Raw genomic sequence first — 56,636 nt, 5'->3', positions numbered from 1 at the left:
GCCGTGTTCACGCCGAGCAGGGTGAGCGTCGGCAGCGCCGCACTGCGCATGACGTGCCGCCAGACGATCCGTCGCTCCGGCACCTGCGCCGCCCGCAGCGTCGTCACGAAGTCGGCCTCCAGCGCATCGACGAGCTGGGCGCGCAGCGACCGGATCAGCGGAGGCGCCATGCCGAGCGCGACGGCGAGCGCGGGCAGGAAGAGGCTGCGGAGCGGCTCGCCCGGCCCCGATCCCACGCCCCCGACCGGGAACCAGCCGAGCTGCACCGCGAACACGATGATGAGCAGCAGGCCGAGCCAGAACAACGGCATGCCCATGCCGACGGCGGGCACGATCCGCACCAGGTGATCCGCCCACCCGTCGCGGCGCAGTGCCGCGACGAGCGCCAGCGGCACCGCGATGAGCACCGCCAGCAGCAGCGCGAGTGCCACGATGCCGGCGCTCACCGGAGCCGTCGCGAGCACGAGCTCGCGCGTCGAGACGCCGCTGACGAGCGAATCACCCGTGTCGAAGTGGAGCACGACCTGCCCGAGGAAGCCGGCGAACTGCACCCAGAGCGGCGCATCGAGCCCGAGCTCCGCGCGCAGCGCGGCCACGGATTCGGGCGTCGCCCGCTCTCCGAGGATCATGGCGGCGGGATCGCCCGGCACGAGTCGCAGCAGGAAGAACACCGCGATCACCACGCCGAGCATCACCGGCGCCGTGCGCACCAGCGCACGCCCGACCGCCCCTGCAGCTCGTCTCATCGCGATTCCCCCGTGCACCCCGCTAGCGGGCGCCGCCCGAGACCCAGACGTCGGCGAACTGCACGCTGCCGTTCGGGAGCACGGTGAAGCCGTGCACGTCGTCGCGGGTCGCCTTCAGGTTCGCCGGGAAGAACAGCGGGATGTAGGGCACCTCGTCGGCGAGCGTCTGCTGAATCTCGCGGTAGATCTCCGTGCGGTCGTCGCCCTCGGGCGTGCTGCGCCCCTGCCGCATCAACTCGGTGACGCGATCGTTCGCGTAATGCGTCCAGTACGACTTGCTGAAACCCTCGGGGTCGGCCTGGAACGTGATGAACCCGTTCGGATCCGGCGCATCGGACTGCCCGCTGTTGAGCATGAAGTCGTAGTCGTAGGCGAAGAAGCGCTCGCGGAATACGGCGATGTCGAGCTGCTCGATCTCGACGTCGATGCCGATCTGCGCCAGCGACTCCTGCACGATCTGCGCGATCTGCGCCCGCTGCGAGTCGCTGCTCGCGAGCAGCAGCGTCACGGAGAACCCATCGGGGTAGCGCGACTTCGCGAGCTCCGCCCGCGCCGCCTCGACATCGAAGTCGAGCGGCTCCACCGTGTCGTTCGCCGAATCGGTGATGGTCGGCGGCAGCAGGGCGTTCGCCACCTCGGCGGTGCCGAACGTGGTCGCCTGCGTGATGCCCTCACGATCGAGCGCGAGAGCCACGGCCCGGCGCACGTGCACATCGGCGAACTGCTCCCGCTGCGTGTTGAAGAAGACCTGCTCGGTCGACCAGCCGCTCGTCTGCGAGAGCACCGTGCCGCCCCCCGCGTCGACCTGACCCGCGTTCGCCGCCGGCACGTCGTCGATCGCATCGAGCTGCCCCGCCGAGAGCTGCTGCTGCAGCTGCGTGTCGTCGGCGACCAGCTTGTACACCAGCGAGTCGAGGTAGGGCTTGCCCTCCTGCCAGTAGTGCTCGTTCCGCACGAACGCGAGATCCCCGTTCGGATCCCACGAGTCGACGACGAACGGACCCGTGCCGACGGGGTTCTGGAAGAACTCCTCCTCGCTCACTCCCCCGAAATCCTCCGGGAAGACGCCGTTCGAGAAGCTCGCGAGCTCGGAGAGGAACGGGGTGTATCGCTCGCGCAGCGTGATCGTGACCTCCCGATCCCCCGACGCGACGATCGACGCGATGGGCGCCTCGAGCGGCAGCGGCCCGCCCACCTCGATGTGCCGTTCGAGCGAGAACACCACATCGGCCGGAGCGACCTCCGCGCCGCTCGAGAACGTCAGCCCGTCGCGCAGGGTGAACACGTACGTCAGCCCGTCGGCGGAGGACTCGTACTCCGCGAGCCACGGCACGATGCGGCCCTCGGCGTCGAAACTCACCAGCGGCTCGAAGATCTTGTCGATCGCGAACGCATTGTTCGCCGTGATCTGCTGGTTCAGGTCGAGATCGGTGACGGCCGCCACCCGGCCGAACTCGAGCGTGCCGCCGCTCACCGGCGTCTCGGAGGCGGCCGAACCGCCCGCCGCAGAATCGGAGCCGCCCGCGCAGGCGCTGAGGAGGAGCGCGGCGGAGAGCACGGCTGCGGCCGCCGACGCGATGCGGGCGGCGGGGCGGCGGTTCGGGCGCTGGTTCGGGCGGCGGTTCGGGCGTTCGTGGGAACTGCGGGCGGGGGTCACGGGAGATCCTCTCGGGGAACAGTGGATGACGAAGGAAGATGCGGATCGATCAGGCGCCCGTCGAGCAGCACGCCGACGATCGAAGCCGGGTTCGACAGGGCGCCGGGCTCGCGCGGATCGCGAGACAGCAGCACGGCGTCGGCGACCGCACCGGGCGCGATCGCACCCGTCGGGGCGGCGCCGCTCGGGGCCGCGGGATCCGGCGCCTGAAGGGCCCGTGGCGCCCGGGCGAGCAGCGCGGCACCCGTGCGCGTCGCCGCGACCAGCGCCTCCTGCGCGCTGAGGCCCGCAGCGACGAGCGCGTCGAACTCGAGCCGGTTCGCGCCGTGCTGCGCCGCCGTGCCGTAATCGGTGCCGAGCGCGATGCCGACGCCGTGATCGCGGGCGGTGCGCACCGCGTTCGGATGCCGGGCGACCGCCCGATCGACGCGCGGACCGAACTCCCGCGGAAGCCGCCCGTCCGCGATCATGCCCCGCACCAGACGGTAGATGCGCAGCGTCGGCACGAACACGGTACCCGCATCCGCGGCCCGTGCGGCCTGCTCGGGGGTCAGGAAGATGCCGTGCTCGATGCTCGCCGCACCACCCGCGACCGCGAAATCGATCGCCTCGCCGCCCCACGCGTGCACCATCACCGCGGCGCCCGCAGACTCGGCGCGACGCACCGCCGACGCGCACTCCGCCGCCGAGAAGTGCGGCTCGAGCGCCGCCCCGGCCGGGGCCGCAACGCCCGCCGTCGCGACCAGCTTCACCCACGTCGCCCCCGCCTCGAGCACCGCCTCGACCGCGCGGTCGAGGCCGCCCGCGGCGTCGGCGCGCGCCCGATCGATCAGCGCGACCGAGCATGCGACCCGGGGCCGCTCGCCGGCCGGGATGCGGTCGCGGTCGCCGACGCTCAACCCGCCCGCGTCGCGCGCACTGGTCACCCCGGCGCGCAGCGTGCGCGCGAGCGCCTCCGCCGTCGCCCGCCGCGTCTGCTCCACGTCGAGCCGAGCGCGGTCGGCCGCGTCGAACGCGTGCCAGGCGGCGTGGATGTGGGCGTCGACGAGGCCCGGGATGATCCAGCCCGCCGTTCGCAGCAGGGCGTCGGCGGGGATGACGGGGGTGGTGGTGGCGATGGTGGGGGCGGTGTTGGGGGCGGTGGTGGTGGCGGTATTGGCGGCGGCGGAGTTGGCAGCGGTGGAGTGCACTGCGCTGGCGCCGGTGCTCGCGGCGCCGTCCGCGCCGACCGCGGTGAACCGGCCTCCGCTCCACGCGACGCGCTGCGGCGCGGAGAACCCGCCGTGCGCGTCCAGGACGCGCAGCGTCGCCGTGGTCATCATGGCTCCTCGGTTCGGTGTCGTGCGGTCGCTCGTCGCGCAGCGCGGGCACGGTGGTCTATGCCATCACAATATTCAGCGTTGCTCGAATGAACCACTCGCGCGTCTCCGCGCTGAACCACCGCCGCCCAGCGCCCGCCCCCACCGCAGCGGGGTCACTTTCGGAGCGTGTCGCCTTCGCTGTCGAGAGCAACACCCTCCCGAAATGACCCCTCTCGCAAAGGGCGGGCCGTGACGGCGGTGGGCGGGCGAGCCGGGACGGCGGTGGGCGGGGGGAGCGGCGGTGGGCGGGAGGGGCGGCGGTGGGCGGGCGGGGCGGCGGGCGGCGGTGCGGAAGGCGGACGGTAGACTGGGCCGGTGACCAGTAGTTCCCCAGCACCCGCCCCGCACACCGCCCGCCCGGCGCTCCAGCTCGCGCGCGGACTGTTCCAGCTCGCCGCCATCGTGATCGTCACGGTGTGGGGGTTCCTCGCCTGGCCGCGGCCGTTCCCGGGCATCCTCACCGGCCTCGGCCTGTTCGTGCTCGCCGTGCTGCTGTGGGCGCTCTTCCTCTCGCCGAAGCCGGTGCTGCGCGTCGACCGCTTCGCGCAGGCGCTGTTCGAGCTCTGCCTCATCGCCGCCGCCGTCGCCGCGCTCCTCGCGCTCGGCGTGCACTGGGTCGGGGCCGCGGCCTTCGGCGTCGCCGCCGCCGCCATCGGCTTCATCGCGTCGAGCCGCCGCGGGTAGTCGCGGCGCACCGCCCGCCAGCGCCACCGCACCGCCCGCCGGCGCCACCGCGCCGCCCGCCCCGCGGAATAGCGGGCGTCCGCGCAGCGTTGCCACCGGCATGACCGCACTCCGCGCCGTCGCCGGCGCCACCCCCGACCAGCTCGTTCTCGGCCTCGACACGTTCGGCGACGTCACCGTCGACGACGCGGGCGAGCGCGCCACGCACGCGCAGGTGCTGCGCGACGTCGTGGAGCAGGCGGTGCTCGCCGACCGGCTGGGCGTCGACGCGATCACGCTCGGCGAGCACCACCGCGACGACTTCGCGCTCACATCGCCCGAGATCGTGCTCGCCGCGATCGCGGGGTGCACGGAGCGCATCCTGCTCGGCACCGGGGTGACCGTGCTCTCGAGCGACGACCCCGTGCGGGTGTACGAGCGCTTCGCCACGCTCGACGCGGTGAGCTCGGGGCGCGCTGAGGCGGTGCTCGGCCGCGGGTCGTTCATCGAGTCGTTCCCGCTCTTCGGCTACGACCTCGACGACTACGAGGCGCTGTTCACCGAGAAGCTCGACCTGTTCGCCCGCCTGCGCGAGGAGGATCCGGTGACGTGGTCGGGCCGGCACCGCGCCCCGCTCGTCGACCAGCACGTCTACCCGAAGACGGAGCAGCCCGACGGCGTGCGCGCCTGGATCGGGGTCGGCGGCAGCCCCGAATCGGTGGTGCGCTCGGTGCGCACCGGCATTCCGATGATGCTCGCCATCATCGGCGGCGACCCGTCTCGCTTCACCCCGTTCGCCGATCTGTACCGGCGAGCGCAGGCGGAACTCGGCCGCGCCCCGATGCCGCTCGGCGTGCACTCCCCCGGGCACGTCGCGGCGACCGATGCGGAGGCGCGCGAGCAGCTGTGGCCGCACTTCGAGGCGAACCGCAACCGCATCGGGGCCGAACGCGGCTGGCCTCGCACCACGCGAGCCGAGTTCGAGCGCGAGGCAGACACCGGATCGCTCTACGTCGGCTCGCCCGAGACGGTCGCCCAGCGCATCGCCGCGACGGTGCGCACGCTGGGGGCCGATCGGTTCGACCTCAAGTACGCCAACGGCACGATGCCCCACCGGCAGCTCATGGAGAGCGTCGAGCTCTACGCCGCAGCGGTGATGCCGCGGGTGCGGGAGCTGCTCGCCGCGGCCTGAATCACGCGGGGCGGATCACCCGGGCGTCGTGCACCTCGTGCGTGCCCGGGGCGACCGCCCCGTCGAGCACCCTGAGGAGCAGCCTGACGGCCGAGCGGCCGTATTCGCGGGCCCGGAGATCCACCCCGGTGACCCCCGGAGCCCCGGGCTCGGCGGCCATCGTCGCCATGGTGAGCCGGGGTGCGGGGGCCGCAGCGCGATCCTCGGTCGATTGGGCGGCGAGCGCGCGGAGCACGAGGCCCTGGGCCACCCAGACGATGCCGTCGCAGCGGGCGTCGACGGCCCGCTGCATCGTGGCGCGCAGCTCGGCTTCGGAGGGGTCGAGCACCGACCGCAGCAGCAGCGGCGACGCCCCGTGGGCGGCGCACCAGGCGCGGTAGCCCTCGGCGACGTCGTGCGCCCAGGCGGGCTCGCGGTCGGCTGGCAGTGCGACGAGCGCGGGCGCGACGACCCCCTCGTCGGTCAGCGCGTCGAGCGCCTCGGCGATGAGCGATCGATGGTCGGCCGCGATCCAGGCCGAGACCCGATCCTGATCGGGGCCGACGTATTCGCCGACGGAGACCAGGGGAACCGGGCCGACGCGCTCCACGAGGCGCGGGAACGCGGCGGGCGTGGGATCGACGACGATCACGCCGTCGGTGCTGGGTCTGCGGGCGGCCCCGCGGCCCGTGTCGGCGAGGAGCAGCAGGTCGCTTCCGGCCTCCGAGGCGGCGGCCGCTGCGCCGAAGGCGAGCTCCATGTAGAACGAGAGCTCGCGCACGTCGTGCGGCACGCTGAGACCGATGGCGCCGTGCCGCCCGCCGCGCAGGCGTTGCGCGGCGCGGTTCGAGACGTACCCCATCGCCTCGGCTTGGGCGAGCACTCGGGACCGCGTGGCCTCGGAGACGCGCCCGCTCCCGTGGAGGGCGGCCGAGACCGCGGTCTTCGAGATGCCGAGCGCCTGCGCGATGTCGACGATCGTCACACCCGGAACGCTGCTCGCCATAGCCTCAGTGTAGGTGCGCCGGGCGGTTGTGGGGGCGTCGGGGACTTGCGCGGCGCCCCCGCGGGACGTATATTTGCTGTCGTTGCGGGAACGTTCCCGCACGCACACCGCACGCGACGAAGGAGTCCCATGTCGAACATCTCGCCCCCGAACGCCGCCGCGAGCGGCCTCGCCGCTCTCACCGGCAGAGTCGTCTTCGGCTTCGTCGGCACCTGGGTGTTCGCGCTCATGGCGGCGAACCTCGTGCCCGTGCTCATCGCCGCGATGGTGCAGGATCTCGGCGTCGACATCGCCGCCGCCGGTGCGCTCGCCACCGGAATGACGGCGGGCTCCGCGCTCGCCATGTTCGTCACCAACCGGTTCATCGCCCGCGCCGACCGCCCCAAGCTCGGCCGCATCGGCCTCGTGCTCATGGTGCTCGGCTACGGCTTCCCGGCGGCCGTCCTCACCACCCCGTCGGTGATGATCGGCCTCATCGTCGGCGGCATCGGCGCCGGCATCATGATCGCGACCGGCACCGCCGCGGCCTCATCGACCCGCAACCCCGACCGCACCGTCACCAGCATCATGGTGATCAACCGGCTCGGCGCCGCCGCCCTCCTCGCGATCGCGCCGGTCTTCCACAACGACCTGCGCACCGTGCTCATCGTGATCGCCGCGCTGGGCGTCTTCGGCCTCCTCCTCGCCGGCGGCCTGCCCAATCTCCCCGCCAGCGCACTCGACGCCACCGGGGCCGTCGACACCGGCGACGGTCGGGTGCGACGCACCGTCGGCGCCGCGGCGCTGGTGTTCGCCGTGTCGATCCTGCTCTGGTCGCTCACCGAGGACATGGTGTACTCGATGACCAGCGTGCTCGCGCAGCAGTCGGACATCGGGCCCGAGACGAACAGCTCGCTGCTCGCGGGCAAGGTGCTCGGAGGGCTCGTCGGCGCACTGCTCGCCCCCCTCGCGCTGCGCTGGCTCGGACGCAGCTGGTCGTTCGCGCTCATCATCGCGATCAGCACGATCACCAAGTTCATCATGGTCACGAGCACGACGCCGCTCGCGTACACCGTCTCGATCCTCGTCTGGGGCGTCATGTACGGCGCGATCCTCGTGCTGTACACCGGGCTCGCCGCGATCATGGACGTCACCGGGCGCACCGGAGTGCTCGTCTCGGGCTTCTACCTCGCCGGCGTCGCGTTCGGCCCCCTCGTCGGCGGCCAGCTCGTCGGCCTGCTCACCCCGCTGCAGTACGCCATCACCGTGTCCATTCCCAGCGCGATCTTCGCCGCGGCGCTCTTCGTCATCGCACGCCGTAGCCGCAAGTTCGAGCAGGGCAACACCACCGCGGTGCCCGTCGCCAAGGCCGCGGCCGCGCAGCCCGACACCGCGCCCGTCCAGCAGCACTGATCCGGAGACCCGCATGACCCACGCATCCCCCTCCCAGCTCCCCGCAGCAGTCGCCGGCATCGCCGACCGGCTGATCGTCGCAGACCGCGTCCACACGTTCACCGAGGCCCCCGACGATGCCGCCGCGAACACCGCCGCGAACGCCGCCCCGAACGCCGTCGCCATCCGCGACGGCCGCGTCATCGGCGTCGGCCGGCGCGAGGAACTGAGCGCGCACGTCGGCGACGGCACCGTGATCTCCGAGCACCCCGGCGCCACGCTCGTGCCGGGCCTGGTCGACGGGCACACGCACATCGTCTTCGGGCTCGAGCTGACCCGAGGCGTGCAGCTCACCGACCTGACGCTCGCCGAGGCGCAGGATCGCATCGCCGCCGCGGCGGCCGACGCCGCCCCCGGCGCGTGGATCTTCGGCTGGGGCACCGACCCGAACCTCTTCACCGAGACCGGGTTCACCGGCAGGCTCTTCGACGAGGCGGCCGACGGCCACCCCGCATTCCTCCGCCTGCGCGACGCGCACTCCGCGGTGATCAACAGCGCCGGCATCGAGGCGATCGGCCTCACCGGTCGCGAGACCTTCCGCGACGAGTCGGCCGTCGGCGTCGACGAGCACGGCGCGCCCACCGGGTATCTGCTGGAGCTCGCCGCCATGGACCTCGTGCTGGATCGCATTCCCGCGGAGAGCCACGAGGAGCTCGCCGATCGCCTCGCGGTCGTGCTCGACGGGATGGCGGCGAGCGGCATCACCGGCACGCACGTCATGGACTTCCACCCCGGCAGCCGCGAAGTGCTCGAGATTCTGGAGTCGCGCGGCGACCTGCCGATCCGGCTCCGCTTCTCGCCGATGGTGCCGCCGGGGTCGACGCAGGAGGCGCTGGAGCAGATCGCGGCGGTGCAGGGCCTGCACGGCCGCAGGTGGCGCGTCGAGGGCGTGAAGTTCATGATCGATGGCACCGTCGACAACGGGTCGGCCTGGCTGCACGAACCCGACTGCTACGGGCAGGGCCGCCGCTCCATCTGGACCGACCCCGAGGCCTACCGCGCAGCGCTCCGCTTCTTCGCCGAGCGCGGAATCGCAACGGCGACGCACGCGATCGGCGATCAGGGCGTCGCATTCGTGCTCGACGCCATCGAGTCGCTCGGCGACGCCGCCCGGCGATCCGCGCACCGCATCGAGCACATCGAGACGATCCCCGACGGCACGGTGCCGCGCTTCGCCCGGCTCGGCGTCGCCGCCAGCATGCAGCCCATCCACGGAACCCGGCACACGCGCGCCGACCGCACCGACAACTGGTCGGTGCGCCTCGGGGAGGAGCGGGCGGCGCACGGCTGGCGCTGCCGCGACATCCGCGACTCGGGCGCCGTGCTCGCGCTCGGCAGCGATTGGCCGGTCACGCCGTACGACCCGCGGGTGATGATGGCCGAGTCGATCCTGCGCTTCCCGGTGGCGCGCCCCGAGCTCGCCCCCATTCAGCCCGAGCAGGCGCTCACCGTGCGCCAGGCGCTCGAGGGCTACACCTCGCACGCGGCGCGCGCCATCGGCTCGGACGATGAGGGCGTGATCCGTCCCGGAGCGCGGGCGGCCTTCACCGTGTTCGGCGCCGATCCGCTCGCCCTCTCGGCCCAGGAGCTCGCAGCGATCGACGTCGTGGCGACGTACGTGGACGGCGCGCCCGCGCATCGGTGAGAGATTCGGCTTCGGTGAGACGGACGGCGCGTCGAACGTCCCACCGAAGCCGGATCCCGCACGGAGGCGGGGCCCGGCCGCCCCTCCCCTCAGCCGAACCGGCGCGCGCCGTGCTCGGCCAGGGCGACGGGCGACCCCGGGTAGTACTCCAGCTCGCCCGCGACCAGGTCGAAGCCGACCGTGAGCAGCGTCGACCACTGCTCGTGCAGCGGCTCCGAGGGATCGGGGCGGAAGCAGATCGGGGCGAGCGCGCCGGCCTCGCCCGCCATCTCGCGCGCCCGCTGCTCGATCGAGAGGCCCGCCATGCGGGGGCGCTGCGCGCTCACGTGCTCGAGCCGGGTGTACGTCGTCGACGCGTCGCGCGTCGCCTCGCCGGGCAGCTGCTCGGGCGCCAGGAAGTTGTTCGTGTGCACGAGCCACCCCTCCGCGTCGGGGCGCACCGCCGCGACGCGCTCCGAGGAGATCTCGAAGCAGGCGGCGCGATGCTCGGCCTCGCCGCGCGCGAGCACCGTGATGACGGTCGAGGCGCTCGCCCGAGCCGAACGGATGATCGCCTCCGCCTCGTCGACCGTCGTCGCCTCGTCGAGCACGCGGCGCGCGATCGCGTGCACCGGCACGCCCCCGACGCCGCGGTCGGACGCGTGATGCAGGATGTTGAAGTGCACGGCCAGGCCGGCGTCGTTCACCCCGATCTTGCCGAGCACGCCGAGCTCGGTGAACATCGCGACCCGGCCCACCCCGGCCGAGGCGCGCGGCCGGCCGGTCGGCGGCTGGGCTGCGGGCGCAGCGCCCCCGGCTGCGGCGGTGTCACCGGCTGCAACGGCGCCACCGGCTGCTACAACTCCCCCGGCTGCCGCCTCGCGCCGCGGCGCATCCGGCGCGTACGAGACGACGAGACCGGCCCGGCACAGGTGCTCGTGCCAGTCCCACGTCTGGATGCTCTCGGGCGGCGCCCACCCGGCCGGCGCGAAGACTGCGGTCGAGCACTCCCCCTCCGCATCGGGCTCGACGACGGCCAGCACCTCCGTGCGCGCGTTCAGGGCTGCGAGCCGCCAGAGCGGCACCTCGGCGGCGAGCGCCGTCGCCTCGAGCTCGTCGGCGAGGTTCGGCGCCCAGGCCCGGAGCGCGGCGAAGCAGCTCTCCGCGATCTCGCGCACCCGGGGCTCGGCGAGCCCGCGCACGGCGAAGAACCCGAGGTACCCGTCGACGGCCTCGCGGATCTCGGCGCCGAAGCGCGTGCCGAGCTCCTCGCCGCGCTCGCGCGGGCACGCCCCGGTGAGGGTGGCGGTGATGATCTCCATCGCCATCCCCTACTTCGCCGCCTCGAGCAGCGCATCCCACATGACCTCGGAGGCGATCGCGCCGAGCGCGGTCGCGTTCACCGACAGCCGGCCCCGCGACGAGCCGGGGCTCGCGGGCAGGTCGATCTCGTCGGTGGTGACCGCGAAGAGCGTGTCGCCGTCCATGTCGGTGTGGAACGGCTGGATGCCCCGGTGCATGGAGCTGTGCACCTGCTTGGCGAACTGGTTCAGCTCGACCGCGCTCATCTTCACGTTCGTGACGACCGCGCTGATCGTCGTGTTGCCCGCCTGGGTCTCGGCCGCCCGATGCTCGGCGAACGCCTCCGCGTAGTCGTGCACGGGGTGGCGGCGCTCCCCCGTGGCGGCGTCGTAGTTGCCGCGCACCACGCGCCCGGCGCGGTCGAGGATGACGCCGACCGGGTTCGGCACCACGATCGCCAGGATGCGCACGTCGCCGATCTGCCGGAACGCCGCACCCTGCCCGGTGATCTCGGTGCGCTCCCAGTCGACCTTGCCCGACGACGCGCTCACGCCCGCGCCGGCTCGCCCCTGCGCGAACTCGCCCTCGACCGCGAACTCGAGCGCGGCCCGGCCGAGCTCACGATCGGGGTGCACGGACGTGGAGCGCGCCGAGAAGTCGTAGATGATCGCCGAGGAGACGAGCTGCAGGTCGGCGAAACCGGTGCGGTTCTCGAACCGCTCGAGCAGCGCGTCGCTCACTCCGGCTCCCGCCTCGAGCCCGTACACCGAGCCGCCCGCGAGGCAGATGGCGTGGTTGAAGTCGTAGCCTCCCGAGAGCCCCACCGCGCCGCCGCGGGCGTCGACCGCGGTGCGCGCACCGGCGGGCAGGTGGATCACGGTCGCACCGGTCGGCCCCTCGGCGTAGTGCGCCGAGCCGACGCGCACCCCGGGGAAGTCGAAGGCGAGTCGCTCGCGACCCTCGCTGCGCACGGGTACGAGCGCGAAGTCGCCGTTGCCGGGACCGCCGAACACGGGCGCGCCGGCGAGGCGCGGGGCCGAGTCGACGGCGATGCCGGGGTCGAATGCGGCGAGCGCGTGCGCGGGCGCGGGCCCGGTGGACTGGTCGGGCGCGTGCTGGTCTTGGGATGCGGTGTTCACAGAGTCTCCAGGAGTTGTTGCGAGTAGGGATGCGACGGGGCCGCGAAGAACTGCTCGGTGCCGGCGGTCTCGACGAGGTCGCCGCGGAACAGCACCGCGACCCGATCCGCCACCCGCTGCACGGCTCCCAGGTCGTGGGAGATGAAGAGGGCGCCGAAGCGGTGCTGCTGCTGCAGCTCGCGGATCAGCGCGAGGATCTGCATCTGCACGGCGACGTCGAGCGCGCTCACCGCCTCGTCGAAGACGATGAAGCGGGGCTCGGTGACGAGCGCGCGTGCGACCGAGACCCGCTGCCGCTGCCCGCCCGAGAGCTCGTGCGGGTAGCGGTCGGCGAAGCCCGGGTTCAGGCCGACGTGCTCGAGCATCTCGCCGACGCGCGCCCGCTGCTGCTCCCGGCCGAGGTCACGGCGCGCCACGGTGAGCGGCTCGCGCACCGACTCGCCCACCCGACGGCGCGGGTTCAGCGACCAGTGCGGGTGCTGCAGCACGGCCTGGATCTTGCCCGCGGTCGCCCTTCGGGAACGGCTCATCGGACGCCCGAGCAGGCGCACGTCGCCGCTGTCGGGCGCGCGCAGGCCCAGCGCGACGGCGGCGGTCGTCGTCTTGCCCGATCCGGACTCGCCGACGAGGCCGAGGGTCTCGCCGGGCGCGACGCTCAGGCTCACCTCGTTCATGGCCCGCACCGTGCGCCGCTTCGCGCCCGCCCCCGACGTGAACGACACGCTCACGTCATGCATCTCCAGTACCGCGTTCTCAGCTGCGACGCTCATGCGCGCTCCTCCCCTTCGCGGCTCGCGCGCGAGCGCGCCGGGATGGCGGCCACGAGCGTGCGCGTGTACTCGGCCTCGGGGGCGTCGAGCACCCGCGCCGTCGGCCCCGACTCGACGATCGCGCCGCGGTGCATGACGACCACGCGGTCGCACCACCGGCGCACGGCGCCGAGGTCGTGGCTGATCCAGATGAGGCTCGCACCCGAGCGCCGCACGAAGGCGACGATCAGTTCGAGGATCTCGTCGCGCACCTGGGCGTCGAGCGACGCCGTGGGCTCGTCGGCGATGAGGATGCTCGGCTCGCGCGCGATGGTCAGCGCGATCGCGATGCGCTGCGCCATGCCGCCCGAGACCTCGTGCGGGAAGAGCCGGAGCACGCGCTCGGGCTCCAGGATGCGCACGCTGCGCAGCAGCTCCACCAGGGAGCCGGCATCGGTCGGCCGGCCGAGCGGAGCCAGGGCGAGCTCGAGCTGCCGCCGGATGCGCATCGTCGGGTTGAGCGACGCGATCGGATCCTGCGGGATGAAGCCGAGCGACTCGCGCCGCACGCGGCGCACCTCGTCGGGGGCGAGCGAGGCGAGGTCGCGCCCCAGCACGCGCACCTCGCCCGCCGTGATGCGGCACGAGCGGGGCAGCATGCGCCCGATCGCCTGGGAGATCGTCGTCTTGCCCGATCCGGACTCGCCGACGACGGCGACGAGCTCGCCGGGGGCGATGTCGAGCGACACGTCGTCGAGCGCCCGCGTCACGCCGAGGCGCGTGCGGTACTCGGCGCTGAGGCCCGACACCGATACCGATGGGGCGGATTCGTGAGCGGTCATACGAGGCTCCTCGTCTCGCGGGGGTCGAGGCGGTCGCGCAGCGTGTCTCCCACGAGGTTGATCGCGAGAATCGCGAGCACCAGCACGACCGCGGGGGCGAACAGCAGCCACGGCGCCTGCACCATGTAGCTCGACCCCTCCTGGATCAGCAGCCCGAGCGACGACTGCGGCAGCTGCACGCCGTACCCGAGAAAGCTCAGGCCGCCCTCGACGAGGATGCCGACCGACAGCGCGTACGTGCCCTGCACGGCGATCGTGCCGCTGATGCTCGGCAGCACGTGGCGGAACAGGATCACCGGCGCCGAGACGCCGCTGATCTGGGCGGTCGTCACGAAGTCGCGCTTCGCGACCGCCATCGACGCGGCGCTCACCATGCGCGTCATCAGCGGTACCGTCACGAGCACGATGCTCGCCAGCGCCGCGACCTGACCCGGACCGACGACCGCGGCGATCAGAATGGCCAGCACGATCGACGGGAAGGAGTAGAGCACGTCGACGAACCGCATCACGCCCTCGCGCGTCCAGCCGCCGAGGTAGCCCGCGATCATGCCGAGCATCACGCTGATGACGGCCGTGCAGAGCACGGCGACGGCCGAGAGCACCAGGGTCGTGCCGATGCCCTCCAGCAGTCGCGCGAGCACCGAGCGGCCGAGGGCGTCGGTGCCGAGCAGCGCCGCGCCGGAGGGCGCGCTCAGCCGCGGACCGACGATCTTCGCGGGGTCGCCGGCGAACGGCACGACCGCCGCGACCACTGCGATGCCGACGATCGTCGCGAGCGTCGCGATCGACGCGATGAACAGCCCGTCTCTCGGCGGGCGCACCGATGCGGCCCGCTTGCGACGGACGAGGGGGAGGGAGTACGTCGTCATGATCCTGCCTTCCCGGTGACGGCGACCCGCGGGTCGAGCGCGCTCGTGATCAGATCGAGGACGAGGCTCACCACGATGAACACGGTCGCCGCGAAGAGCACCGACGCCTGCACCACCGCGAAGTCGCGGCGGTCGAGACCCGTCACCATGAAGGAGCCGAGGCCGGGGATGTTGAAGATGGTCTCGACGATCACCGCGCCGCCGAGCAGGTAGGCCGTGATCGTCGCGAGGAGCGTGAGGATCGGAATGCCCGCGTTGCGCATCACGTGGTGGCGCACGATGTGCCACGGCGTCTCGCCGCGCGCCACCGCCGCCGCGATGTGCGGCTCGACGAGCACGTTCATCACGGCGTCCCGCGTGGTGCGCGCCGCTGCCGCGACGCAGAACACCGAGAGCACGACGGCGGGGAGCAGCAGCGCCTGGAACGTCGGGCCGAAGCCGGTGCCGACGCGCGAGAAGCCGCCGACCTGGATGCCGAGGGCGAGCCGCGAGAACACGAACACGACCACGCTGCCGAGCACGAACTCCGGAACGCTGATGCCGAGCCCCGAGACGATGCGTCCGACCGCGCCGCCGCGGTGCGCGCCCGAGCGCACCCCCGTCCACACGCCGAGCGGGATCCCGATCGCCACGGTGATGGCCAGCGCCATCGCGGTGAGCAGCGCCGTGACGGGGATGCGCGCGCCGAGTTCGACGCTCACCGGGCTCTGCGTCACGAACGACGTGCCCAGGTCGCCGGTGGCGATCTGCCCGATCCAGGAGAAGTACTGGAGCACGAGCGGCTGGTCGAGCCCGTAGGCCGCGGCGAGCGCCGCGCGCTCCTCGGGAGATGCGAGGGGCCCGAGGATGATGTCCTCGTAGCTGCCCGGCATCAGCCTCACGGCGGCGAAGATGAGGATGGAGACGCCGAGCAGGGTGACGAGCGCGCTCGCCACCCGCCCGGCGGACCATCGGAGCTGCTGCAGCATGCCGGTCGCTCGCTACTCGCCGGAGGCCGGAGCCGCCGGGAGGCGGTACGAGGCGATGTCGCGGAAGATGTCGCCGTACCCCTCGTTGCTCTGGATCGTCGGGCTGAGCGCGGCCGAGTCGTAGCCGATGATCGAGGGCCGGTGCACGAGCGGAACGATCTCGGAGTACTCGTCGGCGCTCGCGCAGAGCTCGGCGAGCACCGTCTCGCGCTCGTCGGCGTCCGTCTCCTCGGCGCCCGCGGCGATCAGCGCGTTGAGGTCCTCGTGCACCCCGGTGAAGCCGACGTTGAAGCCCGCCTGCTCCGGGTTCCACCACTTCGTCACCATCGACGGATCGACGTAGCCGGCGAACCAGCCCAGCGACAGGTCGAAGTCGCCCGGCTGCGCCGTGAAGACGCGCGCGTTGTAGGTGGCGGTGTCGAACTGCTCGATGTTGACGGTGACGCCGATCTCGGCGAGCTGCTGCTGCACGAGCTGCGCGATCTGCCCCATCACGGGTTCGGAGGTGTACACGATCAGGTCGAGCGTGGTGCCGGCGGCGTCCGACGCCGCGATGACGTCGCGCGCCTCGTCGAGGTCGGCCTGCTCCGACGGCAGGGCGTCGACGGCGCACGCGCCGGGCAGGTTCGACGGCGTGACGCCCGTGGGCGCGGATTCGCCCGCGAACACGATGTCGGCGATGGCCTGACGGTCGATCGCCGCGTTGATGGCGAAGCGCACGTCCTGATCCTGCAGCGGCGATCCCTCGATCTGGGAGTTCACGTTGAGGTAGTAGAAGTCGCTCTGGGTCTGGTTGACCACCTGCACGTCGCCGGCGTCGGCGAGCTGCGTGAGCGCGTCGATGCTGCCGAAGTTCGCGAGCCCGGCGCTGCCCTCGCGGAGGGCCGCCTGCCGGGTGGTCTCCTGGTCGACGATCTGCAGTTCGAGGGTCTGCACGGCGAGGTCGTCGCCCCCGCGCCAATCCGGGTTGGCCGAGAACGTCCACGATTCGTCCTGGCGGTGCGCGTCGACGACGTAGGGGCCGGTGCCGAGCATGGTGGTCGCGAGGTCGACGCTGCCGTCGGCGACCTCCTGCATGGGCAGGATCGCAGCGGGAGTGTTCGCGAGCGCCGCGAGGAACGGCGCGTAGGGGCTGCTCAGCCGCACGGTGACCTGGTCGTCGCCGGTCGCCTCGATCGACTCGACGGGGCCCATCTGGCCCGACCAGACGCTCGCGCTGTCGATCTGGCGCTGCAGGCTGCCGACGACGTCGTCAGCCGTGAGCGCCCGCCCGTTCGAGAAGGTGGCGGTCGTGTCGATGGTGAAGACGTAGGTGGTGTCGTCGGGCTGCTCCCACGACGTCGCGAGCTCGGGCTGGATCTCGAAGTTCTCGTCGGTGGTGACGAGCGTCTCGTAGACGAGGCCCATGATGCTCCACGAGCGCGCCGTCTGGGCCGTCGCCGGGTCGAGGCCGTCGGCTTCGCTCGTGTCGTAGTCGAGCTGCACGGTGAGGGCGCCCTGCCCGTCGAGTGCGTCGTCTGCCACGGCGAGGAAGCCGGGGGCCGCCTCCTGCTGCTCCCCCGCGCCGGTGCCGGCCGGTGCGGCGCAGGAGCTGAGCGCACAGGCGAGGCCGAGTGCGAGTGCGGCGCCCGAGACGACCCGGGCGCGTGTGCGTGATTGTGTCAACACCGTACTGACTCCTTCGACAACTGTGGTGAGCGGGATCGCAGCGTCACGACCCCCCGGGCTCCGCGTCGGCGCGGATTGCCCTGGTGACTCAAGCTAGCTTCATAAATCGTTTTATGCAATGCTGTGATCGAATTGTCATCAAACGATGCATGCAACGGTTTATGCGCCGCACGGGCGGTACGCTCGTGTCAGGAAGCAAGGAGGGCCCGTGGCCGCGCACCGCAATGTCACCATCAAAGACGTCGCCGCCCGAGCCGGCGTCTCGATCACGGCGGTGTCGCACGCGCTGAACGACAAGGGCACCCTCGCCGAGGAGACCCGCAAGCGCATCCGCGAGATCGCGACCTCGATGGGCTACCAGGCCGACGCCCTGGCCCGCGGGCTGCGCCGATCGCGCATCGGCGTCATCGGCATCGTGCTCCGGCCCCTCGACGCGCTCGAGGACTACAGCCCGCCCGGCGTCGACTACTTCCTCCGGTTCGCCGGCGCCGCGGCGGTGAGCGCGCTCGGGCATGGACTGAGCCTCATGCAGGTCGCCGACCTCGTGAAGGGGCCGGTCACCCCGCTGGCGTTCTCCCTCGACGGCTACGTCGTCACCGACCCGGTGCGCGACGACCCGGTCGTCGACCTCCTCGAGAGCCGATCGATCCCCTACGTGACGCTCGGCCGCGACCCGGGCAAGCCGCAGGCCGCGAACTGGGTCGCCTCCGACGACGCCGCCGCCACGCGCACCGCGCTCGACCACCTCGCGGAGCACGGGGCCCGCGACGTGGCGTTCGTCGGCGGCACCGACGACAACTCCTGGAACGCGGACGCCGAGGAGGCGTACCGGCACTGGTGCGCCTCGCACGGAAGCACGCCCCGGCTCTTCCGCAGCCCCGAGCGGCTCGGGGAGGCCGGCGGGCGCGAACTGGTGCCGCGACTGCTCGACGACGGCGTGCCCGACGCGATCTACTCGCTGACCGGCCGCCACGCCGCGGGCATCCAGGAGGCGATGCGCGAGCGCGGGTACACCGCGCCGGAGCACTACCTGCTCGCGTGCGGCACGGACGCTCAGCAGACGCGCACCGCGGAGCCCCCGATCACGGCGATCGACCTGCGCCCCGAAGTGCTCGCCCGGGAGACCGTCGCGCTGCTCGCGCAGATCACGCGCGGCGAATCCCCCGACGGGCGGCGCCTCGTGGCCTCGGAGCTCATCGTGCGCCGGTCGTCGCAGCGGGAGCGCTGACGGGCGCGGGCCCTCGCAGCGGGGGCGCCGCTGCGCGCCTGCCGCGCAGCGGGATCGCCGACTCGCGTCAGCCGCGCCCCTGATGCGGGCAGGCCGGCCCGATCCGATCCATCAGCGCGGCGACGTCGGGGTGGCGGTGGTCGCCCTCGACGAGGTCGCGCCGCACGCGCCCGTGCACGTCGGCCGGCATGTCCTGGCTGAGCTTGAACATCGCCGACTCGCTCTCGATGTCGATCGTGAACGAGACGACGCCGTCGAGAATCTTCTCGAAGACGTGCCGCGATGCCGCCGGATCCCAGGGCTGCGCGCGCAGCTCCTCCAGATGGGCGACCGTCTGCTCGACCACCGCCAGATTCTCGTGCGGCTCCTCCAGCACGGTCACGCGGCCCGTGAGGTGCACCGCGGCGTAGTCGAGCGTCGGCACCGCGGGCGTGAACTCGTAGGTGCTCGGCGACACGTACGCGTGCGACGACGAGAACACGAGGAGCGCCTCGGGGTGATCCGCGAAGTGCGTCCAGTGCGCGTTGGCCCGGCCGATGTGCCCCCAGAGTCGGGTGCCGACCAGGGTGTCGCCGGGCTCGAGCCCGGGCGGGAACACGACGGGCGTGTGGGTGGCGACGGGCGCCCCGTCGGTGGAGGTCGCCACCACGGCGAAGGGGTGATCCTTCACGAACTCGGCGATGGCGCGGCCGGGCGGGGCGACGTAGCTCGGGTACGTGTGCATGGGGCTCCTCGGGTCGGGTGTATCGTCAGCCTAGGAGCGTAAAACGTTTTATGCTAGAGCCGCCCGATGCTGCGGCGCGCTTCGGTGGGGGATTCGGCTTCGGTGAGCCGGTTCGAGCGGAGTTCATCTCACCGAAGCCGAATCTCTCACGGGAGTGGGCGCCGCGGGCGCCGCGGGCGGGCGCCGCGGGCCGCGCGCCCGGCGCCGAGCGCCGGGCGCCGCGGGCGCCGGGCGCCGCGGGCGGGCGCCCGCCAGCGCCGCCTCAGACGGCGAGCACCCGCCACTCCCCCGACTCCGACGCCTCGGGCATACCGTCGAAGATGCGGATGGTGCGCGCATCGGGGTCTGAGACGATCGTCGCGAGGGTCGCCCAGCGATCGCCGTACTCCTTCGTCATGTCGGGCACGCAGGTGAGCGGCGGCTGCCCCGGCCCCGAACGCAGCAGGCGCACCAGTTCGGCAGGCGACTCGGGCAGGCCCGGCGACAACCGCTCGCGCACGAGCTCGAGCCGATCGCTCGAATCGGGCTCGTAGAGCTCCGTCTTCTGCTGCGCGTGCGGCTCCGCGTGCTGGAAGTGGTTGGTGCGCTGCACCGACCCGTCGACCTCGGCGATCTCGTAGACGCCCACGGGGCTGATCTCGAGGGAGACGGCACGGTTCGCGTCGAGCATCGTGAAGGCGGAGGACGAGGCGATCGGGGCGGCCCGCACCAGTGCGACCGCCTCGTCGACCGACGCGCACTCCGACAGCACCGCGCTCGAGAGCAGGTGCATCGGCACGCCGTCGGGCCCGTCGCTCGCGTGCCCCAGGATGTTGAAGTGCAGCGCCAGGCCGGCCTCGTTCACGCCGATCTTCGAGAGGATGCCCTGCTCGGTGAGGCCCGCGTAGCGGAGGCCGTGCCCGGTCACCGTGTGCGTGTGCCAGTACGCGTCGAGTTCGACGTGCCAGTCCCAGGTCTGCACCCCGAACCGGTGCGCGCCGACACGTGCGGTCACCGTCGAGCACTCGCTCGCACTCCGCGTGCCGAGCGCGATCAGCTCCGTGCGCGCGTTCAGCGCCACGACCTGCTCGAACGGCACGCCCGCGCCCTCGGCCACGCCCCTGAGCTGCTCGATCAGCTCGGGCCGCCACGGGTCGACCGCCGCGACGACGCGGGCGACCCCGTCGAGCTCCATCGCCTCGGTCACTCCGAGGATGCGGAACAGCTCGGCGTACTTCGCGTACGCCGTGGGCAGCGTGCCGCGGAGCGCAGCGCCGCGGCTCACCCCGAGCGCGCGGGCGTTCGCGCCGGTGACGTCGAGGTGGAGGCGTTCGGTCTGTGCAGTCATGCAGGGGTGCTTTCTGTGAGTGGCGGGCGGGCGCCCGCCGGGTGGGGAGCGGAGCGGGTCACGCGGACGGGCCCGCGGCGAGCGCGTCGCGCAGGCCGCGCCGGGGCTTCCACCCGGGCCGCGGGGCAGAGGCGAGGAGGAGCCGCGTGTACGGATCCCTCGGCCGATCGAGGATGTCGGAGACGCTGCCGCGCTCGATGATGCGGCCCGAGCGCATCACCACGACGTCGTCGGCGATGTCGCGCACCACCGAGAGATCGTGGGTGATGAACAGGTACGACAGGCCGTGCTCGGCGCGCAGCCGCTTCAGCAGGGCGAGCACCTGCGCCTGCACCGACACGTCGAGCGCCGAGACCGCCTCGTCGAGCACGATCACCCGCGGCTCCGCGGCGAGCGCGCGTGCGATGGCGACGCGCTGCTTCTGCCCGCCCGAGAGCGCCTCGGGCTTGGCGTCGGCGTGGCGCTCGGTGAGCCCCACCTCCGCGAACAGCTCGAGGGTGCGCGCCCGCCGCCCGGCGCGATCGAGGTCGGGGCGGTGCGCGAGGAGCATCTCGTTGATCGTCGCCGAGACCGGCAGCGAACGGTTGAGCGAGCCCTGCGGATCCTGGAAGACCATCTGCACGAGCTTCGCGCGCTCGTGCAGCGCCCGCCTCGAGGTGGTGGGGCGCACGGGGGTTCCGGCGATCCGCACCGTGCCCGCGTCGGCGGTCTCGAGGCCGACGATCACGCGGGCCAGCGTGGATTTGCCCGACCCCGACTCGCCGACGACTGCGAGGCAGGTGCCCGGCCGCAGTGCGCACGACACGTCGTCGAGCGCGGTGACGCGCGCCGAGCGGCTCAGGTGGAAGGTGCGGTCGAGGTGCTCGACCTCGATCATCGGCTCGGCGCCGCCGTGCGGGGCGGCGTCGCGGGGCGTCGTGGTCATGCGCGGTCCTCCGTGTTCGCGTGGGCGTCGCCGCCGAGCGCCGGCGTGTTCGCGCCGAGCGCCGGCTCGGAGCGCCCCTCGGGGTAGAGCTGGGGGCGAGCCGACATGAGCGCCCGCGTGTACTCGGTCTTCGGCCGATCCCGAATCTCCTCGGGCGTGCCGATCTCGAGGATCTCGCCGTCCTTCATGACGGCGAGGCGATCGCAGACCGCGGCCGCGAGATCGAGGTCGTGGGTGACGTAGATCATCGAGAGCCCGTGCTCGCGCCGCTTCTCGTCGAGGATCGCCACGACCTCGGCCTGCGTGGTGACGTCGAGGGCCGTGGTCGGCTCGTCGGCGAGCAGCAGCTTCGGCTCGCCCGACATCGCCCCCGCGATGACGACGCGCTGCAGCATGCCGCCCGAGAGCTGGTGGGGGTACGAGCGCAGCACGCGCTCGGTATCGGTGATGCCGACCTGGCGCAGCAGATCTGCCGCCCGGGTGCGCGCCTCGCCCGCCGGGAGCGAGCGGGCATCGCTCATGCCCTCGACGAGGAAGCGCCCGACCGGCAGCACGGGGTTCAGCGACCCGTGCGGGTTCTGCGCGATGAGGGCGAGGTCGTTCGCGCGGATGCGGCGGAGCTCCTCCCCGCCGGCGCTCAGGAGATCGGTGCCGTCGAGCGCGATGGACCCCGTGACGCGGGCGCCCGACGGCTCGATGCCGAGGATGCACTTCAGGGTCATCGACTTGCCCGAGCCCGACTCGCCGACGAGCCCGAGCGATTCGCCGGCGCCGAGCGCGAACGAGTTGCCGTGCAGGATCTCGGTGGACTGCCCCGTGTCGGGGTCGGTGACGGTGAGAACGAGGGAATCGACGTGCAGCATCAGCGGATCCTTCCTGCGGCGCGGCGACCGCCGAGTTGCTCGCCGACGTAGCCGAACGCGGCGACGGTGATCACGATGGCGAGGCCCGCGAAGATGCTCTGCTCCCAGTACCCCTGCTGCAGCGACGCCTGGCCGTTCGAGACCATGAGGCCCCAGTCGGGCGTCGGCGGCTGCACCCCGAGGCCGAGGAACGAGAGCGCCGCGAGCTCGATCATCGCGTAGCCGAAGTTGATGGTCATGCCCGTCAGAATCTGCGTGCGCACGTTCGGCAGGATGTGCCGCACGGTGATGAGGAACCCCGAGATGCCCTGCAGGCGGGCCGAGGCGACGTAGGGCAGATTCCGCTCCCGGAGGGCGACGGAGCGGATCACGCGCGCCGAGTACGGCACGAAGCCGATCGCGAGCGCGAGCGACGCGGTGAGCATCGACGGCCCGAAGATCGCGACCGCGAGGATCGCGAGCAGCATGTTCGGAAAGGCGAAGAGGATGTCGAGCACGCGGCTGATGAGGGCGTCGACGCGACCGCCGAACCAGACGGCGGTGAGGGCGAGCAGGGTCGCGAGCACCGCGGTGACCACTGCGACGATCGCCGGGCCGATGAGGCTCGTGCGCGCACCCCAGATGATGCGGGAGAAGATGTCGCGGCCCGACTGGTCGGTGCCCATCAGGTGCGCGAGGCTCCACGCCTCGTGCCGCGCGGTGACGGCGCCCGCGTACGGGTCGTACGGGGCGATGACGGGGGCGAGGATCGCCATGAGCACGACCAGCGCGATCACGACGAGGCTGCCCACGCCGACCGGCCCAAGCCGGCGGGCGAGGAGGCGCCAGCCCGAGACGGGCACGTCGTTCCGGTGCTTGCGCAGCAGCTGGACGGCGATGGTGTTCTGCGCGCGGGTGCCGGTGCCCGGTTCGCGCGCGGGCTTCTGGGTGGTCATCGTGCCGCCACTCCCTTGCTGAGTCGGACGCGGGGATCGATCACGGAGTACAGCAGATCGACGATCAGGTTGACGATGCCGAACGCCAGCACCATGACCAGCGCGATCGCCTGCACGACCGCGAAGTCCTTCTTCTGCACCGAGTTCACGAGCAGGGAGCCGATGCCGTCGAGCGTGAACGCGTACTCGATCACGAAGGCGCTCGCGAGCAGCCCGGCGACCTGCGTGCCGATCACGGTCGTCACCGGCAGCATGGAGTTGCGGATCGTGTGCCGCCACAGCACGAGCTGCTTCGGCACGCCGCGCGCGATCGCCATGACCACGTGCTCCGACCCCTGCTCCTCGCGCACCGCGGTGCGCGTGATCCGCGCCACCACCGCGATGCCGGGGAACGCGAGCGCGATCGCGGGCAGGGTGAGGTGCCAGAGCCGGTCGAGGAACCCCTGCCCCGATCCCGACACCGGGAACCATCCGAGGTTCGAGCCGAAGATGAACATGAGCACCAGCGCCGCGAAGAACGTGGGCACCGCGAACCCGAGGTTCGAGCCGAACACGACGATCTTCTCGAAGACGCCCGATCGGGTCGCGGCGAGCACGCCGAGCCCGATCCCGAACACGACGATCAGCAGCGCGGCGAAGCCGGCGAGGTACAGGGTGGTCGGAATGCGCGCCGCGACGAGGGTCGTGACGTCCTGCTGGGTGATCAGCGACCGGCCCAGGTCGCCCTGGAGCACGTCGATCAGCCAGTGCCAGTACCTGATGAGGAAGGGATCGTCCAGACCGTACTGCGCCCGGATCGCGGCGAGCACCTCGGGGCTCACCGTGCGCCCCTGCACCAGGAACTGCTCGGGGCTGCCCGGGGCCAGGTACATCCCCGAGAACACGATGAAGCTGGAGACGACGAGCACCGCGACGAGCGCTCCGAGCCGTTTGCCTACGTAGATCATGGACGATCCCTTCCTGCGGAGAGCTCCGCTCAGGCTGCCGCGCCGAGGTCGGCGGCCCAGGGGTAGTAGAGGTACACGAAGGAGGCGGGGGCGCCCGTGATGCTCTCGTCCATGTACATGCGCACCGCGAGGTCGTTGATCGGCACCCACGGCTGCTGCTGCATGATGAGCGCCTCGGCCTCCACCGTCAGCTTCGCCCGCTCGGTGTCGTCGCTCTCGCCGATGGCTGCGTCGAGCGCCGCATCCACTGCGGGATCGGAGAAGCCGGAGTAGTTCTGGTCGCTCCCGGTCTTGGCGACGCTGATGAGGTGCAGCAGCGGATCGGGCGCGCTGAGGTAGTTGGTCGTGACGAACCCGTCGAAGCCGGCCCGCGCCTGCGGGTCGGAGAAGAACGCGCCGAACTGGGCGCTCGGCACGCCGGTCGGCTCGAGCGTGATCCCGAGCTCCTTCGCCCCGTTCGCCATCTCGTTCAAGATGTCGGCGTAGAAGCTGCGCTCACTCGGGTACGCGATCTTGATGGGCTGCGACAGGTCGACCTCGGCCTCCTCGAGCTCGGCCTTGGCCGCCTCGATGTCGAAGCTCAGATCGGGCAGCTGCTCATCGCGCAGCTCGGCCACGCCGGGCGCCGACTCCTCGACGGCGTCCCACGGCGACTGCGGAACGATCGAGCGGGCCGGGGTGCCCGTGCCCTCGTAGACCGTGTCGGCGATCGCCTGGCGATCCGTGGCCCGCGTCAGCGCGCGCCGCACGGCCGGGTCGCCGAACACGCCCTCGCCCGTCGAGATGATCGCCATGTTCTGCATGCCCTGCCCCACGTACAGCTCGCCGCTCTCGCTCGTCTCGAGCTGGCCGAGCGCCGGCAGCGGCACGTCGTAGGAGCCCTGGATCTCGCCGGTGCCGAGTCCGTTCGCGATCGCGGTGGGATCGACGACGAATCCGATCTTCACCTCGCGGGCCATCGCCCGCCCCTCCTCGTCCCAGTAGTCGTCGTTGCGCTCGAGCGTGATCGCCTGGCCCTGCTGCCAATCGCCGGGCGTGAACTTCAGGGGGCCGGTGCACATGACGCCGGTCTCGGGGTTGCCGTAGTTCTCGCCCGCCGCCTCGCGCTGCGCCTGCTGCACCACGACGCCGATGATCGTGCTGAGCGACGACGGCAGCGTGTAGTCGGCCGTCTCGAGCGTGATGGTCACCTCGTGCTCGCCGGTCGCCTCGACGCCCGCGATGTTCGCGACGACGCCGCCGCCCCAGTAGCTGCCCTCGGCGGGGTCGAGGTGGCGGTTGATCGAGTAGACGACGTCGTCGACGGTCATCGGGGTGCCGTCCCAGAACGTCACGTCGTCGCGGATGCCGAAGACCCAGGTCTTGCCGTCGTCGGTGTTCGCTTCGGTGGCGAGGTTGGGCTGCACCGAGAAGTCGGGCTGCATCTCGAAGAGCGGCTCGCAGAGGTTCGAGACGATCGTGTTCTCGGGGTAGTTGAAGGCCTTCACCGGGTCGAGGCTGGCGAGCTCGCCGTAGGTCGAGTTCCAGGTGACGGTCTCCGCCTCGGCGGTGGCCTCGGGCGTGGTCTGCAGCAGCTCGCCGCCCGCCGACGGCGACCCGGCGTCGCCTCCGCGGCTTCCCGTGGCGCAACCTGCGAGAGCGAGGCCGCCCATGGCGAGCAGGGCGATCGACGCCCGAATCGGTGCGAATTTCACGTTGTTCTCCTTCGAAGTTTCATCGTTGAAGCTCCTCATCCCGGTGAGCGCCGGGCGAAGACCCACCGGCGATGCTAGCACCCAAAACGGTTTGTGAAAAACGGTTTGGGTATCACGATTCGGTGACGTTCGCCCGGTCGCGGTCGCGGGATCGGCCTCGCCCCCGCGCCGGCCCCGGGTTCACCGGCCCCGACTCCCCGCACCGGGCCGGCCGCCCCGGGCGCCCAGCGCGAACCGGCTATCCTGACCAGGTGCAACCGACCGGGCGACCGACCATCAAAGACGTAGCGAAAGCCGCGGGCGTCTCGCCGACCACGGTCTCGCACGCCCTGAACGGCAAGGGCGTCGTGCGGCAGGAGACCGCCGACCGTATCGCGCAGGTCGCCGCCCGCATCGGCTACCGCCCGAGCCCCATCGCGCAGGGGCTGCAGAGCTCGCGCCTCGGCCTGCTCGCCCTCGTGATCCGCCCGCTGCGCTCGCTCGACACCTTCCTCCCCGAGGGCGTCGACTACTTCCTCCGCATGGCGGGCGCCGCCTCGCTCGCCGCCATGGAGCGCGGCTACAGCATGATGCTCGTCGACGACCCCACCCGGCCCGGCGCGCCCATGAGCGCCACCGCGGCCGACGCCTACATCGTGTCGGAGCCCTTCGCGAACGACCCGGTGCTCACCATGCTCTCCGAGCGCCACATCCCGTTCGTGTCGGTCGGCTCCGACCCCGCCCGGCCGGGGCAGTTCGTCGAGCTCGCGACCCGCGACTGGGAGGAGACGGTGCTCGCGCTCGACCATCTCGCCGGGGCCGGCGCCGAGCGCGTCGCCCTGCTCACCGGCACCGACCAGAACGCGTGGAACCGTGAATCCGAGGCCGCCTACCGCGACTGGTGCGCGCGCCGCGGGCAGGAGCCCGACATCGCCGCGTTCCCCGAGACCGACGGCGAGCGCATCGGGCCGGCCGCCATCGAGCGCTTCTTCGGCTCGCCCGAGGCCACGCGCCCCGACGGCCTCTTCTGCCTGACCGGCCGCCACGCCGCAGGCCTCAACGCCGCCGCCCGCGAGCACGGCATCCGGGTGCCCGACGACCTGCTGCTCGCCGCCGGCTCGGGAGCCCTGCAGAACCGCATCTCCCACCCCAGCGTCACCACGCTCGACCTCCACCCCGAGGGCATCGCCGCCCGCGCCGTCGAGGTCGCCGTGCAGCTCGCCGAGGGCGCCGAGCTCACGGTGCCGCTCGAGGTGCCGCGCGCCACCCTCGACATCCGCGAGTCCACCACCCGCTGAGGCCCCACCGCCGTCGGTGAGAGATTCGGCTTCGGTGAGACCTTCCGCCCCGGGCGCCGCCCACCGACGCCGAATCCCTCACCGACGCACACCCCGACCAGCCACGGGCTGCGCCAACCGCCGACACCACCCCACACACCGACACCCGCGCCGACGCGCACCGACACCCGTACCGCCACTCGCCGGCGCGAACGCCGCCCGCACCGCGCACACGAAAACGGGGACCGGCGCCGAAGCACCGGTCCCCGTTTCACGGGCGCGACGTCTCAGCCGAGACGCGCGGCGAGGTTCTCATCGATCGAGGCGAGGAACTCCTCGGTCGTCTGGTAGCCCTGCTCCGGGCCGACCAGCAGCGCGAGATCCTTGGTCATCTTGCCCGACTCGACGGTCTTGATGACGACGTCCTCGAGCGTCTCCGAGAAGTCGATCAGCTCCTGGTTCTGATCGAGCTTGCCGCGGTGCGCGAGGCCCCGCGTCCAGGCGAAGATCGACGCGATCGGGTTCGTCGACGTGGGCTTGCCCTGCTGGTGCTGGCGGTAGTGGCGCGTCACGGTGCCGTGCGCGGCCTCGGCCTCGACGGTCTGGCCGTCGGGCGTCATCAGCACGGAGGTCATGAGGCCCAGCGAGCCGAAGCCCTGCGCCACGGTGTCGGACTGCACGTCGCCGTCGTAGTTCTTGCAGGCCCAGACGTAGCCGCCCTCCCACTTCATCGCCGACGCGACCATGTCGTCGATCAGGCGGTGCTCGTAGGTCAGGCCGCGCTCTTCGAACTGCTCCTTGAACTCGGCGTCGAAGACCTCCTGGAAGATGTCCTTGAACTGGCCGTCGTACGCCTTCAGGATGGTGTTCTTCGTCGACAGGTACACGGGGTAGTCGCGCGACAGGCCGTACTTGAACGAGGCGCGCGCGAAGTCGCGGATCGAGTCGTTGAAGTTGTACTGGCCCTGGATCACGCCGCCGTTCTCGGGCAGCGTGACGACCTCGAACTGCTGCGGCTCGGAGCCGTCGGCGGGCTCGTACGTGAGCGTGACCTTGCCGGCGCCGGCCTTGAAGTCGGTCGCCTTGTACTGGTCGCCGTGCGCGTGGCGGCCGATGATGATCGGCTTGTTCCAGCCGGGCACGAGGCGGGGGATGTTCGAGATGATGATGGGCTCGCGGAAGACGACGCCGCCGAGGATGTTGCGGATGGTGCCGTTGGGGCTGCGCCACATCTTCTTGAGGCCGAACTCTTCGACGCGCGCCTCGTCGGGCGTGATCGTGGCGCACTTCACGCCGACGCCGTGCTTCTTGATGGCGTTCGCGGCGTCGACCGTCACCTGATCGTCGGTGGCGTCGCGGTGCTCCATGCCGAGGTCGTAGTACTCGAGGGTCACGTCGAGGTAGGGGTGGATGAGGCGGTCCTTGATGAACTGCCAGATGATGCGGGTCATCTCGTCGCCGTCGAGTTCGACGACCGTGCCTGCAACCTTGATCTTCTCCAACGCATCTCCCGTTGTTCGTCGTTTATCGGCCGCGAACCATCCTACCCGAGTCCGTCTGGGTATCTCGACATCGAGATATTTCTCCGCATCGCGGCGCGCGGCGGGCGGGGCCCGGGGGATCGCACTGACCGCGATCCGACCGTAGCGCCGCCGGCCCGCGCTCCCTTATGGTGGGATCACCCGAACCGGGTACCGACGGCGATGCAGCCGTCTTCCACTGCAACGGATCGTCCGGCACGTGCCTGCCGGCAGAGGAGTACATCATGGCAACAGTCACATTCGACAGCGTCTCCCGCGTCTACCCGGGAGCATCGCGCCCCTCGGTCGACGCGCTCGACCTCGACATCGGCGACGGGGAGTTCCTCGTGCTCGTCGGCCCATCGGGCTGCGGCAAGTCGACCACGCTCCGCATGCTCGCGGGCCTGGAGGAGATCGACGGCGGCCGCGTGCTCATCGGCGACCGCGACGTCACCGATGTGCCCCCGAAGGATCGCGACATCGCGATGGTCTTCCAGAACTACGCGCTGTACCCGCACATGACGGTCGCCGACAACATGGGCTTCGCGCTCAAGATCGCGGGTGTGAGCAAGGCGGAGCGCGACGAGCGCGTGCGGGAGGCGGCGCGCATGCTCGACCTCGAGGAGTTCCTCGACCGCAAGCCGAAGGCCCTCTCGGGCGGCCAGCGGCAGCGCGTCGCGATGGGGCGCGCGATCGTGCGCCAGCCCCAGGTCTTCCTCATGGACGAGCCGCTGTCGAACCTGGACGCGAAGCTGCGCGTGCAGACCCGCACGCAGATCGCCTCGCTGCAGCGCCGGCTCGGGGTGACCACCGTCTACGTGACGCACGATCAGACCGAGGCGCTCACGATGGGCGACCGCATCGCGGTGCTCAAGGAGGGCGTGCTGCAGCAGATCGGCACGCCGCGCGACCTGTACGAGACCCCGAAGAACGTGTTCGTCGCCGGCTTCATCGGGTCGCCCGCGATGAATCTGCTCCCGGCGACCGTTGCGGGCGATGCGGCGCGATCTGGATCGCTCGAGGTGCCCCTCCCGGCCGCCGTCCGCAGTGCGGCGCGGAGCGGCGCGGTCACCGTCGGCGTGCGCCCCGAAGACCTGCACGTCGTCACCGATGGCGGCGCGGGGATGAGCGTCGAGGTCGATCTCGTCGAGGAGCTCGGCGCCGACGGCTACCTCTACGGGCACGCGGATGTCGACGGCGTGCGCACCGACGTGGTCTCCCGCGTCGACGGTCGTGTGCACCCGGAGGCGGGCGACGTCGTCACGCTCGCTCCCGATCCGGCCCGCGTGCACGTCTTCGACGCCGAGTCGGGAGCCCGCCTCTCCTGACGCCGGCGGATGCGGGGGCCGGGCAGCGCGACCGCTGCGCGGCCCCCGCATCCGCTGCGCGACCCCCGCATCCGCACCGCATCCCCACCGCATCCGCCGGGTCTGCGCGACGCCGAATATCCTGCACGCGATCCTTGCGCGAACCGCGCGAGGCGCTAGCCTGGGAGCATGAGCGACCTGAGACTCGAAGAGCTTTCCGCAGCGACCATCGTCGCGGTGAATACGCTGGGCTTGAAGCGGGGCCAGGAGCAGTTCATCACCCCCGTCTCGTACGCCGCAGCGGCCGCCGTCACGCCCGCGCACACGGCCTGGCAGCGCGTCGTGCTGCGCGGCGACGAGGTCGTCGGGTTCATCCACGGCAACTTCGATCCCGACGCCTCGCAGGAGGAGTTCAAGGCGGCGCTCTGGCGCATCAACGTCGACGCCGAGGAGCAGGGGACGGGCGTCGGCACCTTCGCCGTCAACGCGCTCATCGACGAGGCCCGCCGCCGCGGGTTCGACCGCGTCACGGTGCTCTGGGAGCGCGGCGAGGACGGCCCGGAGGGCTTCTTCCTGCACATCGGCTTCGCCCCGATCGGCGAGACGCCGTACGGCGAGGTCATCGGCGCAATCGACCTGTAAGGGGTGACCGGCTCCCCGAGCCGCGAATCACGAGGGGCGATCGTCTCGGTCGCCTCTTCAGTGCTGTTCGCCGGCATCTACTTCGTCACGCCCCTGCTCGCGCCCGCGCCGGCCGAGGCGATCTGGGCGCTGCGCACGCTCTGCGCGATCCCGATCGTCGCGCTGGCGCTGCTCGCCGCCCGCCAGTGGTACCTCGTCGCCGAGCTGCGGCACCGCGTGCGCCGCGCCCCGCTGCTCGGCCTCGGCGTCGCGGCGTGCGGGGCGCTGATCGCGGTGCAGCTGTGGGTGTTCACCTGGGCACCCCTCCACGGCCGCGGGCTGCAGGTCGCCCTCGGGTACTTCCTGCTCCCCCTGATGCTGGTGCTCGTCGGCAAGTTCGTCTACCGGGATCGCCTGCTCTGGTGGCAGTGGACGGCTGCGGGCATCGCCGCGGTCGGCGTCGGGTTCGAGCTCGTGCGCGCCGGCGGCGTCTCCTGGGAGACCCTGCTCGTCGCCGTCGGCTACCCCGTCTACTTCGTGCTGCGCCGCACCCTCGGCTTCGCCCACCTCGGCGGAATGTTCTGGGAGTTCGTCGCGATGAGCCCCATCGCCGCGGTGCTGCTCGTCCGGGAGCTCGCAGTGGGCGACGCGCTCGCCGCGAACCCGAGTCTGGGGTGGCTGGGCCCGGTCTTCGGCGTCGGCACCGGCGTCGCGCTCGTCTGCTACATCCTCGCCTCGCGCCTGCTCACGATCAGCGTGTTCGGGCTGCTCGGCTACCTCGAGCCCGCCCTCCTCGTCGTCGCATCGATGCTCAACGGCGAGCGGATCCCCCCGGCCGAGTACCCCCTCTACCTCGCGATCTGGCTGGCCGTGCTCGTGCTCATCGGCGGCGGCGTCGCCGGCCTGCTGCGCCGTCGGCGCGCGGACGGCTGAGCCCGGGTACAGTTCTCGCATGAGCGAAGTCACGGATGCCGCCGGTGCGGAGCACGCGCACGGCTACATCGAGCACAAGGACGCACTGCTGAAGCGCCTCCGCCGCGCCGAGGGCCAGGTGCGCGGCGTGCAGCGGATGGTGCAGGAGGACGAGTACTGCATCGACATCCTCACCCAGGTGTCGGCGGCCACGAAGGCTCTCGAGCGGGTTGCGCTTAAGCTGCTCGACGACCACCTGCGCCACTGCGTGGCCTCGGCCGCCGCAGAGGGCGGCGCCGTCGCCGCGGAGAAGCTGCACGAGGCGTCGGCCGCGATCGCACGGCTCGTGCGCTGACGGCGACCCCCTTGCATCGCCCGGCGCGGCCCACCACGATGGAGGCATGAGCGCACCCGAAATCGACCCCGCGACCATTCCCTCGGAAGCCCTGGAGAGCGGGGTGCCCGAGCAGACGTTCTCGCTGTTCGCCGCCTTCCGCGTCAGCTCCTCGCACCCCGTCGTGCTCGACGGTCGCGACGTTCCCGGCTCCGTGCGCGAGCTCGAGGACGTCTCCCGCGAGATCGAGGACGAGGGCGTCGTCGTGCGCGGCTGGTACGACGCGAGCGGCGTGCGCTCCGATGCCGACGTACTCGTGTGGCTGCAGGGGGCCGCGCCCGAGGATCTGCAGTGGTCGCTGCGCCAGCTGCGGCGCACGGCGATCGTGCAGCCGCTCATCCGCACCTGGAGCGCGCTCGGTCTCGTGGTCGACGCTCCGGAGGCCGGCGAGGCGCCGAAGCAGTGGCTGGCCGTGCGCGGCTCGGCCGAGCGGCCGGGCTTCGCGAACACGGCGAGCGCCGTGTCGGTGCAGGCGGCGGCGTCGTGCGGCATCGGCGACGCCGACTGGATCGTGACGCACGAGGCCGACGCCCTCGCGTCGATCATCGATCACCTGCGCGACGCGGGCGGCACGGGCGCCGACGCGACGGGCGGCGGGATCGCGGGCCGTCTCATCGACCCGGCCGAGATGATCGAGGTGCTGCAGTAGCCGAGGCGCGCCCCGCGGCGGCCTACAGGCCGGAGTAGGCGTGCAGCCCCTTGAAGAACACGTTGACGATGGTGAAGTTGAAGATGACCGCCGTGTAGGCGATGATCGACAGCCACGCCGATCGCGTGCCGCGCCAGCCGCGCGTCGCCCGGGCGTGGATGTACCCGGCGTAGAGCACCCAGATGACGAAGGTCCACACCTCCTTCGTGTCCCAGCCCCAGTAGCGGCTCCACGCGGCCTCGGCCCAGATCGATCCGGCGATGAGCGTGAACGTCCAGAACACGAAGCCGATGATCGCGAGCCGGTAGGCGAGATCCTCGAGCCGCACGGCGGCGGGGAACGTCGACAGGAAGCGCATCGTGGGCGTGCCGCCCTGCGCGTCGCGCGCCTCGCGCCGCGTCTGCATCAGCTGCAGCACGGAGAGGCCGAACGAGAGGGTCAGGAATCCGACCGCCAGCACGGCGACGAGAATGTGGATGACCAGCCAGTAGGAGTCGAGCGCCGGCTGCAGCGGCACGATCGCCACGTAGAAGTTCACCTTCGTGACGCCGAGGAACAGAATGGTGAGCCCGGTGATGAGCGCGCCGAGGAAGCGCAGGTCGACGAAGAACTGCACGACGAGGAAGATGAGCACGATCGCGCAGGTCGCCGTGAGGGCGAACTCGTACATGTTGGCCCACGGCACGCGCTCGGCGCCGATGCCGCGCAGCACCGTGGCGCCGAGGTGCAGCAGGAATCCGAGCACGGTGAGGGAGAAGCCGATGCGCAGCGATCGGGATCGCCGCGGCTTCACCGCGGACGCCGCGACCCGGCTCGGCGGCGCCTGGCGCACGAGGGTGGCAACGCCGCCCCCCGCGGCCGCGGACTGCGCCTCCGCGGCGGGGGCGCGCTCGGCCGCGGCGGCGTCGCCGCTGCGGTTCGCGAGATCCACCGCGTAGAACACGAAGGCGATGGCGTAGACGATCATCGCCGAGTACAGGGCGATGGTCGAATAGTTTTCCAGATCCGTCAGCAGCACAGTCCCCTAGAGTAGCCGCTCCCCCTGAGAAGCGGGGGCGCACCCTCAGGCCGACAGCACCTCCCGCTCGAGCCGCTGATAACCGGTCTCCATGCCCTCGGCCATGCCGGTCGCCAGCACCGCCTCGCGCACATCGGCATCCGGGTAGGTGATGACGTACGCGAGCAGCGTGCCGCCCTCGACCGGGGTGAGCGTCAGCTCGTTCAGCGTCTCCGGGCTCTGCGCGCCCTCGGGATCCTGCGGCGAGATCATGCGCTCCGTGGTGACGAGGCGGCGCGGTGCGACCGACTCCGCGACGACCCCGGCGAACCCGAAGCGCTCACCGCTCTCATCGTTCTGCCACTCGGTGCGCAGTCGCTGCCCGACCTCCGCGCCGAACTCGCAGACGGGCATGCTCCACCCGTCGGGGCCGAGCTGCCAGCGCCGCAGCAGCGCGGGCTCGGTGTGCGCGCGCCAGACCTCGTCGACGGTGCCGCGGATGACGCGCGAGACGCGGGCCCGGGTCTCCCCGAGCAGCTGCACCTCGGTCGACCGGTCGGTGGCGAAGGACCGGAGATCCTCGACGACCGCGTCGATCTGCCCCATTGCGGCGCGCATGCCCTCCTCCATCCCCATCGCCGTGAGCTGCTCGAGCGCCTCGAGCGAGCCGAATCGCGAGGTGGTGGTGAGGCGGGAGCCGAGCGCCGTCTCGGCGAACGCGAACTCCATGAGCACCGTCGGCAGCTCGGTGCTGGGGGCGCCCTCGGCGTCGGCGAAGCCGTCGCGCACGACGAAGGAGCGGGGCGCGTCGACCGATTCCCACTCCCAGTAGCCGCCGTGGCTGTCGCCCTCCGGGCCGGTCATCACGTAGGTGCTGAGCCCGCCCGCAGCCGCGTCGTGCCGCGTGAAGGTCGACGGGTACTCGGGCGGCCCCCAGAAGCGCTCGATCTGACGAGGATCGGTGTACGCGTCCCAGAGTCGGCGCACGGGCACCGTGAAATCTGCGACGACCGTGAGCGTGCAGGCTTCGGTGTCGGTGGTGACGGAGGTGATGGGCATGATGCGGGCCTTTCTGCTGTCTGCGCGGGCGGCGTCGGTGCCGCACCCGCGGGGATCACTCGGGGCGTTCCGCGAGGAACGCGTCGAGCCGATCGGTGCGCGAACGCCAGATCTGCTCGAATCGGCCCAGGAGCTCCTGAGCCCGGCGGATGGTCTCGGGGTTGCCGCGGATGATGCGCTCCCTTCCCTGCGGCGTGCGCGCGACGAGGTCGGCGGCTTCGAGCACGGCGACGTGCTTCTGCACGGCGGCGAACGACATGTCGTAGGCGCTCGCGAGTTCCGATATCGACGCTTCGGCGGTGAGGGTGCGGCGCACGATGTCGCGGCGCGTGGCGTCGGCGAGGGCGCGGAACATGCGGTTCACCTGCTCGTCGGTGAGCTGAGCGCCGGGGGCGGCGAGCTGCCCGCCGGGGGCGCTGAGCGGAGCGCCGGGGGCGGCCGACGCCGACGCCGACGCGCCGGCCGCCGCGTGCTGGGGTGAGATTCGTGCAACCATTTGGTTGCACTTTACGTCGCGCGGGTGCGCCCGTCAACCCCGCGCATGCGCCCTACTCTGCTCGCCGGCGCCGCGCGTTGCGCACGAGCCGGGCGATCACGAACCAGAGCAGCAGCGCGACAACGATCACGATCACCGCATCCGAGAGCACCCCGCTCCACTGCTCGAGGATCGGCTTGATCGCCGGCCCGAACGCGTACCCCAGGCCGATCCAGAGCGCGTTCCACACCCCGGATCCGAGCAGCGTGTACAGGCTGAACTTCACGATCGACATGCGCTCGATGCCGGCGGGGATCGAGATGAAGGAGCGCACCAGCGGCACGCAGCGCCCGACGAGCACGGCGGTGCCGCCCCAGCGGGCGAAGAAGGCCTCCGCCCGGTCGAAGTCGTCGTGATCCATCAGCGGGATCCGGCCCACCACCCGCCGCGTGCGATCGCGCCCGAATGCGGCCCCGATCGCGTACCAGACCCAGGCCCCGACGAGCGCGCCGAGCGTCGCCATGAGCCAGGCCAGCCAGAAGTTCAGCCGCCCTTCGTACGCGAGGAAGCCGGCGCCCGGCAGCAGCGCCTCCGACGGGATCGGGGGGATGAACGTCTCGAGGAAGACGGCGAGACCCACCCCGAGCTCGCCGATGCGCTCCATAAGGGTCAGAATCCAGCCCACCAGCCCCTCGTACTCGCCGCCGGGGTGCGTGTTGAGCTGCGTGATGGTCATGCGCATCACGCGATCTCGTCGCGCGCGTCGGCCGCGGGCTCCGCGCTTGCGGCCCGGCGGCGCGCGCGCCAGGCCGAGAGCGCGCGGAAGAGCTCGATGAGGATCGGAATGCCCGGGATGAGCACGAGCACGATGATGAACACCTCGCTGTACTCGCGTACGAACGGGATCTGGCCGAGGAAGTAGCCGAGCAGCGTCACGCCGACGCCCCAGAGCAGCGCGCCGACCGCGTTGTACAGCACGAAGTGGCGGTACTCCATCTTGCCGACGCCCGCGGCAGCCGGCACGAACGCGCGGAAGACGGGCAGGAAGCGGGCGATGATGATCGCCTTGGGGCCGTGCTTCTCGAAGAAGACGTGCGTGCGCGCCACGTTTTCGGGGTTGAAGAACCGGCTCCGCTCGCGGCTGAACACCGCCGGCCCGAGCGTGCGGCCGATCATGAAGCCCATCTGATCGCCCGCGAAGGCGCAGATGAAGAGCAGCGTGCAGGTCACCCAGATCGGTACGTCGATGATGCCCGTCGCGCTGAATAGCCCCACGGTGAACAGCAGCGAATCGCCGGGGAGGAAGGCGAGCACGAGCACGCCGGTCTCCAGGAAGACGAACGCGCACGCCAGCACGAGGGCGATCCACCCGCCCGCCTTCAGCAGCGTCTCGGGATCGAGCCAGTCGATGCCGAGCAGCGCGGGGGCGGTCGCGAGCGCGGAGAGCGCGGTGGTCGTCAGGGTCACGTACTGAGCTCAGCTTTCTTCGGAACGGGCATCGCGGGCGCGACGCACCTCAGTATGCCGCGCCCGCCTGAACGGCCCGTGCCCCGGGCCGGGGGTCAGGCCCGCTCCGCCATCTCCACGACGTTCTGCAGCAGCAGCGCGCGGGTCATGGGGCCGACGCCTCCGGGATTCGGTGAGACCCAGGCTGCGACGTCGGCGACGGCGGGATCGACATCGCCGACCACGCGGCTCCTGCCCGTCTCCGGGTCGGTCTTCCGCGACACTCCGACGTCGAGCACGATCGCGCCGGGCTTCACGTGCTCCGCGCGCACGATGCCCTCGGCGCCCGCGGCGGCGACGATCACGTCGGCCTGCTGCAGCACCGCGCCGAGATCGCGCGTACCGGTGTGCGTGAGCGTCACGGTCGCGTTGTACTCGCGGCGCGTGAGCAGCGGCCCGATCGGCCGCCCGACGGTCACGCCGCGGCCCACCACCACGACGTGCTTGCCGCTCCACAAGAGCCCATTGCGCTCGACGAGCTCGATGACGCCGCGCGGGGTGCACGGCAGCGGCGACTCGATCGGCCGGTTCGCGTTGAGCACGAGCCGCCCGAGGTTCGTGGGGTGCAGCCCGTCCGCGTCCTTGTCGGGGTCGATGCGCTCGAGAATGCGGTCGGTGTCGATGTGCTTCGGCAGCGGCAGCTGCACGATGTACCCCGTGCACTCGGGGTCGGCGTTGAGCTCGTCGAGCACCGTCTCGAGCTCCTCCTGCGTCACCGACTCGGGCAGGTCGCGCTTGATCGACGCGATGCCGACCTCGGCGCAGTCGCGGTGCTTGCCCGCGACGTACCACTGCGAACCGGGATCGTCGCCGACGAGCACGGTCGCGAGCCCCGGCACGACGCCGCGCTCGCGCAGCGCCGCCACGCGGCCGGAGAGCTCGCGCTTGATCGCGGCGGCGGCTGCCTTCCCGTCGAGCAGCTCAGCGGCCACCGGTCACCACTCCTCGAGGCCGGGGTACAGCGGGAACGCGTCGGCGAGCGCCTTCACGCGCGCCGAGAGCCCGTCGACGTCGCCCGACTGCTGCAGGGTGAGCGCGATGATGTCGGCCACCTCCGCGAACTCCGCGTCGCCGAAGCCGCGCGTCGCGAGGGCGGGCGTGCCGATGCGCAGGCCCGACGTGACCATCGGCGGGCGCGGGTCGAAGGGAACCGCGTTGCGGTTGACGGTGATGCCGACGGCGTGCAGCGCATCCTCGGCCTGCTGGCCGTCGAGCGACGAGTTGCGCAGGTCTGCGAGCACCAGGTGCACGTCGGTGCCCCCGGTGAGCACGTCGACGCCCGCGGCCCGCGACGCCTCCGTGGTCAGCGCGTCGGCCACGAGCTTCGCACCGGCGAGGGTGCGCACCTGGCGGTCGGCGAACTCCTCGGTCGCCGCGAGCTTGAACGCCGTCGCCTTCGCGGCGATCACGTGCATGAGCGGCCCGCCCTGGTGGCCGGGGAAGACGTTCGAGTTCAGCTTCTTGTGGAGCTCGAGGTCGTTGGTCAGGATGAAGCCGGAGCGGGGGCCGCCGATGGTCTTGTGCACGGTCGACGACACGACGTGCGCGTGCGGCACCGGGTTCGGGTAGAGGCCCGCGGCCACGAGGCCGGCGAAGTGGGCCATGTCGACCCAGAGCGTCGCGCCCACCTCGTCGGCGATCTCGCGGAACTTCGCGAAGTCGAGCGTGCGGGGGTAGGCCGACCACCCGGCGATGATCACCTTGGGGCGGTGCTCGAGCGCCTGCTGGCGCACGACGTCCATGTCGATGAGGAAGGTCTCGGGGTCGACGCCGTACGAGGCGACCTTGTACAGCTTGCCCGAGAAGTTGAGCTTCATGCCGTGGGTGAGGTGCCCGCCGTGCGAGAGCTCGAGGCCGAGGATCGTGTCGCCCGGCTCGGCGATGGCCGAGAGCACCGCGGCGTTGGCCGAGGCGCCGGAGTGCGGCTGCACGTTCGCGTAGGCGGCGCCGAAGAGCGACTTGGCGCGCTCGCGGGCCAGGTCTTCGGCGACGTCGACGAACTCGCACCCGCCGTAGTAGCGGCGGCCGGGGTAGCCCTCGGCGTACTTGTTGGTGAGCACGGACCCCTGCGACTCGAGCACGGCGCGGGGGACGAAGTTCTCACTGGCGATCATCTCGAGCGTCGACCGCTGGCGGCCCAACTCGTTCTTGAGCACCTCGGCGATCTCGGGATCGACCGTCTCGAGCGGCTCGTTGAAAAAGGCTGACTGGGTGGTCATGCAATGCTCCTCGGTGGTGATTCGCGCGCGAGCGCGGCAACATTTCCGGATCCGACCCAGGCGAGCGGCCGTCCCTTGCAAGCAGTGTGTCGTTTCCCGATGGTGACCATCTGTACGCCAGTCACGACGCGCTCAGCTTAGCAAGCGGCGGCCGCAGCGGCGAGCGGCGCGGGCCGCCGCCCCGGCGCTAGCAGCAGCGCGCACCGGGGTTGCGATCCTGCTCCGCGTAGTGCTCCCGCCAGAACGTGCGCGCGTCGGGCACCGGGGCGTCGGGGTGGGCGATCCGCAGATGCGCGACGTAGCGGTCGTACTTCGCATCGCCGAAGAGCTCGCGGCAGAACCACCGCACGCGGCGTGCGGCGCGGGCGGCGGCCCCCATCAGCGCGCGCATGCGACGCCCGCCCCGCACCCGAGGGCTGCCCGGTCAGTGCCCGCCGGTGCGCACCGCATCGGGCTGCTCCTCCGCCACCGGCGCTCGAGCCGGCGCTCGTTCACCGTCGCGAATATGCCTGCGGGTGCATAGGTGCGCGATGCGACCGGCGGGTCGCTCGTGTCGACGGCTTCGGGGCTGCGGCGCGACCGCAGCACGGCGACGATCGCGGTGATGATGACGATGATCGCGAGCGTGACGAAGAGGATCGAGAGCGTGCCCTGGATCGCCGTGTTGCGCACCACCGCGCTCATCGCCTCGACCCCCTCGGCCGTGCCGTGCGACGTCTCCCCGGCGGCGAGCGCATCGCGGAACGCGACGTGGTTCGCCCAGTAGCCGATCGCGGGGTTCGGCGAGAAGATCTTGTACATCGACGCGGTGATCGTGACCACGGCGGTGAGGGCGAGGGGCACGACCACGACCCAGAGGTATCGGAAGTTCTTCTGCGCGGCGACGATCGCCATGACCACCGCGAGCGCGATTGCCGCGAGCAGCTGGTTCGCGATGCCGAAGAGCGGGAAGAGGGTGTTGATGCCCCCGAGCGGATCGGTGACCCCCATGATGAGGATCGACCCCCACGCCGCGACCATGATGGCCGTGGTGATCCACACGCCCGGCCGCCACGAGTTGTCTCCGAACTTCGGCATGACGTTGCCGAGCGAGTCCTGCAGCATGAAGCGCGCCACCCGCGTGCCGGCGTCGACCGCGGTCAGGATGAAGAGCGCCTCGAACATGATCGCGAAGTGGTACCAGAACCCCATCATGGCGGTGCCGCCGATGAGATCCTTCATGATGTTCGCGAGGCCGAGGGCGAGCGTCGGGGCCCCGCCGGTGCGCGAGACGATGCTCTCCTCGCCGACGGCGGCGGCGACGTCGGTGAGCTGCTGCGCCGTGACGTCGACGCCCGCGATGCCGAGGCCCATGACGAAGTCGACCGCGCCCTGCACCGTGCCGCCCGTCGCGGCCGCCGATCCGTTCATCGCGTAGTAGATGCCCTGGTCGAGCGTCACCGCGGCGACGAGCGCCATCAGCGCCACGAACGACTCCATGAGCATGCCGCCGTACCCGATGACGCGGGTCTGCCGCTCCTTCTGCACGAGCTTCGGGGTGGTGCCGCTCGAGATGAGGGCGTGGAACCCCGACAGGGCGCCGCACGCGATCGTCACGAAGAGGAACGGGAAGATGCTGCCGGTCACCACGGGCGCGGTGTCGGTGAACGCGAACTCGCTGAGCGCGGGCGCCTCGACGCTCGGCATGACGAGGATCACGGCCGCCGCGAGCAGCAGGATCACGCCGACCTTCATGAACGTCGAGAGGTAGTCGCGCGGGGCGAGGAGCAGCCACACGGGCAGCACGGCGGCGATGAACCCGTAGATGATGATGCACCAGGCGAGCGTCGTCTTGTCGAGCGTGAAGAGCGCGGCGCCCCACTCGGTCTCGGCGACCCATCCGCCCGAGATGATGGCGGCCATGAGCAGCACGAAGCCGATGATCGACACCTCGGTGATGCGGCCCGGGCGCAGGTAGCGCAGGTACACGCCCATGAAGAGGGCGATGGGGATGGTGAGGCCGACGGAGAAGACGCCCCACGGGCTCTCGGCCAGCGCGTTCACCACGACGAGGGCGAGGATCGCGACGATGATGACCATGATCACGAGCGTCGCGAGAATCGCCGCCGTGCCGCCGATGCGACCGAGCTGATCCCGGGCCATCTGCCCGAGCGAGCGCCCCCCGCGGCGCATCGAGAAGTAGAGCACCAGGTAGTCCTGCACGGCTCCGGCCACGATCACGCCGACGATGATCCAGATCGTGCCCGGCAGGAAGCCCCACTGCGCGGCGAGGATCGGGCCGACGAGCGGCCCCGCACCGGCGATCGCGGCGAAGTGGTGGCCGTAGAGCACGCGACGGTCGGTCACCACGTAGTCGCTGCCGTTGGCCCGGTACTCGGCGGGCGTCGCCCGGCGGTCGTCGGGCCGCGCGATCTTCCACTCGATGAACTTCGAGTAGAAGCGGTAGCCGATGAGGTAGGTGCAGACGCCCGCGAACACGAACCAGATCGCGTTCACCGTCTCGCTGCGGGCGAGGGCGAGCATGGTCCAGCCGATCGCGCCCAGCACGCCGACCGCGATCCAGATCGCGATCTTCAGGCCGCGCCGCCTGCCGTCGTCCTCCGCCCGCTCCGCGTCGGTGAGGGCGACGGGAGGCAGGGCCAGGTCCTGCTCGGGAACCGCTCCGCTCGGTGCTTCGGTGCGTAACTGCGACATCCATTCACTCCTTTGCGCTGATGCTCGCCGCCCGGTGAGCTCCGCTGGAGCCCGGGGCGCCGCCCCCTGGCGTCACTGTAGCAAAATTGGGCCGGCCGGGCGCACGCACTACCCTGGACACCGTGACTACGCTCCCCGCTCCGCCCACCGCGCCCGACACCCAGTGGGTGCTCACCCTCTCCTGCATCGACGGGCCGGGAATCGTGCACGCGATCAGCGGCGCCATCGTCGCCGCGGGCGGCAACATCGCGGAGAGCCAGCAGTTCGCCTCAGCTGACACGGGGCGCTTCTTCATGCGCCTGCAGGTCGAGGCCGTCGCGCAGCCCGAGACCTTCGACCAGCGGTTCGCCCAGGCGCTCGCCCCCGTCACCGAGCGCTATCACATGACGTGGCGCCTCGACCGCGCCGATCGGCCGGTGCGCACCCTGATCCTCGCCTCCACGGCGACCCACTGCGTGAACGACCTGCTCTACCGCCGCCGCGCCGGCCAGCTCGCGATCGACGTGCCGCTCGTGCTGTCGAACCACGAGACCGTGCGCGACATCGCCGAGTTCTACGATGTGCCGTTCGAGCACCGCGCCATCTCGGGCGCCGACGACAAGGCGGCGTTCGAGGCGCGCGTCATGGAGGCGGTCGACGAGCTCGACATCGAACTCGTCGTGCTCGCGCGCTACATGCAGATCCTCTCCCCCGAGCTGTGCGCCCGGCTCGAGGGCCGCGCGATCAACATCCACCACTCCTTCCTGCCGGGCTTCAAGGGGGCGAACCCCTACAAGCAGGCGCACCAGCGCGGCGTGAAGCTCATCGGGGCGACGGCGCACTTCGTCACGACCGACCTCGACGAGGGGCCGATCATCGAGCAGGATACGATCCGCGTCGACCACGGCTACACCGTGCGCTCGCTGACGCAGCTCGGGCAGGACGTGGAGGCCCGCGTGCTGCGCCACGCCGTGCGCTCCTACGCCGAGAACCGGGTGCTGGTCGACGGCGACCGCACGATCATCTTCTAGCGCCGCCGGGCGCCTCACCCGCCTCGCCGGGGGCCCTGCCCGCCTCGCCGGGCGCCTCCGCACCCAGCCGCGCGTACTCGGCGCGCAGTCCGGCGAGCATCGCCCGCAGGCCGATCTCGAACGCGTCATCGGCGGGGCTCGCGCCCGAGGCGTCGAGCGCGGCGCCGCGGGCTCGGTAGACCCCCGAGAACGCGGGCACGTCGTCGCGCCGCCCCGGGTCGAGCATCGTCGGGTCGGCCGCGAGGTCGAGCGCCGCGCCGAGGATGAAGCACTCGAACGCCACGATCACCGAGAGCGCCCGCTCCTCGGGCCAGCCCGCGCGCACGAGCGCCGCCGCGACCGCGTCGTACATGAGCGAGGTCGCCGAGTCGGCGGTGAGGGGCTGCACGGCGAGCAGCGCGATCGTCGGCGGATGCGAGGCGAACGCCAGACGGTACCCCCGTGCCCACAGCTCGAGCGCCTCGTCCCAGGGCCGGTCCGCGAACGGCGCGGTGGGGATGCGCTCGCTCACGAGGTCGCGCACGCCGGCGATGAGCTCGTGCTGGCCCGCCACGTGGTTGTAGAGCGACGAGGGGCGCACGCCCAGCTCCGCCGCGATCGCGCGCATCCCGGCCCCCTCGACCCCGTGGCGGTCGATGAGGCGCAGCGCGGTCTCGTGGATCAGGCGCGGCGAGAGCACGTTCTGCTTCGGGCGCCCCGCCCGCCGTCGTTTCGGAGTCCCCTCCGCCGTCATGTCACTCCCTCGTGCTGCTCGATACGGATTGCGCAACGAATCCGGTGGTGCGCTCGCGCTCCCGGGCGATCCGTACTATTCTCGTCCCGCCGGTAAACGAACCCCGTTCGTTTACCACACTAGCCCCACCGCCTCTCGGCGCCGAGCAGCAAGGATGCAGCATGAGCGATGCCTCGCGAGTCACCGTCTTCCTCAACGGAACGATCATCGTCGATCCCGACGAGGCGGGCCGCAGCCCCGAGACCGCGACGAGCGACGCGATCGCCTTCCGCGACGGCGCGGTCGCCGCGCTCGGCGACGACGCCCGCGCGCTCGCCGTCTCCCCCACCGGCGACGTCACCACCGTGATCGACCTCGCCGGCGGCGCCCTCGTGCCGGGCATCGGCGACGGCCACGCGCACCCCGTGCTCGGCGGCGTCGAGGCGCTCGGGCCGCAGGTGCGCCAGGCCGCAGACCTCGCCGGCATCGTCTCCGCGGTCGCCGAGTGGAAGGCCGCCCACCCCGACGCCGAGTGGATCGTCGGAGCGAGCTACGACGCGACCTTCTCCGAGGGCGGCCTGTTCGACGCGCGCTGGCTCGACGAGGTCACGGGCGACACCCCCACCATCCTCCGCGCCTGGGATTACCACACCGCATGGGTGAACAGCGCCGCGCTCGCCGCCGCCGGCATCACCGCCGACACCCCCGATCCCGAGCTCGGCCGCATCGTGCGCCGCGCCGACGGCTCGCCGCTCGGCACCCTGCAGGAGGCCGCGGCGAACGACTTCATCGCCGACATCGTGCCCCCGTTCACCCTGGAGCAGCGGCTCGACGCCATCGAACGGGCGACCCGCGGCTACGCCGAGCAGGGCACCACGTGGATCCAGGACGCGTGGGTCGAACCCGCCGACCTCGGGCTCTACCTCGAGGCCGCCCAGCAGGAGCGCCTGCACACGCGCGTCAACCTCGCCTTCCGCGCCGACCCCGCCCGCTGGCGGGAGCAGGTCGCGGAGTTCGCCTCGAATCGCAGCCGCGTGCGCTCCCTCGGGCACCCCCGGCTCACCGGCGACACCGTCAAGTTCTTCCTCGACGGCGTCATCGAGAGCCACACCGCCGCGCTCATCGAGCCGTACGCCGACCGGCCCGACGACCGCGGGCTGCCGAACTGGAGCGACGCGGAGCTCGCGGAGGCGGTGCGCGCCTTCGACGCCGAAGGATTCCAGCTGCACCTCCACGCGATCGGCGATGCGGCGAACCGCAGCGCGCTCGACGCGCTCGAGCAGGCGCGCGACGCCGACCCCGGCCGCGAGCGCCACCACGTGATCGCGCACGTCGCCGTGCTCGACCCGGCAGATGTGCAGCGCTTCGCCGAGCTCGGCGTCATCGCGAACTTCGAGCCCTACTGGGCGCAGTGCGACGCGGTGATGCGCGACCTCACCATCCCGCACCTCGGCCACTCCCGCGAGGGGTGGCAGTACCTCATCGGCTCGGTCCACCGCAGCGGCGCCACGGTCACCTTCGGCAGCGACTGGCCGGTGACGACTCGCGACTGGCGTCCCGCACTCTCGACGGCGATCACGCGCCACAGCCACACCGAGCCCGACGCCGAGGCGTGGCTGCCCGACGAGCGGGTCTCCGCGGCCGTCGCGCTCGGCGCCTACACGACCGGCATCGCGCGCCAGGCCCTCGCGAGCGACCGCGGCACCCTCGCGGTGGGCCGCGCGGCCGACGCCGCCTGGCTCTCGGCGAACCCGCTGGCCGTCGCGCCCGAGTCGATCGCCGAACTCGACGTGCTCGGCACGTGGCTCGCGGGCGACGTGACCTTCCTGCACACCTCCGGCGCCCCCGGCGCCCCCCGCACCACCTGACTCCGCCTCCCCCTCTATCGCACGACTCAAAGGAGACCACCGTGAGCGATACGCACGCCAAACCCCGCCTGCAGCGGGCGCTCGGCCTCACCGGCCTGACCCTGTTCGGGGTGACCTACATGACGGTCATCACCGTCTTCACGACGTACGGCATCGTGAACCAGGTGACCGACGGGCATCTGCCCGCGGCGTACATCGTCGCCGTCATCACCATGCTCTTCACCGCGGCGAGCTACGGCGCGATGGTGCGCAAGTACCCCGTCGCGGGATCCGCGTACACGTACTCGCAGCAGTCGTTCGGCGGCGCAGCAGGGTTCTTGACCGGCTGGGTGATGCTGCTCGACTACCTCTTCATCCCGATGATCAACTTCATGCTCATCGGCATCTACCTCAACACGCAGTTCCCCGCGGTGCCGGTCTGGGTCTTCACCCTCGTCGCCCTGCTGCTGGTGCTCGTGTTCAACATCCTGGGCATCAATCTGGTGAACAAGGTGAACTTCGTGATCATCGCCCTCTCGATCGTGCTCGTGATCGTGTTCGTGGCCCTCGCGTTCAAGCAGTACCTGGGCGGCGACCAGTCGGTCGGCCTCATCGAACCCTTCACCTTCGGCGAGGGCGGCATCGGGGCGGTCGCCTCGGGCGCCGCGATCCTCGCACTCTCGTTCCTCGGGTTCGACGCCGTGTCGACGCTCTCCGAGGAGGCGAAGCAGCCGCGCCGCGACATCCCGCGCGCGATCGTGCTCTCCACGCTGCTCGGCGGGTTCTTCTTCATCCTCGTGTCGTGGGCGGGCGCGCTCGCGTTCAGCCCCGACTGGGAGACGCTGAGCCCCGAGCAGATCGACGCCGCGGGCACCACGGTGATGGACAGCTTCGGCGTGAGCTGGCTGACGGCGTTCTTCGTCGCCATCTACGTGGTGGGCGCCTTCGGCTCCGGCATGACCGGCCAGGTGTCGGTCTCGCGCATCCTCTACGCGATGGGCCGCGACGGCATGCTGCCGAAGCCGCTCTCGCGGCTGCACCAGCGCTTCAGCACACCCGTCGTGGCCGCGGTGGTCGTCTCGGTGTTCGCGCTCTCCGCGCTGTTCCTCTCGCTCGACACCGTGGCGTTCATGATCAGCTTCGGCGCGCTCGCGGCGTTCGCGATGGTCAACCTGTCGGTGATCCGCTCGTACCTCTTCCCGAAGCACGGCAAGCGGCCCGAGGGCGTCTGGGCCTGGATCCGCTACGGGGTCATGCCGCTCATCGGCTTCGCGCTCACGATCTGGCTGTGGACGTCGCTGCAGGCGCTCACCTGGCTCGTCGGCGCGATCTGGCTCGCCGTCGGCGTCGTCATCATCGCGATCGTCACCGGCGGGTTCCGCCGCCCGGTGCCGAAGATGGACTTCTCCGAGCAGGATCCCAGCACCCAGCAGATCGATCAGCTGGCCGAGGAGTACCCGCTCGACCCGCGCTGATCGACCCGGCTGCACGCGCGCCGGTCCCCGCCCGCACGGGTGGGGGCCGGCGCGCGCGTCTGCGCCGCCCACCGCCCCGCCCCACCGCGCCCTGCCCCCACCGCGCTGCCCCACCGCGCTCGCCCACCGCGCTGAGACCGAGCCCTCGCGCCGAGACCGAGGGTTTCCGCGGCGGAAATGCGCTCGTGCTCGCGCCGAACCCTCGGTCTCGGCGGGCGGGGCGCAGGGCGAGCGGGGCGCAGGGCGGGCGGGCGAGCGGCGCGGGCGGGCGGGCGGCGCGGGCGGGGCGCAGAGGGGCGAGCAGGGCGGCGCTTCAGGAGGCGGCGCGTGCGCCCGCCTCGCGCTCGCGCTGCTCGGCGCGCAGACCCCGCAGCAGCAGCTCGAGCCCGGCCTCGAACGCCTGATCGGCGGGCGCCGCGCCCGTCGCCGCGACCCGCCGCTCCCGCTCCGCATAGGCGGCCGTGAAGTTCGGCACGTCGCCGCGGCCGCGCGCGTGCATCATGTCGGGGGCGGCCGCGGCGTCGAGCGCGGAGCCGAGGATGAACGACTCGAACGCGACCAGGATGTTGAGCGCGGCGGCCCGGCTCCACCCCTCCGCGATCAGCAGCCCGACGATGCGGTCGTACGATGCGAACACGTCGGAGCCGGGGTCGAACGGCATGACGGCGAGCAGGGCGATGGTGGGCGGGTGCGCGGCGAATGCGTCGCGGTACGAGCGCGCCCAGGCGGCGAGGGCGTCGTCCCAGGGTTCGTGGTCGAGCTCGCGCGTCGACACGCGCCCCGCGATCACCTCGCGGATGCCGCGGAACACGTCCTCCTTGTTCTCGACGTGGTTGTAGAGCGCCGACGGCCGCACGCCGAGCTCGCGCGCGAGGTCGCGCATGCCGAACCCCTCGCCGTGCTCGTCGAGGAGGTCGAGCGCGGTTTCAACGATCCTGACCCGCGAGAGCACCTGCTCGCTGGGTCGCCCCACGCGCCGTCGCTCCCGTTCCCCCACGTGCATCACTCCCTCGTCGACGCGCTCAGCCTCGAGTCGCGCTCGCGAACTCGCAATCCTGACGATCTGCGTCTAGTCTATTCACGTCAAAAAGAACATTGTTCATTTTGGTCGCGGTTCCGCAGACGGAACCGGCGCAGAACGCCGGCACCAGCCGCCACATCACAGGAGATTCAGTGAGCGAAGCAACCGGGGCGCATCTCAAGCGCACTCTTGGACCCATCACCCTCACACTGTTCGGGCTCTCGTACATGGCCATCGGCACCGTGTTCACGACCTACGGCATCGTGAACCAGCTGACCGAGGGCCACCTCGTGGACTCGTACATCGTCGCCCTCGTCGTCATGCTGTTCACCGCCGGCAGCTACGCCGCCATGGTGCGCCGCTACCCGGTCGCCGGATCGGCCTACACCTACTCGCAGCAGTCCTTCGGGGGCGCCACCGGCTTCCTCACCGGCTGGGTGCTCATGCTCGACTACCTCTTCATCCCGATGATCAACTTCCTCATCCTCGGGCTCTACGTCGGCACCCAGTTCCCGAGCGTTCCGACGTGGATCTTCACCCTCGCCGCGCTCATCGCCGTGTTCGTCTTCAACGTGCTCGGCATCTCGCTCGTCGGCAAGATCAACACCGTCATCGTCGTCGTCTCCCTCGCCGCCGTGATCGTCTTCGCGATCCTCGCCATCAAGGCGACCATCAACGACCCGAACGCGCCGTCGCTGCTCGACCCCTTCATCCCCGGCTCGGTCGGCTACAGCCCGATCTTCACCGGCGCCGCGGTGCTCGCGCTCTCGTTCCTCGGCTTCGACGCCGTCTCCACCCTCTCCGAGGAGGCGAAGAACCCGCGCCGCGACATCCCCCGCGCCATCATGCTCACGACCATCATCGGCGGCCTCATCTTCATCATCGTCTCGTACGTCGGCGCACGCGCCTATTACCTCGACGACTGGAGCACCGCGTCGACCGAACTGCTCGACGCGGCGGGCGCCGTGCTCTTCGCCCACGTCGGCGGCGACGTGCTCGCGGCGATCTTCGTCATCATCACCGTCGCCGGCTGCTTCGGCTCCGGCCTCGCCGGCCAGGTCGCGGTCTCGCGCATCCTCTACTCGATGGGCCGCGACGGCATCCTCCCGAAGCCGCTCGGCATCCTCTCGAAGCGCTTCGGCACGCCGATCGTCGCGGCGACCACGGTCTCCGTCGTGGCGCTCGCGAGCCTCTTCGTGAGTCTCGACCAGGCGGCGTTCATGATCAGCTTCGGCGCGCTCGCCGCCTTCGCGATGGTCAACCTCTCCGTGATCCGCACCTACCTCTTCCCGAAGGGCGGCCGCACCGAGCCCGTCTCGGCGTGGGGCTGGTTCCGCTACGGCGTGCTCCCCCTCATCGGCTTCGGCCTCACCATCTGGCTGTGGACCTCGCTCGAGGGCCTCACCTGGATCGTCGGCGGCATCTGGATGCTCATCGGCGTCGCGATCCTGGCGCTGAAGACCGGCTTCTTCACGAAGCCGGTGCCGAAGCTCAACTTCTCGGAGGAGATCCCCTCGACCGAGGCGATCGATGCGCTCTCGGCGCAGCACCCGCTCGACGCCTCCGAGACGCGCTCCACGCGGTGACCGCCCGGGGCGCCCGGCCGTCCGGGCGCCCCACCCCTCCCCGCGCGCTGCGATCCGCGCACCGCAACCCGCGCACCGCGCCCCGCGATCCGCACCGTGATCCGCTCCCGACCCTCGGAGACTCCCCATGACGACCACTCTGTACCGCAACGCCGTCGTATTCACCGCCGACCCGACGCCCGAGCAGCCCCACCCCATCGCCGAGGCCTTCGCGGTCGCAGACGGCCGCTTCACGGCCGTGGGCTCGGTCGCCGACGTGCGCACCGCGGTGGGCGGCGTCGCGGGCGGCGCAGGATCGCACGAGGTCGTCGAGGTCGACCTCGAGGGCCGGTTCGTCGCGCCGGGCTTCATCGACTCGCACACGCACCTCGTCGGCTTCGGCGAGTCGCTCGGGCGCGTGCAGCTGCGCGACTGCGCCACGCTCGCGGAGATGCAGCAGCGCCTCGTCGCCGCCCGCGAGGCCGATCCGTCGGCCGCTCGGGTGCTCGGCAGCGGCTGGCTGTTCGACGCGCTCCCAGACGGGCGGCCGACCGCCGAGATGCTCGACGAGGTGCTGCCCGACGTGCCCGTGTACCTCGACGCGAACGACTTCCACTCGACGTGGGTGAACGGCGCCGCGCTGCGCGAGCTCGGCATCACCCGGGAGACCCCCGATCCCGTCGGCGGCGAGATCGTGCGCGACGCCGCGGGCGACGCGACCGGCCTGCTGCTGGAGACCGCCGGCACCCAGTTCGCCTGGGCGTTCCTGAGCTCGCAGACCACCGAGGCCGACGTGGTCGCCGCCCTCGACCGCGCCTTCGCGACCTACCTCGCGGCCGGAGTGACCGGGGTCACGGAGATGTCGCTCAACGCCGCCGAGGTGACCGGCCTCCAGACCATCATCGCCCGCGACGGCCGCCTGCCGTTCCCGGTGACGGCGCACTGGATCCTGGAGCCGACCGGCGACGCAGCCCGCGATGTCGCGGGCGCCGAGCGCATCGCGGCCCTCCGCGAGGAGATCGCCGCGGGGCCCGCGCGCGACTGGCTGCGGATCGCCGGCGTGAAGTTCATCATGGACGGCACCATCGACGCGTGCACCGCGACGATGCTCGCCCCCTACGCCGACGGGAGCAACGCCGAGCCGATCTGGACGGCCGAGCGCATCCTCCCCGTCGCCGAGGCCGCCGACCGTGCGGGGCTGCAGATCGCGATGCACGCGATCGGCGACCGCACGAGCCAGATCGCCCTCGACGTCGTCGAGCACTGCGTGCGCGCGAACGGGCCGCGCGCACGCCGACACCGCATCGAGCACCTCGAGAGCGTCGCCGACGACACCATCGTCCGCATGGGCGAGCTCGGAGTGGTCGCCTCGATGCAGCCGGTGCACTGCGACCCCGCCGTGCTCGACAACTGGAAGGCGCAGCTCGGCGACGAGCGCCAGGAGCTCGGCTTCCCGTGGCAGAAGTTCCGCGCCGCGGGGGTCGCGATCACGCTCGGCACGGATGCGCCGACCGCCCCGCACGAGGCGATCCCGAACCTCTACATCGCGCTGACCGGCGCCTCGGTGCTCGCGCCCGAGCGCGACCCCTACCACCCGGAGCGCGCCTTCACCCCGGCCGACGCCCTGACCGCCCTCACCGCGGGCGGCGCGTTCGCCGGCGAGATGGACGACACGACGGGCCGGATCCGGGCGGGCCTGGCCGCCGACTTCATCGTGCTCGACGTGAACCCGCTCGAGGCCGCCCCCGAGGCGCTGCTCGCGTCGCGCGTGCTCAGCACCACCGTGCAGGGCGAGGAGCTGCACCGGGCGCGGTGATCCCGCGCCCCGCCCACCGGAAGGGCTCGCCGCCTAGCGCAGGTGCTCGACGTCGCCCGCCGAGACCGTGAGCTCGCCGCCGGTGGGCAGGTCGACGACGAGCGACCCGTCGGCGGCGAGCGCCCGCGCCCGGCCGTCCACGACCTCGCCGCCGGGCAGGTGCACGCGCACCTCCGTGCCGAGCGTGAGCGAGTGCCGGGCGATGCGTGCGCGCGCCGCCTCGGGCTCCTCGCTCGCGAGGCGCACGAGCCGCAGCAGCTCGCGGGCGTAGTCGGCGAGCACCCGGTCGGTGAGATCGCGGCCCGCAGCATCGGCGAGGCTCTCGGCCCCGCCCGTGTCGGCACCCGCCGCGAGCAGCGAGGTCGCGCGATCGGTGGGCAGCTCCCACTCGGGGATCAGCAGGTTGATGCCGGTGCCCACCACCACGTCGTGCCCCTGCGCCCCACCGCCCGGCAGCAGCTCGCACAGGATGCCGCAGAGCTTCCTGCCGGGGCGCCCGGCCATCGCGTCGCGCTCGTCGCGCACGTGCACGTCGTTCGGCCACTTCACGCCGACGCGCTGCGCCTCGCCGCCCGCGCGGGCCGCCGCGGCCGAGAAGTGCGGCTGCAGGGCGGCGGCGACCGCCGATCCGGCGAGCAGGGGGAGCCAGCTCACGCCCAGTCCGGTCGCGCCGAACCCGCGCACCAGCAGCGACGCCGCGATCGACGTGTTCGGTGGCGTCACCCACCCGCGGTCGAGGCGCCCGCGACCCGCCGTCTGATCGCTCGTCGCCAGCAGCGCGCCGTGCGGCAGCCCCTCCGCGCCCCCGCTCCGCTCCGCCGTCGCGAGCGCGCGCAGCTCGGCGTTGGTGGAGGGCGACGACTCGCGCCATCTGACGTCGGGCAGCAGCGTGCGCGTGCGGGGAAGCTCCATGCGCATCACGTTAGCCCGGAAAACAAGTGGACCGAGGCACCGGCGCACGAATACACTCCGATTGTGGAGCACTCAGGCCTGTCCCCCGATCTGCGACCTCGACCGCTCGGGCGGTGGTGGCTCGCCGCGGTGCTCGGCGCGGGCCTCCTGGCCGCGGGCGCCTCCAGCGCCGCCGCGGTCGGCCCGGGCACCCTCGGCAGCGAATACGTCACCGACGCCGTCGACGTGCTCGACGACTCCGAGGAGCGGGCCGCGAACGCCAGACTCGCCGAGGCCTTCGACACGACCGGGCTCGACCTCTTCGTCGTATTCGTCGACGAGTTCACCGACCCTGCTGATCGCATCGCGTGGGCCGACGAGACCGCCGAGCTCAACGGCCTCGGCGACTCCCAGTACCTCCTCGCCGTCGCCACCGACGGCCGCCAGTACTACCTCTCGTCGTCGGCGGACGGCGAGCTGAGCGATGCCGCACTCGGACGCATCGAGGAGCGCGTGCTCCCCGAGCTGCGCGACCAGGACTGGGCGGGAGCCGTCACGGCGGCCGCAGAGCAGCTCGAGGCCGAGGATGCGGCGCCGGGCCGCAACACCGCCGTCGTCGTGGGCGTCGGCGCCGGGGTGCTCGGGCTCGGCGGAGCCGCGTTCGGCGTCTCGCGGCTCGTGCGCCGCCGACGCGATGCAGCGGCCGCCGAGCAGGATCTGGCGCAGCTCGAGCGCGCATCGGGATCGGCGCTCGTCGCCGCAGACGACGCCGTGAAGAGCAGCGCCCAGGAGCTCGAGTTCGCCCGCGCCCAGTTCGGCGACGCATCAGTCTCGGCCTACGCGGACGCGGTCGAGACGGCCCGCGCGCGCCTGCTCGAGGCGTTCGCCCTGCGCCAGCAGCTCGACGACGCGACACCCGACACCGACGCGCAGCAGCGGGAGTGGCTGCAGCGCATCATCGAGCTCTGCGCCGCCGTCGACGAGGTGCTCGACGCGCAGGCGGACGCCTTCGCGCGGCTGAGAGCGATCGAGCAGAACGCGCCCGCCGCGCTCGCCGAGGCCGTCGCGCGACGGGAGCAGGCGGGGGCGCGGGGTGCGCAGAGCCGAGCCGAGGCCGAGCGTCTCGCCGCCGCCTACGCTGCCGACGAGCTCGGCGCGCTCGACGGGGCCGTGCAGCAGGCGGAGCAGCTGCTCGCCTTCGCGGAGGATCGCGAGCGCGCCGCCTCCACCGCGCTCGGGGCCGCCCCGCCCGACTCGGGAGCGGCCGCTGTGGCGATCCGGGAGGCCGAGGCCGCGGTCGCCCAGGCCGACGAGATCCACCGCGCCATCGCCGCGCGCGGCCCCGAACTCGCGAGCATCGAGGCCCGCTGCGCGGAACTCATCGGCGAGCTGGAGGCCGACGTCTCGGGCGCCCGAGCCGTGCCCGATGCGGACGGCCGGGTCGCCGCCGCCATCACCGCGACGCAGGAGCGCATCGCGCAGGCGAGGCACGACCTCTCGGGCGCCGAGCGGCGGCCCGGTCGGGCCGTGCAGGCGCTCGAAGCCGCTAACGCGCAGATCGACGGCGCAGTGCACTCCGCCCAGCAGGCCGAGCGTGCGCGCCGACTGCTCGACGCCCAGATGGCGCAGTCCGACAGTCAGGTGCGGCAGGCGGAGGCGTTCATCGACGCACGGCGCGGGGCCATCGGCTCGCGGGCGCGCACCCGGGCGGCGGAGGCTCGCGCCGCCCTCGCACGCGCCGACGCCGCGCGATCCGCGAACCCCGAGACCGCGCTGGCCGACGCGCAGCGCGCGAGCAGCCTCGCCGCCGAGGCGCTCTCCGCCGCTCAGTCCGACGTCTCCGGGTTCGGCACCGGCTACGGCGGCGGCTCCGGCGGAGGCTCGTCGGCGGGCGGCGACCTCGCCGCGGTGCTCGGCGGCATCCTCGGCGGGGGCAACGGCGGCTCCGGCTACGGCGGCTCGGGGGGCGGGTTCTGGGGCGGCGGCTCCAGCGGCTCCTGGGGCGGCGGCTCCCGCCGATCCTCGGGCCGCTCAGGGGGCTTCTCCCGCAGCTCCGGCCGCTCCTCGCGCCGATCCGGAGGCTCCTCGCGGCGCTCGGGCGGCGGCCGCTCGGGCCGCCGCGGCGGCGGGCGCTTCTGACTCGGCGCTTCCCCAGTCCCGATCCTTACACTCGATCCAAACCGCTCCGCCGAAAGGAACTCACATGTCGAAGCAGTCCATCCTCGGTCGCATCACCACCCTCGTCCGGGCCAACGTCAACTCGATGCTCGACTCGGCCGAAGACCCCGAGAAGATGATCGATCAGCTGATCCGCGACTTCTCCTCCAACATCTCGGACGCCGAAGCCGCGATCGCGGAGACCATCGGCAACCTGCGGCTGCTCGAGCAGGACTACGACGAGGACGTGCGCACCGCGCGCGAGTGGGAGCGCAAGGCGATCGCGGCGAGCGCGAAGGCCGACGAGCTGCGCTCGGCCGGCAACTCCGTCGACGCCGACAAGTTCGACAATCTCGCGAAGGTGGCCCTGCAGCGCCAGATCACCGAGGAGAACGAGGCTCGCGCCGCCGAGCCCACCATCGCCGCGCAGCGCGAGGTCACCGCGAAGCTGAAGGACGGCCTCAACGGGATGCGCGAGAAGCTGCAGCAGCTGCAGACGAAGCGCTCCGAGCTGGTCGCGCGCGCCAAGACCGCGGAGGCGCAGAACCGCGTCGCCGACGCCGTCAAGTCGATCGACGTGCTCGACCCGACGAGCGACCTCGGCCGGTTCGAGGACAAGATCCGCCGCCAGGAGGCCCTCGCGCGCGGCAAGCAGGAGATCGCCGCGTCGACGCTCGACTCGCAGTTCAACGAGCTCGAGAACTTCGAAGCCGTCACCGAGGTCGAGGCGCGACTCGCCGCCCTCAAGGCCGGCCGCTCGCCGCAGGCGCTCGAGCAGTAACCACCGCCCACCGAGCGGGGCGGGGCGGGCCGATCCGGGCCCGCCCCGCTCGGCACCGTCTCACCCATCGCACTCAGCAGACAGGACACACCGTGGCATTTTGGGGACGCCGAGATCGTGAGTCGCAGGAGCGGCAGCACGCCTCCGACGCGCAGCAGGCGCAGCGGGCGCGCAGCGCGATCGTCGCCGCAGACGAGCGGATCCGCGCGACCGGCGACGAGCTCGCCTTCGCCACGGCCGAACTCGGCGAGGACGCGACGGCCGAGCTGAGGGCCGGCCTCGACTCGGTGCGCGAGCACCTCGGGGAGGCGTTCCAGCTGCACCAGCTCAACCACGACCACATCCCCGACACCCCCGACGAGGTGCGCACCCGCAACGCGCGCATCCTGCAGCTGTGCGAGTGGGCCGAATCGGTGCTCGACGAGCGCACCGCCGCCCTGCAGGCGCGCGTCGAACGCGCACGCCGCGCCCCCGAGATGGTGCAGCGGGTGCGCGCCGACGCCGCCGCCCTGCGCGAGCGCGTGCCCGACGCCCAGCGCGCGGCGGCGCGTCTCGCCGAGCGGTACAGCCCCTCGGCGCTGCAGCGCGTGAGGCTCCACTCCGAAGACGTGGAGCAGCTGCTCGACTTCGCCGAGCACTCCGCCGACCTCTCCGATCGCCGCCGCGCCGCCGGCGCCCTCGCCGACGCGAATCTCGCGCTCGAGACGGCGACCGAGACCGTGCGGCGGGCGGCCTCGATCCTCGACGGCGTCGACAGCTTCGAGATCGAGGCGCTGCGCGCGCAGAACACGCTCGCCGACGTCATCGACGACTCCCGCAGCGACATCGCCGCGGCCCGCACCGAGCCCCGCAACGCGTCCGTCGACGACGCGATCGAACGACTCGAGGCGGCCCTCGCCGAGGTGAGCGCCGGGCGCCAGCGCGATCCCTTCGCCGACCTCTCCCTCGTCTCGTCGGCCAACGCCGCACTCGACGCCGCCCGCGCCCGCGCCGCGAGGCCCGTGCCCTCGGAGGCGCAGGTGCAGCACGGCATCGCGGCCGCGGACCACGCCATCGGCATCGCGGCCAGCCTCATCGAGGGGCACCGGGGCTGGATCGGCGCCGACGCGCGCACCCGGCTCGCCGAGGCGCGGCGCCACCGCAGCGAGATCGCCGCCCTGCCGATGACGGAGGACTCGCGGGAGCAGGTGCTGCAGCGCGCCCGCCGCGCCTCCGAACTCGCCGACGAGTCGCTGCGCCTCGCGCAGCGCGACATCGACTCCTCCCGCCCCGATGACGACGACTGGGGCTGGGGCGGCGGCGGAGGCGGCGGCCCGTGGGGCGGCGGCGGACGCGGCCGCGGCGGAGTCGGAGGCGGCGGCGGGGGCGTGCTCGGCCCGGTGATCGGAGGCGTGCTGCTCGGCGGACTGCTGGGCGACATGTTCGACTGAATTCGTAGGGTTCGCACCAAGGAGTTTCGATTCCGTTGGAGAGGTTCGGAGGGTGCGGGCATGCCCTCCGCGCTAGGCTGGCAGGCGTGACTGCAGAGAACACCGCACCCGCGACGACCGCCGACCGCATCGCGGACCATCGCCGCAAGTACCAGGAAGCCGTCGGCGACCGAGACGCGGCGGCCGCGGCGAAGCAGCACGCGCGGGGCAAGATGACCGCACGCGAGCGCATCGCGACCCTGCTCGACACGGGCTCGTTCGTCGAGTTCGACAAGTTCGTCAAGCACCGCTCCCAGGGCTTCGGCATGGAGCAGTCGCACCCCTTCGGCGACTCCGTGGTGACCGGCGCGGGAACGATCCACGGCCGCCAGGTGGTCGTGTACTCGCAGGACTTCACCACCTTCGGCGGATCGCTCGGCGAGGTCGCCGGCGAGAAGATCGTGAAGGCCATGGAGTTCGCGCTGAAGACCGGCGCCCCCGTGC

At 72.0% G+C, this 56,636-nt stretch carries 51 protein-coding genes and 1 riboswitch (2 of these 52 running past the window's edge); of the genes, 20 read left to right on the top strand and 31 right to left on the bottom strand.

Annotated elements, in window-relative coordinates:
* The 3 genes in view from BLT44_RS05770 to BLT44_RS05760 are tightly spaced (at most 22 nt apart) and all read right to left on the bottom strand, a layout consistent with a single transcriptional unit that may run on beyond the window.
* A protein-coding gene (locus BLT44_RS05770; RefSeq protein WP_074690010.1) for an ABC transporter permease crosses the window boundary here: on the bottom strand, positions 1–746 show its 5' portion. 214 nt of this gene lie to the left of the window's left edge; 746 of the gene's 960 nt are visible here — the first part of the coding sequence; the start codon lies at positions 744–746; its stop codon lies off the left edge, out of view.
* Between the two features lie 22 nt (positions 747–768).
* Positions 769–2,403, bottom strand: a complete 1,635-nt coding sequence (locus BLT44_RS05765) for an ABC transporter substrate-binding protein (RefSeq protein WP_010157869.1) — start codon at positions 2,401–2,403, stop codon at positions 769–771.
* Positions 2,400–3,722, bottom strand: a complete 1,323-nt coding sequence (locus BLT44_RS05760; RefSeq protein WP_083351998.1) for an amidohydrolase family protein — start codon at positions 3,720–3,722, stop codon at positions 2,400–2,402. The genes BLT44_RS05765 and BLT44_RS05760 overlap by 4 nt, the downstream gene beginning before the upstream one ends.
* A gap of 357 nt (positions 3,723–4,079) precedes the next feature.
* Between BLT44_RS05760 and BLT44_RS05755 the strand changes: the two genes are divergently transcribed.
* Both BLT44_RS05755 and BLT44_RS05750 read left to right on the top strand, forming a co-directional pair.
* On the top strand, positions 4,080–4,448 hold the full coding sequence (locus BLT44_RS05755; protein WP_074690006.1) for a DUF2568 domain-containing protein: 369 nt from the start codon (positions 4,080–4,082) through the stop codon (positions 4,446–4,448).
* A 100-nt stretch (positions 4,449–4,548) separates the two neighbouring features.
* Positions 4,549–5,619, top strand: coding sequence for an LLM class flavin-dependent oxidoreductase (locus BLT44_RS05750; RefSeq protein ID WP_010155005.1), 1,071 nt, complete (start codon positions 4,549–4,551; stop codon positions 5,617–5,619).
* Between the two features lies 1 nt (position 5,620).
* On the opposite strand, the gene BLT44_RS05745 is transcribed toward BLT44_RS05750, so the two are convergent.
* Entirely contained in the window at positions 5,621–6,604 is a 984-nt protein-coding gene (locus tag BLT44_RS05745; protein WP_010155006.1) for a LacI family DNA-binding transcriptional regulator, read from the bottom strand.
* A 129-nt stretch (positions 6,605–6,733) separates the two neighbouring features.
* On the opposite strand from BLT44_RS05745, the gene BLT44_RS05740 reads away from it, so the two are divergent.
* A complete protein-coding gene (locus tag BLT44_RS05740) occupies positions 6,734–7,996 on the top strand; it encodes an MFS transporter (RefSeq protein WP_010155007.1) in 1,263 nt (420 codons plus the stop codon).
* Positions 7,997–8,009: 13 nt separating this feature from the next.
* The gene (locus tag BLT44_RS05735; RefSeq protein WP_010155008.1) at positions 8,010–9,680 is read left to right on the top strand and encodes an amidohydrolase; all 1,671 of its coding nucleotides are present in this window, start codon (positions 8,010–8,012) and stop codon (positions 9,678–9,680) included.
* Positions 9,681–9,769: 89 nt separating this feature from the next.
* Here the strand turns inward: BLT44_RS05735 and BLT44_RS05730 are convergent, their stop codons facing one another.
* From BLT44_RS05730 to BLT44_RS05700, 7 genes are read right to left on the bottom strand one after another with little or no spacing between them, the layout of a single operon-like run.
* Positions 9,770–10,981, bottom strand: coding sequence for a C45 family autoproteolytic acyltransferase/hydrolase (locus BLT44_RS05730; protein ID WP_143025999.1), 1,212 nt, complete (start codon positions 10,979–10,981; stop codon positions 9,770–9,772).
* A gap of 9 nt (positions 10,982–10,990) precedes the next feature.
* Complete coding sequence (locus BLT44_RS05725; RefSeq protein WP_010155012.1) at positions 10,991–12,100, bottom strand: endo-type 6-aminohexanoate oligomer hydrolase; 1,110 nt, start codon at positions 12,098–12,100, stop codon at positions 10,991–10,993.
* Positions 12,097–12,870, bottom strand: a complete 774-nt coding sequence (locus BLT44_RS05720; RefSeq protein WP_010155013.1) for an ABC transporter ATP-binding protein — start codon at positions 12,868–12,870, stop codon at positions 12,097–12,099. Before BLT44_RS05720 ends, BLT44_RS05725 begins: the two co-directional genes overlap by 4 nt.
* Positions 12,867–13,691, bottom strand: coding sequence for an ABC transporter ATP-binding protein (locus BLT44_RS05715; RefSeq protein WP_010155014.1), 825 nt, complete (start codon positions 13,689–13,691; stop codon positions 12,867–12,869). Before BLT44_RS05715 ends, BLT44_RS05720 begins: the two co-directional genes overlap by 4 nt.
* Positions 13,688–14,560 (bottom strand): ABC transporter permease, encoded by an 873-nt coding sequence (locus BLT44_RS05710; protein WP_010155015.1) that lies wholly within the window; start codon positions 14,558–14,560, stop codon positions 13,688–13,690. Before BLT44_RS05710 ends, BLT44_RS05715 begins: the two co-directional genes overlap by 4 nt.
* Entirely contained in the window at positions 14,557–15,528 is a 972-nt protein-coding gene (locus tag BLT44_RS05705) for an ABC transporter permease (RefSeq protein ID WP_010155016.1), read from the bottom strand. Before BLT44_RS05705 ends, BLT44_RS05710 begins: the two co-directional genes overlap by 4 nt.
* A gap of 12 nt (positions 15,529–15,540) precedes the next feature.
* Complete coding sequence (locus BLT44_RS05700; protein WP_010155018.1) at positions 15,541–17,196, bottom strand: ABC transporter substrate-binding protein; 1,656 nt, start codon at positions 17,194–17,196, stop codon at positions 15,541–15,543.
* Between the two features lie 208 nt (positions 17,197–17,404).
* Between BLT44_RS05700 and BLT44_RS05695 the strand changes: the two genes are divergently transcribed.
* On the top strand, positions 17,405–18,424 hold the full coding sequence (locus tag BLT44_RS05695) for a LacI family DNA-binding transcriptional regulator (RefSeq protein ID WP_010155019.1): 1,020 nt from the start codon (positions 17,405–17,407) through the stop codon (positions 18,422–18,424).
* 67 nt (positions 18,425–18,491) lie between these two features.
* Here the strand turns inward: BLT44_RS05695 and BLT44_RS05690 are convergent, their stop codons facing one another.
* The 7 genes from BLT44_RS05690 to BLT44_RS05660 all read right to left on the bottom strand — a co-directional run bounded on the left by BLT44_RS05690 (position 18,492) and on the right by BLT44_RS05660 (position 25,839).
* Positions 18,492–19,148 (bottom strand): FMN-binding negative transcriptional regulator, encoded by a 657-nt coding sequence (locus BLT44_RS05690; protein ID WP_010155020.1) that lies wholly within the window; start codon positions 19,146–19,148, stop codon positions 18,492–18,494.
* Between the two features lie 262 nt (positions 19,149–19,410).
* Positions 19,411–20,475 (bottom strand): C45 family autoproteolytic acyltransferase/hydrolase, encoded by a 1,065-nt coding sequence (locus BLT44_RS05685; protein WP_074690002.1) that lies wholly within the window; start codon positions 20,473–20,475, stop codon positions 19,411–19,413.
* Positions 20,476–20,533: 58 nt separating this feature from the next.
* Positions 20,534–21,400 (bottom strand): ABC transporter ATP-binding protein, encoded by an 867-nt coding sequence (locus BLT44_RS05680; protein WP_010155022.1) that lies wholly within the window; start codon positions 21,398–21,400, stop codon positions 20,534–20,536.
* Positions 21,397–22,263 (bottom strand): ABC transporter ATP-binding protein, encoded by an 867-nt coding sequence (locus BLT44_RS05675; RefSeq protein ID WP_010155023.1) that lies wholly within the window; start codon positions 22,261–22,263, stop codon positions 21,397–21,399. The genes BLT44_RS05680 and BLT44_RS05675 overlap by 4 nt, the downstream gene beginning before the upstream one ends.
* Entirely contained in the window at positions 22,263–23,198 is a 936-nt protein-coding gene (locus BLT44_RS05670) for an ABC transporter permease (RefSeq protein WP_010155025.1), read from the bottom strand. The genes BLT44_RS05675 and BLT44_RS05670 overlap by 1 nt, the downstream gene beginning before the upstream one ends.
* Positions 23,195–24,145, bottom strand: coding sequence for an ABC transporter permease (locus BLT44_RS05665; protein WP_010155026.1), 951 nt, complete (start codon positions 24,143–24,145; stop codon positions 23,195–23,197). The genes BLT44_RS05670 and BLT44_RS05665 overlap by 4 nt, the downstream gene beginning before the upstream one ends.
* A 29-nt stretch (positions 24,146–24,174) precedes the next feature.
* Entirely contained in the window at positions 24,175–25,839 is a 1,665-nt protein-coding gene (locus BLT44_RS05660; RefSeq protein ID WP_010155027.1) for an ABC transporter substrate-binding protein, read from the bottom strand.
* 251 nt (positions 25,840–26,090) lie between these two features.
* Between BLT44_RS05660 and BLT44_RS05655 the strand changes: the two genes are divergently transcribed.
* Entirely contained in the window at positions 26,091–27,116 is a 1,026-nt protein-coding gene (locus BLT44_RS05655; RefSeq protein WP_010155028.1) for a LacI family DNA-binding transcriptional regulator, read from the top strand.
* A gap of 266 nt (positions 27,117–27,382) precedes the next feature.
* Here the strand turns inward: BLT44_RS05655 and BLT44_RS05650 are convergent, their stop codons facing one another.
* Complete coding sequence (locus tag BLT44_RS05650; RefSeq protein WP_010155029.1) at positions 27,383–28,597, bottom strand: NADP-dependent isocitrate dehydrogenase; 1,215 nt, start codon at positions 28,595–28,597, stop codon at positions 27,383–27,385.
* 263 nt (positions 28,598–28,860) lie between these two features.
* On the opposite strand from BLT44_RS05650, the gene BLT44_RS05645 reads away from it, so the two are divergent.
* From BLT44_RS05645 to BLT44_RS05625, 5 genes are all read left to right on the top strand, one after another.
* Positions 28,861–29,943: an ABC transporter ATP-binding protein gene (locus tag BLT44_RS05645; RefSeq protein ID WP_010155032.1), complete on the top strand. Its 1,083-nt coding sequence runs from the start codon at positions 28,861–28,863 to the stop codon at positions 29,941–29,943.
* Between the two features lie 168 nt (positions 29,944–30,111).
* Positions 30,112–30,564: a GNAT family N-acetyltransferase gene (locus BLT44_RS05640; RefSeq protein WP_010155033.1), complete on the top strand. Its 453-nt coding sequence runs from the start codon at positions 30,112–30,114 to the stop codon at positions 30,562–30,564.
* 3 nt (positions 30,565–30,567) lie between these two features.
* Complete coding sequence (gene rarD / locus BLT44_RS05635; protein ID WP_010155034.1) at positions 30,568–31,476, top strand: EamA family transporter RarD; 909 nt, start codon at positions 30,568–30,570, stop codon at positions 31,474–31,476.
* Positions 31,477–31,495: 19 nt separating this feature from the next.
* A complete protein-coding gene (locus tag BLT44_RS05630; RefSeq protein WP_010155035.1) occupies positions 31,496–31,810 on the top strand; it encodes a metal-sensitive transcriptional regulator in 315 nt (104 codons plus the stop codon).
* 46 nt (positions 31,811–31,856) lie between these two features.
* Positions 31,857–32,498, top strand: coding sequence for a chlorite dismutase family protein (locus BLT44_RS05625; protein WP_010155036.1), 642 nt, complete (start codon positions 31,857–31,859; stop codon positions 32,496–32,498).
* A 22-nt stretch (positions 32,499–32,520) separates the two neighbouring features.
* Here BLT44_RS05625 and ccsB read toward each other — a convergent pair whose 3' ends face one another.
* From ccsB to BLT44_RS05580, 9 genes are all read right to left on the bottom strand, one after another.
* A complete protein-coding gene (gene ccsB / locus BLT44_RS05620; protein WP_074690314.1) occupies positions 32,521–33,465 on the bottom strand; it encodes a c-type cytochrome biogenesis protein CcsB in 945 nt (314 codons plus the stop codon).
* A gap of 96 nt (positions 33,466–33,561) precedes the next feature.
* Positions 33,562–34,554 (bottom strand): SRPBCC family protein, encoded by a 993-nt coding sequence (locus BLT44_RS05615; protein WP_010155038.1) that lies wholly within the window; start codon positions 34,552–34,554, stop codon positions 33,562–33,564.
* Positions 34,555–34,609: 55 nt separating this feature from the next.
* The gene (locus BLT44_RS05610; protein ID WP_010155040.1) at positions 34,610–35,050 is read right to left on the bottom strand and encodes an ArsR/SmtB family transcription factor; all 441 of its coding nucleotides are present in this window, start codon (positions 35,048–35,050) and stop codon (positions 34,610–34,612) included.
* Between the two features lie 52 nt (positions 35,051–35,102).
* Complete coding sequence (locus BLT44_RS05605; RefSeq protein ID WP_010155041.1) at positions 35,103–35,771, bottom strand: DedA family protein; 669 nt, start codon at positions 35,769–35,771, stop codon at positions 35,103–35,105.
* Positions 35,771–36,496 carry a VTT domain-containing protein gene (locus tag BLT44_RS05600; RefSeq protein WP_010155042.1) on the bottom strand — a complete coding sequence of 242 codons (726 nt, stop codon included), beginning with the start codon at positions 36,494–36,496 and terminating at the stop codon, positions 35,771–35,773. The genes BLT44_RS05605 and BLT44_RS05600 overlap by 1 nt, the downstream gene beginning before the upstream one ends.
* Before the next feature lie 95 nt (positions 36,497–36,591).
* The gene (locus BLT44_RS05595) at positions 36,592–37,467 is read right to left on the bottom strand and encodes a bifunctional methylenetetrahydrofolate dehydrogenase/methenyltetrahydrofolate cyclohydrolase (protein ID WP_010155043.1); all 876 of its coding nucleotides are present in this window, start codon (positions 37,465–37,467) and stop codon (positions 36,592–36,594) included.
* A 3-nt stretch (positions 37,468–37,470) separates the two neighbouring features.
* On the bottom strand, positions 37,471–38,754 hold the full coding sequence (gene glyA / locus BLT44_RS05590; RefSeq protein ID WP_010155044.1) for a serine hydroxymethyltransferase: 1,284 nt from the start codon (positions 38,752–38,754) through the stop codon (positions 37,471–37,473).
* Positions 38,755–38,801: 47 nt separating this feature from the next.
* Positions 38,802–38,889: riboswitch (ZMP/ZTP riboswitch) on the bottom strand.
* A 52-nt stretch (positions 38,890–38,941) separates the two neighbouring features.
* On the bottom strand, positions 38,942–39,145 hold the full coding sequence (locus tag BLT44_RS05585) for a YbdD/YjiX family protein (protein WP_029608051.1): 204 nt from the start codon (positions 39,143–39,145) through the stop codon (positions 38,942–38,944).
* Positions 39,133–41,448: a carbon starvation CstA family protein gene (locus BLT44_RS05580; protein ID WP_010155046.1), complete on the bottom strand. Its 2,316-nt coding sequence runs from the start codon at positions 41,446–41,448 to the stop codon at positions 39,133–39,135. Before BLT44_RS05580 ends, BLT44_RS05585 begins: the two co-directional genes overlap by 13 nt.
* 122 nt (positions 41,449–41,570) lie before the next feature.
* Between BLT44_RS05580 and purU the strand changes: the two genes are divergently transcribed.
* Positions 41,571–42,458 carry a formyltetrahydrofolate deformylase gene (purU, locus tag BLT44_RS05575; RefSeq protein WP_010155047.1) on the top strand — a complete coding sequence of 296 codons (888 nt, stop codon included), beginning with the start codon at positions 41,571–41,573 and terminating at the stop codon, positions 42,456–42,458.
* Here purU and BLT44_RS05570 read toward each other — a convergent pair.
* Positions 42,448–43,191, bottom strand: a complete 744-nt coding sequence (locus BLT44_RS05570; RefSeq protein ID WP_074690000.1) for a TetR/AcrR family transcriptional regulator — start codon at positions 43,189–43,191, stop codon at positions 42,448–42,450. The genes purU and BLT44_RS05570 overlap by 11 nt on opposite strands.
* A 161-nt stretch (positions 43,192–43,352) precedes the next feature.
* On the opposite strand from BLT44_RS05570, the gene BLT44_RS05565 reads away from it, so the two are divergent.
* Complete coding sequence (locus tag BLT44_RS05565; RefSeq protein ID WP_010155049.1) at positions 43,353–45,038, top strand: amidohydrolase; 1,686 nt, start codon at positions 43,353–43,355, stop codon at positions 45,036–45,038.
* 41 nt (positions 45,039–45,079) lie between these two features.
* Complete coding sequence (locus tag BLT44_RS05560) at positions 45,080–46,492, top strand: APC family permease (protein ID WP_010155051.1); 1,413 nt, start codon at positions 45,080–45,082, stop codon at positions 46,490–46,492.
* Positions 46,493–46,805: 313 nt separating this feature from the next.
* Here BLT44_RS05560 and BLT44_RS05555 read toward each other — a convergent pair whose 3' ends face one another.
* Positions 46,806–47,495, bottom strand: coding sequence for a TetR/AcrR family transcriptional regulator (locus BLT44_RS05555; protein WP_058594334.1), 690 nt, complete (start codon positions 47,493–47,495; stop codon positions 46,806–46,808).
* Positions 47,496–47,665: 170 nt separating this feature from the next.
* Between BLT44_RS05555 and BLT44_RS05550 the strand changes: the two genes are divergently transcribed.
* On the top strand, positions 47,666–49,099 hold the full coding sequence (locus tag BLT44_RS05550) for an APC family permease (protein ID WP_010155053.1): 1,434 nt from the start codon (positions 47,666–47,668) through the stop codon (positions 49,097–49,099).
* A gap of 127 nt (positions 49,100–49,226) precedes the next feature.
* A complete protein-coding gene (locus BLT44_RS05545; protein WP_010155054.1) occupies positions 49,227–50,894 on the top strand; it encodes an amidohydrolase in 1,668 nt (555 codons plus the stop codon).
* Between the two features lie 33 nt (positions 50,895–50,927).
* On the opposite strand, the gene BLT44_RS15210 is transcribed toward BLT44_RS05545, so the two are convergent.
* The gene (locus BLT44_RS15210; RefSeq protein ID WP_074689998.1) at positions 50,928–51,806 is read right to left on the bottom strand and encodes a biotin--[acetyl-CoA-carboxylase] ligase; all 879 of its coding nucleotides are present in this window, start codon (positions 51,804–51,806) and stop codon (positions 50,928–50,930) included.
* 63 nt (positions 51,807–51,869) lie between these two features.
* Between BLT44_RS15210 and BLT44_RS16030 the strand changes: the two genes are divergently transcribed.
* The 4 genes from BLT44_RS16030 to BLT44_RS05520 form a co-directional block, all read left to right on the top strand.
* Positions 51,870–53,924, top strand: a complete 2,055-nt coding sequence (locus tag BLT44_RS16030) for a TPM domain-containing protein (RefSeq protein WP_176783272.1) — start codon at positions 51,870–51,872, stop codon at positions 53,922–53,924.
* A gap of 64 nt (positions 53,925–53,988) precedes the next feature.
* Positions 53,989–54,723: a PspA/IM30 family protein gene (locus BLT44_RS05530; protein ID WP_074689997.1), complete on the top strand. Its 735-nt coding sequence runs from the start codon at positions 53,989–53,991 to the stop codon at positions 54,721–54,723.
* A 92-nt stretch (positions 54,724–54,815) separates the two neighbouring features.
* Positions 54,816–56,153, top strand: a complete 1,338-nt coding sequence (locus BLT44_RS15575; protein ID WP_074689995.1) for a coiled-coil domain-containing protein — start codon at positions 54,816–54,818, stop codon at positions 56,151–56,153.
* A gap of 86 nt (positions 56,154–56,239) precedes the next feature.
* Positions 56,240–56,636, top strand: partial view of an acyl-CoA carboxylase subunit beta gene (locus BLT44_RS05520; protein ID WP_010157866.1) — the 5' end (the start) only. It continues 1,196 nt past the right edge of the window; only the first 397 of its 1,593 coding nucleotides appear in the window; the start codon lies at positions 56,240–56,242; the stop codon falls past the right edge of the window.

This window comes from Leucobacter chromiiresistens (assembly GCF_900102345.1).
GTDB lineage: Bacteria > Actinomycetota > Actinomycetes > Actinomycetales > Microbacteriaceae > Leucobacter > Leucobacter chromiiresistens.
Note: the sequence above shows the minus strand (reverse complement) of the source record. Positions and strands in the feature narration are given on the sequence as shown.

What these genes read in the sequence shown, in the direction of transcription:
- BLT44_RS05615 (WP_010155038.1), bottom strand. Translation starts at nt 34,554, where the DNA reads ATGCCCATCACCTCCGTCACCACCGACACCGAAGCCTGCACGCTCACG.
- BLT44_RS05630 (WP_010155035.1), top strand. Translation starts at nt 31,496, where the DNA reads ATGAGCGAAGTCACGGATGCCGCCGGTGCGGAGCACGCGCACGGCTAC.
- BLT44_RS05750 (WP_010155005.1), top strand. Translation starts at nt 4,549, where the DNA reads ATGACCGCACTCCGCGCCGTCGCCGGCGCCACCCCCGACCAGCTCGTT.
- BLT44_RS05555 (WP_058594334.1), bottom strand. Translation starts at nt 47,495, where the DNA reads ATGCACGTGGGGGAACGGGAGCGACGGCGCGTGGGGCGACCCAGCGAG.
- BLT44_RS05645 (WP_010155032.1), top strand. Translation starts at nt 28,861, where the DNA reads ATGGCAACAGTCACATTCGACAGCGTCTCCCGCGTCTACCCGGGAGCA.
- BLT44_RS05740 (WP_010155007.1), top strand. Translation starts at nt 6,734, where the DNA reads ATGTCGAACATCTCGCCCCCGAACGCCGCCGCGAGCGGCCTCGCCGCT.
- BLT44_RS05585 (WP_029608051.1), bottom strand. Translation starts at nt 39,145, where the DNA reads ATGCGCGCGCTGATGGGGGCCGCCGCCCGCGCCGCACGCCGCGTGCGG.
- BLT44_RS05610 (WP_010155040.1), bottom strand. Translation starts at nt 35,050, where the DNA reads ATGGTTGCACGAATCTCACCCCAGCACGCGGCGGCCGGCGCGTCGGCG.
- BLT44_RS05735 (WP_010155008.1), top strand. Translation starts at nt 8,010, where the DNA reads ATGACCCACGCATCCCCCTCCCAGCTCCCCGCAGCAGTCGCCGGCATC.
- BLT44_RS05705 (WP_010155016.1), bottom strand. Translation starts at nt 15,528, where the DNA reads ATGCTGCAGCAGCTCCGATGGTCCGCCGGGCGGGTGGCGAGCGCGCTC.
- BLT44_RS05685 (WP_074690002.1), bottom strand. Translation starts at nt 20,475, where the DNA reads ATGACTGCACAGACCGAACGCCTCCACCTCGACGTCACCGGCGCGAAC.
- BLT44_RS05625 (WP_010155036.1), top strand. Translation starts at nt 31,857, where the DNA reads ATGAGCGCACCCGAAATCGACCCCGCGACCATTCCCTCGGAAGCCCTG.
- BLT44_RS05720 (WP_010155013.1), bottom strand. Translation starts at nt 12,870, where the DNA reads ATGAGCGTCGCAGCTGAGAACGCGGTACTGGAGATGCATGACGTGAGC.
- BLT44_RS05530 (WP_074689997.1), top strand. Translation starts at nt 53,989, where the DNA reads ATGTCGAAGCAGTCCATCCTCGGTCGCATCACCACCCTCGTCCGGGCC.
- BLT44_RS05605 (WP_010155041.1), bottom strand. Translation starts at nt 35,771, where the DNA reads ATGCGCATGACCATCACGCAGCTCAACACGCACCCCGGCGGCGAGTAC.
- BLT44_RS05640 (WP_010155033.1), top strand. Translation starts at nt 30,112, where the DNA reads ATGAGCGACCTGAGACTCGAAGAGCTTTCCGCAGCGACCATCGTCGCG.
- BLT44_RS05565 (WP_010155049.1), top strand. Translation starts at nt 43,353, where the DNA reads ATGAGCGATGCCTCGCGAGTCACCGTCTTCCTCAACGGAACGATCATC.
- BLT44_RS05675 (WP_010155023.1), bottom strand. Translation starts at nt 22,263, where the DNA reads ATGCTGCACGTCGATTCCCTCGTTCTCACCGTCACCGACCCCGACACG.
- BLT44_RS05730 (WP_143025999.1), bottom strand. Translation starts at nt 10,981, where the DNA reads ATGGAGATCATCACCGCCACCCTCACCGGGGCGTGCCCGCGCGAGCGC.
- BLT44_RS05690 (WP_010155020.1), bottom strand. Translation starts at nt 19,148, where the DNA reads ATGCACACGTACCCGAGCTACGTCGCCCCGCCCGGCCGCGCCATCGCC.
- BLT44_RS05580 (WP_010155046.1), bottom strand. Translation starts at nt 41,448, where the DNA reads ATGTCGCAGTTACGCACCGAAGCACCGAGCGGAGCGGTTCCCGAGCAG.
- BLT44_RS05710 (WP_010155015.1), bottom strand. Translation starts at nt 14,560, where the DNA reads ATGACGACGTACTCCCTCCCCCTCGTCCGTCGCAAGCGGGCCGCATCG.
- BLT44_RS05570 (WP_074690000.1), bottom strand. Translation starts at nt 43,191, where the DNA reads ATGACGGCGGAGGGGACTCCGAAACGACGGCGGGCGGGGCGCCCGAAG.
- BLT44_RS05745 (WP_010155006.1), bottom strand. Translation starts at nt 6,604, where the DNA reads ATGGCGAGCAGCGTTCCGGGTGTGACGATCGTCGACATCGCGCAGGCG.
- BLT44_RS05760 (WP_083351998.1), bottom strand. Translation starts at nt 3,722, where the DNA reads ATGACCACGGCGACGCTGCGCGTCCTGGACGCGCACGGCGGGTTCTCC.
- BLT44_RS05715 (WP_010155014.1), bottom strand. Translation starts at nt 13,691, where the DNA reads ATGACCGCTCACGAATCCGCCCCATCGGTATCGGTGTCGGGCCTCAGC.
- BLT44_RS05545 (WP_010155054.1), top strand. Translation starts at nt 49,227, where the DNA reads ATGACGACCACTCTGTACCGCAACGCCGTCGTATTCACCGCCGACCCG.
- BLT44_RS05665 (WP_010155026.1), bottom strand. Translation starts at nt 24,145, where the DNA reads ATGATCTACGTAGGCAAACGGCTCGGAGCGCTCGTCGCGGTGCTCGTC.
- glyA (WP_010155044.1), bottom strand. Translation starts at nt 38,754, where the DNA reads ATGACCACCCAGTCAGCCTTTTTCAACGAGCCGCTCGAGACGGTCGAT.
- BLT44_RS15210 (WP_074689998.1), bottom strand. Translation starts at nt 51,806, where the DNA reads ATGGAGCTTCCCCGCACGCGCACGCTGCTGCCCGACGTCAGATGGCGC.
- BLT44_RS05680 (WP_010155022.1), bottom strand. Translation starts at nt 21,400, where the DNA reads ATGACCACGACGCCCCGCGACGCCGCCCCGCACGGCGGCGCCGAGCCG.
- ccsB (WP_074690314.1), bottom strand. Translation starts at nt 33,465, where the DNA reads ATGATCGTCTACGCCATCGCCTTCGTGTTCTACGCGGTGGATCTCGCG.
- BLT44_RS05670 (WP_010155025.1), bottom strand. Translation starts at nt 23,198, where the DNA reads ATGACCACCCAGAAGCCCGCGCGCGAACCGGGCACCGGCACCCGCGCG.